The sequence below is a fragment of the Pseudomonas citronellolis genome, assembly GCF_900112375.1.
Taxonomy (GTDB): Bacteria; Pseudomonadota; Gammaproteobacteria; order Pseudomonadales; family Pseudomonadaceae; genus Pseudomonas; species Pseudomonas citronellolis.
The window spans coordinates 55,144-110,150 of sequence record NZ_FOLS01000018.1; the positions used below are offsets into that span (position 1 = coordinate 55,144).

Consider the following 55,007-nt stretch of genomic DNA (forward strand, 5'->3'; position numbering starts at 1 on the left):
CTGTTCGGCACCGTCTGGGGCATCATGAACTCCTTCCGCGGCCTGGCCGCCGTGCAGCAGGCCACCCTGGCCACCGTCGCCCCCGGCATCGCCGAGGCCCTGGTCGCCACCGCCATCGGCCTGTTCGCAGCGATCCCCGCAGTCATCGCCTATAACCGCTTCGCCGCGCGTTCGGAAATGCTGATCGGCCGCTACTACACCTTCGCCGACGAGTTCCAGGCCATCCTGCACCGCAAAGTCCACGCCAGCGACGATTGACCAGAGAGGTAAGCCGACATGGCAAGGGTCCGTCATAAACGCAAGCCGGTCGCGGAAATGAACGTGGTGCCATACATCGACGTGATGCTGGTACTGCTGGTCATTTTCATGGTGACCGCACCGATGCTGAACCAGGGGGTCAAGGTCGATTTGCCCAAGGTTTCCAGCGAAGTGCTCCCGCAGGACAACGATTCGCGGGTGCTGACCATATCGATCAAGGCCGACAAGACCTACTACTGGAACATGGGTTCGGAAGTCGATCCCGACCAGGGCAAGGGCAGTCAGACCGCGATCAATCTCGACCAGCTGGTGAGCGCAGCCACCGGCATCATGGCCGAGAACAGCCGTCAGGGTAAGAAAGTGCAGGTCTTCGTGCGTGGCGACAAGGCTGTCGACTACGGCTCCGTCATGGCTGTCATGGGCGGATTGCAGAAGGCCGGTGTGGGTAACGTCGGGCTGATCACCGAGGCGCCCGGAACCTGATATGCACCAACTCGAACGCTCTCCATCGGAAAGCTACTTCTGGCCGGTCGTACTGGCGGTAGCGCTGCACGTCCTGATTTTCGCGATGCTTTTCGTCAGCTGGGCCATGACGCCCGAGCTGCCGCCTGCGCGTCCGATCGTCCAGGCCACGCTCTACCAGCTCAAATCCAAGAGCCAGGCCACGCAGCAGACCAACCAGAAGATCGCCGGGGAGGCGAAGAAGACCTCTGCCAAGCAGTACGAACAGGAACAGCTGGAGCAAAAGAAGGTCGAGCAGCAAGCCATAGCCGAAGCGAAAGCTGCGGAACAAAAGAAAGCCGATGAGGCTCGAAAGGCTTCGGAGGCCGAGAAAGCTGCGGAAGCAGCCAAGGCCGCCGAGGCGAAGAAGGCCGCAGACGCCGCCAAGAAGGCGGCCGAGGCCAAGGCTGCGGCGCAGAAGCAGCAGGCCGACATCGCCAAGAAGAAGGCCGAGGAAGAGGCCAAGAAGCAAGCCGAGGAAGAAGCCAAGAAACAAGCCGCGGAGGAGGCCAAGAAGAAGGCTGCCGAAGAGGCCAGGAAGAAAGCCGAGGAGCAGGCCAAGAAACTCGCCGCCGCGGAGGACGCCAAGAAGAAGGCGGCCGCCGACGCCGCGAAGAAGAAGGCTGCTGCCCAGGCTGCGGCGAAGAAGGCTCAGGAAGACAAGAAGGCCCAGGCCCTGGCCGAACTGCTGTCCGACGACACGCAGCGGCAGCAGGCCCTGGCCGACGAACAGGGCAACGAGGTGGCAGGCAACTTCGACGACCTGATCCGCTCGCGGGTATCCGAGGGCTGGTCGCGTCCGCCATCGGCCCGTAACGGCATGAGTGTTACCGTGCAGATCAACATGCTGCCCGATGGCACCATCACCAATGCGACCGTCGTCCGCTCCAGCGGCGACAAGGCGTTCGACAGTTCCGCGGTGAATGCCGTGAGGAACGTCGGTCGCATTACTGAAATGCAGGGCCTGAGTCCCAAGGACTTCAATCCCTACCGTTCCTTCAAGATGACCTTCACGCCTGAGGACCTCACGCTGTGATCAAGATTTTCAGAGGATTGCTCGTCGCCCTGCTCTGCGTGGCAAGCGTGGCGATGGCAGATGAGAAGAACATTCTGGTGACCAGCGGCGCCGATCGCGCCGTGCCGATCGCCGTGGTGCCCTTCGGCTGGCAGGGCGGCAACGTCCTGCCCGACGACATGGCCAACATCATCGGCAACGACCTGCGCAACTCCGGCTACTTCGAGCCGATCCCGCGGCAGAACATGATCAGCCTGCCGGCCCAGGCCAGCGAGGTGATCTACCGCGACTGGCAGGCCCTGGGCGCGCAATACGTGCTGATCGGCAACATCACCCCGGCCGGCGGCCGCCTGCAGGTGCAGTACGGCCTGTTCAACGTCGCCACCCAGCAGCAGATCGTCACCGGCAGCGTCGGCGGCAGCGTCGAGCAGCTGCGCGACATGTCGCACTTCATCGCCGACCAGTCGTTCGAGAAGCTCACCGGCATCAAGGGCGCCTTCTCCACCAAGCTGCTCTACGTGACCGCCGAGCGCTTCTCCGCCGACAACACCCGCTTCACCCTGCAGCGCGCCGACTACGACGGCGCCCGCCCGGTGACCCTGCTGCAGTCGCGCGAGCCGATCCTCTCGCCGCGCTTCTCGCCCGACGGCCGGCGCATCGCCTACGTGTCCTTCGAGCAGAAGCGCCCGCGCATCTTCATGCAGTACGTGGATACCGGCCGCCGCGAGCAGCTGACCAACTTCGAAGGCCTCAACGGCGCCCCGGCGTTCTCCCCGGACGGCAACCGCCTGGCCCTGGTGCTGTCGCGCGACGGCAACCCGGAGATCTACCTGATGGACCTGGGCTCGCGCCAGCTGCGCCGCCTGACCAACAACGCGGCCATCGACACCGAGCCCTTCTGGGGCAAGGACGGCTCGACCCTGTACTTCACCTCGGACCGTGGCGGCAAGCCGCAGATCTACAAGATGAACGTGAACAGCGGCGCCACCGACCGCGTGACCTTCACCGGCAACTACAACGCCAACCCGAAACTCTCGGCCGACGAGAAGACCCTGGTGATGGTCCACCGCCAGGAAGGTTTCACCAACTTCCAGATCGCCGCCCAGGACCTGCAACGCGGCAATCTGCGGGTGCTTTCGAACACCACGCTCAACGATTCGCCCACTGTTGCGCCAAATGGCACGATGCTAATATACGCCACCCGCCAGCAGGACCGGGGCGTGTTGATGCTCGCCAGCATCAACGGACGTGTTCGGTTACCGCTACCCACCGCTCAGGGCGACGTGCGCGAGCCATCCTGGTCCCCTTACCTGAACTGACGGTTGCCAACTGTTCCAAACTTATACACTGGGGTTCATTAGGAGTTACATGATGGAAATGCTGAAATTCGGCAAATTTGCCGTTATCGCCCTCGCCATGGCCGTAGCCGTAGGTTGCTCGTCCAAGAAAGGCGATGCTACTGGTGAAGGCGCCAATGGCGGCGTTGACCCGAACGCTGGCTACGGCGCCAACAGCGGTGCCGTTGACGGCAGCCTGAGCGACGAAGCCGCTCTGCGTGCGATCACCACCTTCTACTTCGAGTACGACAGCTCCGACCTGAAGCCGGAAGCCATGCGCGCTCTGGACGTACACGCCAAGGACCTGAAAGGCAGCGGCCAGCACGTCGTCCTGGAAGGCCACACCGACGAACGCGGCACCCGCGAGTACAACATGGCTCTGGGTGAGCGTCGCGCCAAGGCCGTTCAGCGCTACCTGGTACTGCAGGGCGTGTCCCCGGCTCAGCTGGAACTGGTTTCCTACGGTAAAGAGCGTCCGGTTGCCACCGGCCACGACGAACAGTCCTGGGCTCAGAACCGTCGCGTTGAGCTGAAGAAGTAAGACCCTATGCGCCTGCGACTCCTGACCTTGATGGTCTGCGGCCTGCCGCTGATGGCGGCGGCCGCGGTTCCGGTGGTGGATGGTAACGATGGCGGCTACGCCAGCGCGCCGCCCGCGGGGTACGGCACCGCAGGTGCTGATGGTGCTTATGCCGGTGGCGGGGCGGCTTCGGCCGCTCCCGTCTCCGGGCAAGCCCAGCTGTTCCTGCAACTGCAGCAGATGCAGGACGAGATCGCCCGCCTGCGCGGCACCCTCGAAGAACAGCAGAACCAGATCCAGCAGCTGAAGCAGGAAAGCCTCGAGCGTTATCAGGACCTCGACCGCCGCCTTTCCTCCGCTCCGGCAGCCCAGAACCCCTCCACCGACGGCAGCGCCGCCGGTGCGGGTGCAGCGGCCGGCGCCGCTGCCGCCCAGCAGCAACAGGCCCAGCCCGCGAGCAGCGAGCCGGGCGATCCGGCGAAAGAGAAGCTCTACTACGACGCGGCTTTCGACCTGATCAAGGCCAAGGACTTCGACAAGGCCAGCCAGGCCTTCGGCGCCTTCCTGCGCAAATACCCCAGCAGCCAGTACGCCGGCAACGCGCAGTACTGGCTGGGCGAGGTGAACCTGGCCAAGGGTGACCTGCAGGGCGCCGGCCAGGCCTTCGCCAAGGTCAGCCAGGCCTATCCGAGCAGCCCCAAGGTGCCGGACTCGCTGTACAAGCTGGCCGACGTGGAGCGCCGTCTGGGCAACAGCGACAAGGCCCGTGGCATTCTCCAGCAGGTGGTCGCCCAGTACCCGGGCAGCTCCGCCGCCCAGTTGGCCCAGCGGGACCTGAAGAGCCTCAAGTAAGCCTCGTGTTCATCTGAAAACGCCGTTTCTTCCAGCAGGGGGAAACGGCGTTTTTCATTCCTGCCGGGCATGCTCCTCCTGTAGGAGCGAGCTTGCTCGCGAACCTTTATCCCGCGCTCTGATCCTCACCCGTAGGTTTCTGCGTAGGGCGCATAGCGCCTACGGCGTTATCCGCCGGATCGCGGACGGAGTCCGCTCCTACGGTTCCAGGGAAGCACGGGCGTAGGGGCGGACTTTGTCCGCGATTGGATTCACCGGCCACGCCGGACGCCCCGGTGGCACGAACAGCCTAGCCCCTACGAAAAGCGTGCCCGCCCGTTACACCCGAACGAACGACTCTGCGCGCCGAACACCTGGTTTTCCGTTAGAATCGCCGCCACCCGGAGCCGCGGAGTGGTTTCAGCTCGGCTGATGTCTGCCCGCCCGGGAATTCCCGAACGCCTGGCGTTCGTTCGATTACACCGCAACGGAGGCGGATGGCCTGTGTAGCCGTCACGCCCGTGGCTGATATGCAACAGACCCTGCGAATCACCGAGATCTTCTACTCGTTGCAGGGGGAAGCGCGCACCGTCGGATTGCCGACCGTGTTCGTGCGCCTGACCGGCTGCCCCCTGCGTTGCCAGTACTGCGACTCCGCCTACGCCTTCAGTGGCGGCGAGATCCGCAGCCTGGACAGCATCCTCGAAACCGTCGCCGGCTACCGGCCGCGCTACGTCTGCGTCACCGGCGGCGAGCCGCTGGCGCAGCCCAACTGCCTGCCGCTGCTGCAACGCCTGTGCGACGCCGGTTACTCGGTATCCCTGGAGACCAGCGGCGCGCTGGACATCGCCGCCACCGACCGTCGCGTCAGCCGGGTGCTCGACCTGAAGACCCCCGGCTCCGGCGAGGTGCGCCGCAACCGCTACGAGAACATCGCCGAGCTCACCGGCAACGACCAGGTCAAGTTCGTCCTCTGCTCCCGCGAGGACTACGACTGGGCGGTGTCCAAGCTGATCGAATACCGCCTCGACGAGCGCGCCGGCGAAGTGCTGTTCTCGCCGAGTCATCACCAGCTGGCGCCGCGCGAGCTGGCCGACTGGATAGTCGCCGACAACCTGCCGGTGCGCTTCCAGATGCAACTGCACAAGATCCTCTGGAACGACGAACCGGGCCGCTGAGACGCGGACGGGAAGGGTAACCACATGACTCAGAAGAAAGCCGTCATCCTGCTCTCCGGCGGGCTCGACTCCGCCACCGTGGTAGCCATGGCCAAGGCCGAGGGCTACGCCTGCTACAGCATGAGCTTCGACTATGGCCAGCGCCACCGCGCCGAACTCCAGGCCGCCGAACGCGTGGCCCGCCAGTTGGGCGTGGTAGAGCACAAGGTCATCGGCCTGAACCTCAACGGCATCGGCGGCTCGGCGCTGACCGACAGCAGCATCGCCGTGCCCGAGGCGCCCAGCGAGGGCATCCCGGTGACCTACGTGCCGGCGCGCAACACCGTGTTCCTTTCCCTGGCCCTGGGCTGGGCCGAGGTGCTCGGTGCGCGGGACATCTTCATCGGCGTCAACGCCGTGGACTATTCCGGCTACCCGGACTGCCGCCCCGAGTTCGTCGAGGCCTTCGAGCGCATGGCCAACCTGGCCACCAAGGCCGGGGTGGAAGGCGATGGTTTCCGCATCCAGGCGCCGCTGCAGTTCCTCTCCAAGGCGCAGATCATCCAGGCCGGCGTGGCCCGCGGCGTGGACTACGCGCTCACCGTGAGCTGCTACCAGGCGGACGATGCAGGCCGCGCCTGCGGCAAGTGCGACAGCTGCCGTCTGCGCGCCGAAGGCTTCGCCGCGGCGGGAATTTCAGACCCTACGCGATATTTCTGAAAAATTTTTCGTAAAGGTGTTGTTTTTGCGTTAGAAATCAGTATTATACGCCTCGCGTTGGGTCGTTAGCTCAGTCGGTAGAGCAGTTGGCTTTTAACCAATTGGTCGTAGGTTCGAATCCTACACGACCCACCACTTCGCAAAGCCCCTGGCCATCGGCCAGGGGCTTTTTCTTTGCCCGCGGGAAACTCAGAACGGCCGGCTGCCGCCCAGGCTGATGCGCTTCAGGCGGCGCCGCTCGCTGGCCGGGAAGGCGTTGCGGCCGTGCAGGGTGGCCTGGTTGTCCCACCAGACGATGTCGCCGACCTGCCATTTGTGGCTGTAGATCAGCTCCGGCTTCTGCAGGTGGGCGCGCAGGCGCTCGACCAGGGCCTTGCCCTGCTGCGGCTCATGGCCGGGGATTTCCACTTCGGTGTGGACGCTGAGGTAGAGCACGCGCTTGCCGCTTTCCGGATGGGTGCGCACCAGCGGGTGCTCGGTGCCCTGGATCGGCTCGATGTCCGGGGTGCGGTAGGTGATGAAGCCGCCCGAATAGCCGTTCTTCAGGCGCACGAAGGGGTTGTAGCTGACCAGCCGCAGGTCGTCGATTTCCTTGCGCGTGGCTGCGTCCAGGCTCTGGTAGGCGAGCGCCAGGTTGGTGAACAGGGTTTCGCCGCCCTGGCTCGGCACTTCCAGCGCGTAGAGGAAGGAGCCGGAGGAGGGCAGCGGCGTCCACTGGTGGTCGATGTGCGCGGGCAGGGCGAAGTTGCCCAGTTCGCCATCGCCGGTATTGGCCACCTTGACGATGTCCGGGGCCTTGCCGTCGACGCCGGAAGACAGCACCGGCACGTCCGCCGGCGGCTGGAACACCGCGCCGAACAGGGTGGCGAAATTCAGGTACTGCCGATCGTCCAGTTGCTGGTTCCTGAAGATGAGAATGTGGTGGTCGCGGTGGGCCTGCTTGATCGCCAGAATCTGCTCGGGCGTCAGCGGCTGGCGTGCGTCCAGGCCGCGGACCTCGGCGCCCAGCGGGGCGTCGAGGGGGATGATGGTGAAGGGTTCGGGGGTGATCTTCAGGGCGGAGGATTGGCTCATGCTTGGGTGCTCCGTATCGGGTTTGGGTTGCCCTCTCCCCAGCCCTCGGCTGCGCGCCCCGCCCTGAAGGGAGAGGGGGCTTGTCCGTGCCAAGAGAAGGAACGCTTTCAGTCGGAAACCAACGGTGCTGCCGGCTGACTCTGAAATATCCGAGTACTCTGAACGGTCCCCTCTCCCTTCAGGGAGAGGGTTAGGGAGAGGGGGCTCTTGAGAATCAGGACTCAAACTTTCCTGACAGTCCGGCTCCGCTGCCCATCCACCCCCACCGGCACCTCACCGGCCAAGGTCACACGCCGCACGATGCGCGGCTGGGTGCCGTAGTCGTCCACCGCGTAGTGCTGGGTGGCGCGGTTGTCCCAGATGGCCACGTCGCCGGCCTGCCAGCGCCAGCGCACGGTGTTCTCCAGGCGGGTGACGTGGCTCTGCAGCACCGCGAAGAGGTGCTGGGAGTCGTGCTGCGACAGGCCCTTCAGGCGCTTCACGAAGTGCCCCAGCAGCAGGTTGCGTTCGCCGCTGACGGGGTGCACGCGCACCACCGGGTGCTCGGTCTCGTAGACGGTGGAGGTGAACACCTTGCGGTACTGCTCCAGGCGCGCCGGGTCGGCGTTGGGTTTGATGGCGGCGTAGTCGTATTCATTGCTGTGCACCGCCCAGAGCTTGTCGGCCAGGGCCTTGAGTTCGTCGCTGAGGTCGTCGTAGGCGCTCGCGGTGTTGGCCCAGACGGTGTCGCCACCGGCTTCCGGGGCCGCCACGTTGCGCAGGATCGAGGCCTTCGGGTAGGCCTCGACGAAGGTCACGTCGGTGTGCCAGGAGTTGGCCCGGCGGCCTTCGGCGCCGTCCAGTTCGAGCAGGTATTCGGTGCCGTCGCGCACCGGCACCGTCGGGTGCGCCACCGGCTCGCCGAGCAGCTTGGCGAAGGCTTCCTGGCCCTGGTCGTCGAGCTGGCTCTGGCCGCGGAAGAAAATCACCTTGTGCTTCACCAGGGCGGCCTGGATGGCCTCGACCGTGGCTGTATCCAGCTGGCCGGAAAGCGTCACCCCGCGGATCTCGGCGCCGATGCGCCCGGCCACCGGGTGGATGTCGAGTTGTACGGCGGGTTGAATGGCTTGTGCTGCGTTGCTCATCTCGTGTTCCTCATTGCTGTAGGTGGTACTGCAAGGAGCCGCGCGGGGCGGCGAGTGGGATCAGAAGTCGTAGCGGACCGAGGCGCCCAGGGTGCGCGGCTGGCCCACCGAGGCGGTGTAGGAGCCGTTGATGCTGGCGAAGGCGGCCAGGTAGTAGTCCTTGTCGAAGGCGTTCTTCAGCCACACCGAGGCGTCCAGCTGGCCGTCGCCGAGGTCGTGGCGCACGCCCACGGAGAAGTTCGCCAGGCCGTAGCCGGGGATCTTCGAGAGTTCGGAATCGTCCAGGGTGCCCTCGGCCTCGGAGCGGTACGAATAGCTGGCGTTGACGTAGGGCTCGAAGCGGTTGGCCAACTGCCACTTGTATTCGCCGTTGAGGTTGGCGATCCATTTCGAGGCGCCGACCACGCGCTTGCCGGTGAGGTCGCAGCTGGCCGGGGCGCCGGGCTGGGTGCTGATCTCCGCCGGGCACGGGGCGTCCTTGAACGACAGGTAGCTGACGTCGTTGTAGGAGCCGTTGAAGTTCAGCGTCAGGCCGCGCAGCGGCAGGGCGGTGGCCTCCAGCTCCAGGCCGCGGGAGCGCACGCTGCCGGCGTTGGACAGCACCTGCACCAGTTGGGTGGAGCCGGCCGGCTGGTACAGGGTGGTGGCCTGGTAGCCGTGGATGCCGGTCCAGAAGATGTTGGCGTTGAGCTGCAGGCGGCGGTCGAGCAGCGTCGACTTGATCCCCAGTTCTGCATCGTTGGCGCGTTCCGGGCCGACCAGCAGTGAGTCGGCGCCAGCGGTCGGCGCGCTGGCCACCGCCAGGTTCACCCCGCCGGACTTCTCGCCGTGGGACAGCGAGGCATAGCCCAGCAGCTCGTCGCTGAACTGGTAGCTCAGGCTGAGCAGTGCCGAGGGGGCGAAGCTGTAGACGCTGAGGTCGCCGGAATCGTAGGCGCCCAGTTGGCCGTTGCGCACCACCGCGCCGGCGCCGCTCACGGGCGCACCGCCCACCGGCGCGTAGCGCTTCACCTTGGCGTCCTTCTCCTCGTAGGTGCCACGCAGGCCGGCGGTGAAGTCGAGTTTGTCGGTGAGGTGCCAGGTGCCCTGGGAGAAGAGCGCGAAGCTGTCCGTCTCGATCTTGCCGTTGGCCTTGCTGGAGGTGTCGTTCAGGGCGTTGAGGTTGGTGCCCAGCAGGTAGCTGTCGGCGAAGGGGCCGTAGTCGGTGAAGGTCTTGTTGCCCAGGTTCTGGTTGAACGCGTAGGCGCCGACCACATAGTCGAAGGCGCCGCCGGTGGGCGAGGCCAGGCGGATTTCCTGGGAGAACTGGCGGTCGCGCACCGCCACCCCGGTGTTGCGGATCGCCGAGACGTTCAACTGCTCGTCGTTGGCCGGGGTGAAGTTCCAGAAGCGGTAGGCGCTGATGGAGGTCAGGGTGAAGTCGTTGGCCAGCTTCCAGTTGGCCTCCACCGAACTGCCGCCCTGGTGCACGCTGACGTGCTGGCGGCTGTCGATGTTGACCTTGTGCCGGTCCGGATCGGCGATCGGCGAGGCGCCGACCAGCGCGGCGCGCTGCCAGAAGCGCGGGGCGGCGCCATAGACCACCATGCTGCCGTTGCTGGAGTCCTCCTCGTTGTACTCGCTGATCCAGCGCAGGCTGAAGTCCTCGCTGGGCTTGTACAGCAGCTGGCCGCGGATGCCCTGGCGCTCGCCGCCGTTGAGCTTGTTGTCGTCGTGGATGTTGGTGATGTAGCCGTCGCTGCGCGTGCGGTAGGCGGAAACGCGCCCGGCCAGCGCGTCGGTGAGCGGCCCGGAGACGGTACCGCGGCCCTGGAAGTAGCCTTCCTGGCCGCCGGAGACCTCCACCGTGCGCTCGGGGGTGAAGGTCGGCGCGCGGGTGCTGATGTTCAGCACGCCGGCGGTGGTGTTCTTGCCGAACAGGGTGCCCTGCGGGCCGCGCAGCAGTTCCAGCTGCTCGATGTCCAGCAGGTCGAACACAGCCATGCCCGGGCGGCCCAGGTAGACGTTGTCCAGGTAGACCCCGGCGGAGCCCTCCAGGCCGTCGCTGGCCGGGTTGTTGCCGATGCCGCGCACGGCGATGCTCGACTGGCGGGCGTGGATGTAGGCGACGTTGACGCTGGGCAGCACCTGCTGCAGGTCCTGCACCTTGGTGATGCGCTGGTTCTCCAGGGTGGCGCCGTCGAGCACGGTGATCGGCGTGGGCACCTTCTGCGAGTCTTCCTCGCGGCGCCGGGCGGTGACCGTGACCTTGCCCAGGGCGGTGGCCTGGGTGGTGGTGCCCTTGTCGGCGGCGCTGGCGGCCTCGGGCGTGGCGCTGGCCTCGTCCTGCTCGGCGGCCTGCAGCGGCAGCGCGCCGCCCAGGGCGAGCAGTAGGGCCAGGGCGTAGTCGGGGGCACCGGGCCGGGATCGGCCGGGGCGCAGCGTGAACGGGGTTTGCAGCGAAGCACTCTGGCTCATCGTCTTTTCCTTGCATCAGGCACTGCCCGGCGGATCGCGGGCAACAGGGGGCCGCGCCATGCGGGGCATGGCGGAAACGGCTCTCTTCTAATCGGTGGGCGTCGTCCGGCGACGCCGGGGCTCAGCGGCTACAGCCGCGAGAGGGAAGCATTCGTGCCGGCAGCAGGCGTGGGGCGAAAGGGTGCAAGGCCATTGGGGGCTCCTGGTCGAGGGGCATATTCTTATTTCTTAAAAGAATAAATTTAAGTTTTATTCTTCGTTGACGGAATAAGAGCTTGCATTTAAAACCAGCGCATCCCCGACGGCAAATGCCTTTGTCCAATATTTTCAATGCCGGTAAAGCATCATGGATCTGCGCCAACTGCGTTACTTCATCGCCCTCACCGAACACCGCAGTTTCGTCCGCGCGGCCGATGCCATGGGCATCACCCAGCCGGCCTTCAGCCGCAGCATCCAGGGCCTGGAGCAGGAGCTGGGCTGCCAGCTGGTGGACCGCGGCAGCAAGGAACTGCGCCCCACGCCGGAAGGCCAGGTGGTGCTGCAGCATGCGCTGCGCCTGGTGCAGGGCGCGGCCAACCTGACCCAGGAAATCACCCAGCTGAACAAGCTGGACGCCGGCGAGCTGCACTTCGGCTGCGGGCCGGCGCCGGCGCAGAAACTGGTGCCCGATGCGGTGGCGCGGCTGATCCGGCGCCACCCGCGGCTGCAGATCGATTTCCAGGTGGACAACTGGGAGCGCCTGTCGCGCAGCCTGCTGCGCGACGAGATCGAATTCTTCATCGCCGACATCCGCCACTTCGAGGCCGACCCCGGCTTCCAGACACGGCCGCTGAGCCCGCGCCGGGGCTTCTTCTTCTGCCGCAGCGGGCATCCGCTGCTGGCCAAGGAGAGCCTGTCCACCAACGATCTGTTCGCCTACCCGCTGGCCTCGGCGCGGATGCCGCCGGGCATCCGCAAGCTGCTGGCCAACCTCAGCGGCAAGAGCGACCTGCAGGCGAACATCCAGTGCGAGCACCTGGGCTCGCTGGTGCGCATCGTCAGCCAGACCGATGCCATCGGCGTGGGCAGCGAGGATGGTTTGCGCCATGCGCTGGCCAATGGCGAGGTGGCGCGCCTGCATCTGCGCAATCTGCCGCATAACATCGACAGCCTGCAGGCGCGCTGTGGGATCGTCAGCCGTACCGGCTACCGCCTTTCGGCGGCGGCGCGGGCGTTGATCGAGATGTTGGTGGAGTTGGACGAGGAGGAGCGGAGTGCGGTGGCGTGAAGTGTTTGCGGGGAGGGGGCTGGGTGTAGGAGCGAGCTTGCTCGCGAACAGTGGTTACCGGTGACGTGGGGGTTGGGTTCAAGAGCGCCCTCTCCCCAGCCCTCTCCCGCAAGCGGGAGAGGGGGCTGTTCGGAGTGGGTGGGGAGTTCGGAGTCATCCTGATACTCCTATCTATCCCCGTCATTCCCGCGAACGCGGGACGCGGCTCCATCGCGAACAGCGCTTGCGCTGGCCCGAAGGGGAATAACCCAGTGACGGGCGGTTCGCGAGCAAGCTCGCTCCTACGAAGAGCAAAAGCAAAAGCGCGTTCGCTCTTGGACTTCCAGAGAAACATCCGCGCGCACCGAAACGCCCCTTCAGAAGGCCGAGCGAAACCCGCGCTCAGGAGGTCATGCGACATGGATGTCGCGAGAGCCCCGCGGGCTACAGGGACGTACCCTCGGGGCGGGCCTCCGTGGCGGGGGAGTTCGTGAGGGTAGCCCGGCTCCATCGGGCCCGTATGTCGGGGCAAGCGTTTTGGTTACTTTGGGGCGATTGCCAAAGTGACTCGCCCGAGGGGGCGAAACGAGAAATCTCCGCAGACTCGGAGCGGCGCGCTACACCCAAACAAGGCGTCTCTGGGTTATTCCCCTTCGGGCCAGCGCAAGCGCTGTTCGCGATGGAGCCGCGTCCCGCGTTCGCGGGAATGACGAGGGTGGGAGGATGGCGCCTGACTGACACGCCGCTCAGGACAGCCCCCTCTCCCTTCAGGGCGGGGCGCGCAGCCGAGGGTTGGGGAGAGGGCGCTCTAAAGCCCTGCCCCCGGCAAACTCCATCCGCGATTGAGCTCTCAGGCCGCTGAGGGCTCAATCACTGCACCTGCGCCACCGGCTGCGCCGCAGCCAGCCTCGCGGCGCCGGCCAGGTAGTCCGGCCTGGCCCAGTCGGCGGCCTTGAAGTCGCGGCGGATCAGGCCGTACTGCCTGGCCGCCTGGATCGAGGCGTCGAGCTGGCCGAGGAAGCCGGCGTCCAGCTGTGGCGACAGGGCCTCGGCCAGTGGGCGGTCCTTGTATTCGGTCTGCAGGATGATCGGCGGGTAGCCGGCCTGGTTCGACACCAGGTCGATGAAGGCCGCGTGGTTGGCTTCGGCGCCGGCCCAGGCCAGGGCCTGCAGTTCCACCTTGAGCAGACGCTGGGTGATCTCCGGGTGGGCGTCGACGAAGGCGCCGTTGCCTATCAGCACAGCCTGGAGGGTGCCGGCGCCGCCGAGGTCGCGGGTGCTCAGGGGGATTTCCGCCAGGCCTTTCTCGCGCAGGGCGAAGAGGCCGGCCAGGCCCCAGGTGGCGTCGATCTGCTTGGCCGCGAGGGCCGCCAGGGCGGCGTTGAAGTCCAGGCTGATGACCTTCAGGTCTTTCTCGCTCAGACCCGCGCTGGCCAGCGCGTTGTCGAACGACAGCTGGCTGGCGGTGCCGCGGAAGATGCCCACGCGCTTGCCCTTGAGGTCGGCCAGGGTCTTGATCCCCGAGCCCGGCTGCACGCCCAGGTAGTGGTTGACGCCGCGCCCGGTGGCGGCCAGCAGACGGGTGTCCAGGCCGCTGGCCTTGCCGATGATGGCCGCCAGGTCGCCGAGGTAGGCGAAGTCCACCTGGCCGTTGGCGAAGGCCTCGTTGATCACCGGGCCGGCGCCCTTGAAGTGGGTCCACTTGATCTCGATGCCGTCTTTGGCGAACTCCTTCTCCAGCAGCTTGCGGGTATAGAGCACATCGACGAGGCCGCCGCCGGAATGGTTCTGCCCGGCGCCCACGTCGGGCACGGCGATGCGGATTTCCTTCGGCGCCTCGGCGGCGCTGGTGAACGGGGCATAAGCACCGAGCAGCCCGGCGAGCACCGGGGCGGCGAAGAGCGACAGCAACTGGTGGGTGAGGGCCTTCATGGCGCCTGCCTCCTGCGGGGGAATGGGAAAGGCACTAAGGCAGGTCGCGGGTGATTAATAAAATAATAAAAATTTATTTTTTAATAATTTATGGAGATAAGTCAGTCAGCATCCGCGCTGCCGGGCGAATGCACGAAAGGCATAAAAAATATTCGTCGAATGCATTGGCTGCGCTGGGGAGGCTTCCCTTAAATGAGGGCTCTTAGCTCATAAATGCATTGATAGATTTTTTCATATTCCAATGAAGAATATTTCTAAGGCACTCGCCTTGCCTGTGTACCCCTCCTCAAGCACCGCCGCCTCGCAGCGGCTGGCGCTGATCGCCCCGCGCTTGCTGCCCTGGTTGTTGCCGGTGGCCCTGTTCGTTCTCTGGTGGCTGGCCGCCGACCAGCACTGGATGTCCGCGCAGATACTGCCGGCGCCGGCGCTGGTCTGGCAGAGCGCCCGCGAGCTGTTCGCCGGCGAGCTCTGGCTGCAACTGTGGATCAGCCTGCAGCGGCTGTTCTGGGGCCTGCTCGCCGGCATCGCCAGCGGCGCGGCGCTGGGCGCCTGGCTGGGTTTCAGCCGCAGCGCCGAGCGCTTCGTGCTGCCGACCTTCCTGGCCCTGGCGCAGGTCCCCACGCTGGCCTGGATTCCGCTGTTCATGCTGTTCTTCGGCATCGGCGAACTGCTCAAGCTGGTGGTGCTGGTCAAGGCGGTGATAGTCCCGGTGGCGCTACACACCCTGGTCGGTGTGCGCGACGCCCAGCCCAGGCTGCGCGAGGCCGCCGCCGTGCTGCGTCTGCCGCCGCCGCTGCTGGTGCGCCGGCTGCTGTTGCCGGCGGCGCTGCCGGCTTTCCTCACCGGCGTGCGCCTGGCCCTGGCCCAGGGCTGGACCTCGCTGCTGGCGGTGGAGCTGCTGGCCTCCAGCGAGGGCATCGGCTACCTGATGGTGCAGAGCCGCCAACTGTTCATGCTCGACGTGGTGTTCGTCTGCATCCTCGTCATCGGCCTGGTGGGCGCGGCCATGGACCAGGGCATCCAGGCCCTGGAGCGGCGCCTGGTGCGCTGGCCGCAGCAGGCCGCCGGCGAGTTCCGCCGTGGCGTCCGTGGCCAGGGCTGGCAGCGCCTGCAGCCCTGGCTGCTGCCGCTGGCGCTGGTCGGCCTGTGGCAGGCGGCGAGCGTCGGCCAGTGGGTCGACCCGGCCATCCTCGCCAGCCCCGCCGCGGTGGTCGAGGCCACCTGGCGCGGCCTGCTCGACGGCAGCCTGCCGACGGCCTTGCTGGCCAGCCTGCAGCGTTCCCTGCTGGGCCTGCTGCTGGGCGGTGGCGCCGGTTTCCTGCTGGGCCTGGCGCTGGGGCTGTGGCGCCCGGCGGAGCGCCTGCTCGGCCCGTCGTTCTCGGCCCTGCGCCAGGTGGCGATCTTCGCCTGGGTGCCGTTGCTCACCGCCTGGTTCGGCCTGGGCGAGGCAGCCAAGGTGGTGTTCGTCGCCCTGGCCAGTTTCTTCCCGCTGCTGCTGGCCACCCAGCGCGGCATCGCCAGCCTGCCGGCGCAACTGGGCGAGGCCGCCCGCGTGCTGCGCCTGTCGCCCTGGCAGCGTCTGCACCGCCTGGTGTTGCCGGGCGCGGCGCCGTCGATCTTCGCCGGCCTGCGCCTGGGCCTGATCTACGCCTGGCTGGGCACCATCGGCGCCGAGTACTTCATGCCCTCGGACGGCGGCATCGGCAGCCTGATGATCGGCGCCCAGCAGCTGTTCCGCATGGACCTGGTCAGCGCCGGGATGCTCCTGGTCGGCCTCACCGGCGCCCTGCTCGGCACCCTCGGACAACGCATCGAAGCGCGCGCCACGCGCTGGAGACACGCATGAACGCTTTCACTTCCGCGCCGCTGGTGAGCTTCCGCCAGGTCGGCAAGAGCTTCCCGGTGGACGGCCGGCAACTGGAGGCCATCCAGCGCTTCGACCTGGACATCGCCGAGGGCGAGTTCATCGCCATCGTCGGCGCCAGCGGCTGCGGCAAGTCCACCCTGCTGCGCCTGCTGGTGGGCCTGGACCGCGAATACCGCGGCGAGATCCGCATCGGCGACAAGGCCATCGACGGCATCGGCGGCGAGCGCGGCATCGTGTTCCAGGAGCACCGCCTGTTCCCCTGGCTGACGGTGGAGCAGAACGTCTCCCTGGGCCTGGTCAACGAGCCGCTGAGCGAGGAGGGCAGGGCGCGCAAGGTCGCCGAGTACCTCGAGCTGGTCGGCCTGTCCGCGTTCAGTCGCGCCTACCCGCACCAGCTTTCCGGCGGCATGGCCCAGCGCGTGGCCATCGCCCGCGGCCTGGTGGCCAGCCCGCGCATCCTGCTGCTGGACGAACCCTTCGGCGCCCTCGACGCGCTGACCCGCCAGCAGTTGCAGGAAGAGCTGCTGCGCATCCGCGAGCGCGAGCGCATCACCACCCTGCTGGTGACCCACGACGTGGAGGAGGCGCTGTTCCTGGCCGACCGCGTGGTGGTCATGGCGCCGCGCCCGGGGCGCATCAAGCGCATCGTCGAGGTGCCCCTGGCGCACCCGCGCGAGCGCGGCGGCTTCGACTTCCTGCGCCTGCGCGAGGAACTGCTGCACGAGCTGACCGGCGATGGCGACTACCTCGCGCCGCAGCCCAGGCGGGTGGAGAACCTGCCGTTCGAGTTCATCGCCTGCTGAGGCGCCTCTTCTTTTTTTGTAGGAGCGAGCTTGCTCGCGAACAAACGCAGTGCCATGCGGTTCGCGAGCAAGCTCGCTCCTACAAGGCCTACCCCAAACACCGACCGAGTTTCGACATGAGCAAACGCCCCAACTTCCTGGTGATAGTCGCCGACGACCTCGGCTTCTCCGACATCGGCGCCTTCGGCGGCGAGATCGCCACGCCCAACCTCGACGCCCTGGCCCACGCCGGCCTGCGCCTGACTGACTTCCACACCGCGCCGACCTGCTCGCCGACGCGCTCGATGCTGCTCACCGGCACCGACCATCACATCGCCGGCATCGGCACCATGGCCGAGGCGCTGACCCCGGAGCTGGAAGGCAAGCCCGGCTACGAGGGCTACCTCAACGAGCGCGTGGTGGCGCTGCCCGAACTGCTGCGCGAGGCCGGCTACCAGACGCTGATGGCCGGCAAGTGGCACCTGGGCCTGAAGGCCGAGCAGGCGCCCCACGCGCGCGGCTTCGAGCGTTCCTTCTCGCTGCTGCCCGGCGCCGCCAACCACTACGGCTACGAGCCGCCCTACGACGAAAGCACGCCGCGCATCCTCAAGGGCACGCCGGCGCTCTACATCGAGGACGACCGGTTCGTCGAGCAACTGCCCGAGGGCTTCTATTCCTCCGACGCCTTCGGCGACAAGCTGCTGCAGTACCTCAAGGAGCGCGACCAGGCGCGACCGTTCTTCGCTTACCTGCCGTTCTCCGCGCCGCACTGGCCGCTGCAGGCGCCCAAGGAGGTGGTGGACAAGTACCGCGGCCGCTACGACGCCGGCCCCGAGGCGCTGCGCCAGGAACGCCTGGCGCGGCTCAAGGATTTGGGCCTGGTGGCGCAGGACGTCGAGGCGCACGCGGTGGTCGCCATCAGCCGCGAGTGGGAGGCGCTGAGCGACGAGGAGCGGGCCAAGTCGGCGCGGGCCATGGAGGTCTACGCGGCGATGGTCGAGCGCATGGACTGGAACATCGGCCGGGTGGTCGACTACCTGCGCCGGCAGGGCGAACTGGACAACACCTTTGTCCTGTTCATGTCCGACAACGGCGCCGAGGGCGCGCTGCTGGAGGCCTTCCCGAAGTTCGGCCCGGACCTGCTGGGCTTCCTCGACCAGCACTACGACAACAGCCTGGAGAACATCGGCCGCGCCGACTCCTACGTCTGGTACGGCCCGCGCTGGGCCCAGGCGGCCACCGCGCCGTCGCGGCTGTTCAAGGCCTTCACCACCGAGGGCGGCATCCGCGTGCCGGCTTTCGTACGCTACCCGCAGCTGGCGCGTCAGGGCGTGATCAGCGAGCAGTTCGCCACTGTCATGGACATCACTCCGACCCTCCTCGACCTGGCCGGCGTGCGCCACCCGGGCAAGCGCTGGCGCGGCCGCGAGGTCGCCGAGCCGCGCGGCAAGTCCTGGCTGGGCTGGCTCTCCGGCGAGACCGAACGCGCCCACGACGAGAAGACCGTGACCGGCTGGGAGCTGTTCGGCATGCGCGCCATTCGCCAGGGCGATTGGAAGGCGGTGTACATCCCCGCGCCAGTGGGGCCGGCCAGTTGGCAGCTGTACGACCTGGGCAAGGATCCGGGCGAGATCCACGACCTGGCCGAGGCCCAGCCGGGCAAGCTGGCGGAGCTGATCGAGCACTGGAAGCAGTACGTCAACGAGACCGGCGTGGTGGAGGGGGCTTCGCCGTTTCTGGTGAAGTGATGCGTTGAGCGACGAAAAAGCCCCGGGCAGCGATGCTCGGGGTTTTTGTTTTGTAGTCCGCGGTACCAGGGAGGCACAGTTGTAGGAGCGGGCCCTGCCCGCGAATCGCGCGCAGGGCGCGCTCCTACATGGGAATGGCGACATCCGCGATGATTCGTCGTTGGGAACGGCGGGACAGGAAACACCATCCCGCGTCAGCGCTGGGGGGCTCTTCGTAGGAGCGAGCTTGCTCGCGAACAGACTCCGCTGCAGGGCTCATTCGCGAGCAAGCTCTCTCCTACGAGAAGCCGTGCCTGCCCGTACGGTAGGAGCGGATCTTATCCGCGAATCGCGCCGGGATGCCCGGCTATCGCGGACAAGGTCCGCTCCTACGGGGAAACGCGGCATACCCAAGGCCCTTTCTCGAAGATAAAAAAAGGCCGCTTTCCCCTGCCTGAGTTGAAGAAAGCGACCTGGAAGAACGGATGTTTCGATGGGGTATTACACGAAGAACCGCGCGGAACTTCTCAGCGCGCCGTGATCACCGACAGCTTGGTGATCCCGGCCTTTTCGATCGAGGCCATGGCCTTGGCCACCTGGCCGTAGTTCACGCCCTCGTCGGCCTGCAGCTGCACGCGCAGTTCAGGTTCCTTGGCCTTGGCCGCCTCCAGGCTGCCCTGCAGCAGTTCGGGCTGGATTTCGTCCTTGTTGATGAACCACTTGCCGGCGCCGTCGATGCTGACCACCAGCGGGTCCTTGCGCTCCGGCGGGGCCACCGATTCGGTCTTGGGCAGGTTGATCGGGATGGCGTTGGTCAGCAGCGGCGCGGTGACGATGAACACCACCAGCAGCACCAGCATCACGTCCACCAGCGGGGTGACGTTGATCTCGGAAAGAACCTCGTCGCTGTCCTGAGTCGAGAAGGCCATGTCAGCTCGCCTCCTTCACGTTCTTGCCGCCGGCCACCGGCTTGCGGGCCGTGGCGGGGTGCACGATGACGCGGAAGGCGCTCTTCTGGGCGAGGCTGTAGAAGTCGTGGGCGAAGTCGTCAAGGTCGGCCGCGGTGAGCTTCAGGCGGCGCAGGAAGTAGTTGTAGACCAGCACCGCGGGCACGGCGACGGCGATGCCCACGCCGGTGGCGATCAGCGCCGAGCCGATCGGGCCGGCCACGGTTTCCAGGCTCGCCGAGCCCGCGGCGCTGATGCCCTTGAGCGCTTCCATGATGCCCCACACGGTGCCGAACAGGCCGATGAAGGGCGAGGTGGAGCCGATCGAGGCGAGCACCGCCAGGCCCGATTCCAGGGAGCGCCGTTCGCGCTGGATCTGCTGGCGCAGGGCGCGTTCCAGGCGGTCCTGGTGGTTGATCGACTGGGCCAGGTCATGCTGGTTGCCGTCCGGCACCTGGATGGCGGCGAAGCCGGCCTGGGCCACGCGGGCGCCGGCGCCGGGCTGGCCGGCGGACTGCTCGCCGGCCGATTCGAGGCTGGTGGCGCCCCAGAACTGCTTCTGGAAGCGGCGGTCCTGGGACTTCTGCCGGCCGAACTGGATGCCCTTGACCAGGGCCAGGCTCCAGGTGAGGACGGAGAAGCCGGCCAGCAGCCAGATCACCGCGCCTTCGACGGATTCCACGGGGTTGAGGGGCAGACTCATGGGGTTCTCTCCTGTGCGAACTCGTCGCAGATCAATTCAGTTTGAAGTCGATGGGCACGCTGACCCAGCCGTCCTGGGCCACGTCGCCGCGTTTGGCGGGTACGAACTTCCAGCGCTGCACGGCCTTGATCGCCGCCTGGTCGAGGGCCTCGCGGCCGCTGGAGGTCTGCACCTGGATTTCGCTCGGGCCGCCGCTGGCCAGCACGTGGACGCGCAGCAGCACCGTGCCTTCCCAGCCGCGGCGCTGCGCCAGGGCCGGGTATTCCGGCGCCGGGTTGTGCAGGTAGCCGGCGTGGGCCGAGGGCGGCGTGACCGGGGCCGGCGCCGGCGGAGCAGGGCGCGCGGGCGGTGCCGGCGGGGTCTCCGCCTTGGGCGGCGCGGGCGGCTGTTCCACCGGCTTGGGTTTGGCCACGGGTTTCGGCTTGGGCTTGGGGATCGGCTTGGGCGGCGGCGGTTTCACCGCGTTCTCGTCCACCACGGGCGGCGGCGGTTCTTCCACTACCGGCGGCGTCGGCTCGGGCGGTGGCGGCTCCACCACCGGCGGGGTGGGGGCGCTGAATTCGATGGTCATGGGCGGTACCTGCGGCGGCACCTCCGGCAGCTTGGGCGTGGGCTGCTGGCTCAGCCAGTAGGCCACGGAGCCATGCAGGGTCAGGACCAGCAGGCCGAGCAGCAGCGCTTCGCGGCGGCCCAGCACGTTGTGTTTCGCCGGCACGTGGCGCACCAGCTGCAGGGGCGGGCGCAGCGGCCGGCCCAGCTCGACCATATCGCCACCGGGCGCGTGGCGCAGGAGCGGGTCCTGCGCGACGGCGGGCTGGGGGTTGGCCATGGACGATCTCCTCGGGTTTCTGGCGAAAGCGCGGCACCGTGGAGGCGCCGGGTATGGGCTGGATGATTGAGGGAGCGCCTTAGCTATTAAAGTAATTATTTGCCTTATTTAAATTTCCTTAAGGAATAAGTGATTCGCGCGGATCGCTGCAGGCGGCGTGGCACTAGGGCTTGGCCGATCCGGCGGAGGACTTCATGCCTTTACGGCATGAAAAATATGCCCGCAGGGCTGGGCGCCGAAGCCCGTTCCAGAGCCTTCGCGACAGGGCCCGTCGCATCGCGTCAAGCCGACGCCGGCCCGCTCCCTAGACTCGGGGCCAACGGATGCGCGCCCGCCGGGTGCGCCCGTGTCGAGGAGCCGCCGCCATGCACACCGAAGCCATCGCCTTTCCCGAGGCCCATGCCCAGGCCCGCGCCGAGCTGGCCTGCGCCTTCCGCTGGGCCGCGCGCCTGGGCCTGCACGAGGCCATCGCCAACCACTTCAGCCTGGCCGTGTCCGAGGACGGCCGGCGCTTCCTGATCAACCCCTACGGCCGTCATTTCTCACGCGTCCGCGCCAGTGACCTGTTGCTGCTGGACGCCGACGACCCATCGGCGCTGGAGCGCCCCGACGCCCCCGACATCACCGCCTGGGCCCTGCACGGCGCGCTGCACCGGCGCCATCCGCACGCGCGCTGCATCCTCCACGTGCATTCGAAGTACGCCACCGCGCTGGCCTGCCTGGCCGATTCACGGCTGCCGCCGATCGAGCAGAACTCCATGCGCTTTTTCGAGCGCGTGGCCATCGACGAAGGCTTCGACGGCATGGGCCTGGGCGACGAGGCCGAGCGCGTCAGCCACCAACTGGGCGACAAGCCGATTCTGCTGATGGGCAACCACGGCGTGCTGGTGGCGGCGCCCAGCGTGGCCCAGGCCTTCGACGACCTGTACTACTTCGAGCGGGCCTGCGAGGTCTACCTCACCGCGCTGGCCACGGGGCGCCCGCTGCGCATCGCCAGCGACGCGGTGGCGCGCAAGACCGCGCGGCAGTGGCTGGACTACCCGGACTTCGCCCGCCGCCACTTCGCCGCGCTGCAGGGCATCCTCGACGAGGAGGAGCCGGACTACCGCAGCTGAGCCGGCAGATGGTCATGCGCCAGGGGCTGGCGCATGACCGGTGCCTCCAGGCTTTGCGAGCGGTCGCTGCTCGGCGTGCAGCCGAAGCGCGCGCGATAGGCGCGGGAGAAGTGCTCCAGCGAGCCGAAGCCGGCGCTGGCGGCGACCTGGGCCACGCTCATGCGTGTCTGCTGCAGCAGGTTGTGGGCCCGCGCCAGGCGCAGGGCCAGGTAGTACTTCAGCGGCGTCAGCCCGGTGTGCTGCATGAACTGCCGTTCCAGCTGGCGGCGCGACAGGCCGACGCGCGCGGCCAGCGCCTCGCAGCTCAGCGGCTCCTCCAGGTGCTGTTCCATCAGCGCGATGGCCCGCCCCAGGCGCCCGGCCTGGGCGTGCAGGCGGTGCTGGAAGCCGGTCACCTGGCCGACCTGGGGTTCGCGCACGCGCTCCACCAGCATGTGCATCGCCACCTCGCGGGCCAGGCCGGCGCCGGCCACGCCTTCCAGCCAGCCCAGCATCATGTCCAGCACCGCGGTGGCGCCGGCGCAGGTCAGGCGCTTGCGGCCGACCGAGTAGAGCTGCGCGCGGGTCTGCACGCGCGGGTAGCTTTCCTGGAAGCCCTGCAGGTTGTCCCAGTGCACCGCGGCGGGGTGGCCGTCGAGCACGCCGGCGGCGGCCAGCAGCTCGCTGCCGGTCTCGATGCCCATCAGCACCGCGCCGAACGCCGCCTGGCGCTTGAGCCAGGCCTTGAGCGCGGCGTCGCGGGCGTGGCGGTGCACGTCGAAGCTGGCGATTACCGCGCAGACGTCGAACTCGCCCGGCTCGCCGATGCCCTGCTGGGCGGCGGCGAGCAGGCCGTTGCTGGCCGGCACCGGCTTGCCGTCGAGCGACAGCAGGGTCCAGTCGAACAGCTTGCGCTGGGCCAGCCAGTTGGCGATCGACAGCGGCTCGATCAGCGCCGCCAGGCCGAAGTTGGAGAAGCACGGCAACAGCAGGATGCCGATGCGCTGGGGTTCGCGGGCGAGGGGCGGCCAGTCGGCGCGTTCGGTGAGGGTCATGGCTGCATCCGGCACTGTGCTGGGCGGCGGCTGCTTCGGCCGGCGCCTCGTGGAGGGGAAAGGCCCACGGCCTCTATGCAAAGGCAGTCGGCCGGGTTTGGCAAGGGCCGCGTCAGCGCTGGCATTCGCGCCAGCGCGGGTGCAGCCACACCGGCGCGTCGCTGGGCGGCAGCGGCGCGCGGCCGAGGATCAGGTCGCTGGCCTTCTCGGCGATCATCACTGTCGGCGCGTTGGTGTTGCCGCTGACGATCTCCGGCATGATCGACGCATCCACCACGCGCAAGCCGCGCAGGCCATGTACGCGCAGTTGCGCGTCGACCACCGCTTCGGCGTCATCGGCCGGGCCCATCTTGCAGGTGCCGCTGGCGTGGTAGCCGGTTTCCGTGACGCGGCGGGCCCAGGCGTCGAGCTGGGCATCGCTGAGCTGGTCGGCGCCGGGCACCAGTTCCTCGCCGGCGAAGGCGCGCATCGCCGGTTGCGCCAGCACTTCGCGCACCAGGCGGGCGCCGGCGCGCATGTCCTCGCGGTCGCGCGCGGTCTTCAGGTAGTTGAAGAGGATGCGCGGCGCCTGGCGCGGGTCGGCGCTGGCGAGCGTGACGCTGCCCAGGCTGGTGGGGCGCATCAGGTCGATGTGCACCTGGAAGGCGTGGTCGGGCACCAGGTCGACGCTGCCCGGCTGCACCGCCAGGGGCATGAAGGTCAGTTGCAGGTCGGGATGCTCGATGCCGGCCCGCGAGCGGATGAATGCGCCCACCTCGAAGTGGTTGCTCGCCGCCAGGCCGTCGTGGCGGGCGAACCAGCGCGCGCCCACCAGCCATTTGCCCGGCGCGCGGGTCCAGGGGTAGATGCTCACCGGGCGCTTGCAGCGGTATTGCACCACGGTGTCCGGGTGGTCGTTGAGGCGCTGGCCGACGCCGGGCAGGTCGTGCAGCGGGCGGATGCCCAGGCGCTGCAGGTCCTCGGCCGGGCCGATGCCGGAGAGCATCAGCAACTGCGGCGAGTTGATCGCCCCGGCGCTCAGCAGCACCTCGCGGCGTGCCCGCACCTGGTGCAGCTGGCCGTCCATCTCGAACTCCACGCCGCAGGCCGCATCGCCGTCGAAGAGGATGCGCCGGCTCAGCGCCGAGGTTGCCACCGTGACGTTGCCGCCGGCCAGGGCCTCGGCCAGGTAGCCGCGGGCGGTGCTCCAGCGCTTGCCGTCGCGGGTGGTGCGGTCCACCGGGCCGAAGGCTTCCTGGCGCTGGCCGTTGAGGTCGGCGCTGTAGCCGTAGCCGGCCTCCTGGCCGGCGTCGAGGAAGGCCCGGCACAGCGGCGGCGAGGTATCGCCGGGGGTGACGTGCAGCGGCCCGTCGCCGCCGCGGTAGGCGTCGGCGCCGTCGCGATGGCTCTGCGCGCGGCGGAAGTAGGGCAGCACCTCGCGGTAGCTCCAGCCGTCGCAGCCGCGCGCGGCCCAGCCGTCGTAGTCGCGGGCGTGGCCACGGACGTAGACCATGCCGTTGATCGACGAGGAGCCGCCCAGGGTGCGCCCGCGCGGCGTGCCGATGCGCCGGCCGTCGAGCCAGGGCTCCGGCTCGCTGGCGTAGCTCCAGTTGTAGCGGGTGCCGCCGACGACTATGCCCACCGCCGAGGGCATGTCGATGGTCCAGCTGCGGTCCACCGGGCCGGCCTCCAGCACCAGGATGCGCAGCGCCGGGTCCGCGCCCAGGCGCCGCGCCAGCACGCAGCCGGCCGAGCCGGCGCCGACGATGACGTAGTCGTATTCCGTGGCGAGCATGGCCTGTCTCCTCAGCGGATGCCGTCGAACACCAGCTTGTGGAAGTGGTGCACCAGGTGCTCGCTCTCGTTGCTGCGCTCGGCGTCGATCATGTAGCGGCCCTGGTCGTAGCCCAGGGAGTGCAGGCCCTTCTGCACGCTGACGTTGAGCTCGATGTCCTCCGGGCCGAGTTCCTCGTTCATCCACTTCATGCAGGCGTGGGACACCTCCGGCACCGTCTCGTGGGGGCTGTAGTAGCCGAAGCGCAGCAGCGAGCGCTCGGCGTCCAGCGGGATCATGACGAAGGTGCCGAGGAACTCGGAGAACGGGAAGGTGTAGAAAGTGTTGTTCGGCCACAGGCCGATGTTGAAGAAGCGTTCGTCGGGGTTGCGCGGGCCGTTCAGCGGTACCCTGTAGGCTTCCTCGGCGGCGAGGTTGGCCGGGGCGATGTAGGTCCACCAGTTGTCGCGTTTGCTCAAGCGGTAGCCCTTGAAATCGATGAGCCTGGCCAGATCTATGTGGCAGGGCCCGGAGAGCTTGAAGTGGTAGCCCTCGATGGAGTTGTCCATGATGACTTTCCAGTTGGCCGGGACTATCACGTCCTGCTCCTCGATCAGGCGCATCCGCCCGAGGTCGGGGAAGACCTCGCGCATTTCCTGGTCGGCGCCGGGGAACAGTTCGGCCATCGACGGCGCCTCGGCGTCGAAGTTGAAGTAGACGAAGCCGCCGAGTTCCTCGACGCGCAGTTTCGGGATGTTGAACTGCTGTTTGTCGAAGGCGATCAGTCGTTCGCTGCGCGGCGCGCCGCGCAGGCTGCCGTCCATCTCGTAGCACCAGGAGTGGTAGGCGCAGCGCAGCACCCGGGTGTCGGCGCCGCGGCGCACGTCGAGCAGGCGGTTGCCGCGGTGCTGGCAGACGTTGTGGAAGGCGTTGACCTTGCCGTCGTTGCCGCAGGCCACCACCACGCTCTGGTCGAAGATGTCGCAGACCACGAACTGCCCGGGCTCGGCGAACTCGTTGCGGTGCCCGGCCAGGTGCCAGGCGCTCATGAATATGCGGTCGCGCTCGGCGGCGAAGATGTTTTTATCGAAGAAATAGCGCGAGGGGAGGGTGAAGGCTTCCTCCGGGCGCTGCTCGGCCCAGCCTTCGATGCGGGTGCCCTGCTTGATCTGCTCGACGGATTGCATGTCTGGTTTCCTCCAGGCAGCGCCCCTCGGGATGGGGGCTCGCTGTAGAGCAATCTAGGGGAGCGGAACCGCCCGCTCTTGATGGAATGCGACAAGTTGGCGCGGCCGGCCGGCGCTTGCCTCCCGGCGGCTTTCCCCGCAAGATCGCGCGCTCGCTTTCGTGGCGATGTAAAATCGCCCCCACAGCTGGTCGTACCCCCGCAGGTGCAGTGAAGACATGACGCAGATATCCGAACGCCTCCTGGTCCAGGCCCACCTCGCCGCCAAGCAGCCCCGTGTGCTGAGCGCGCAGGAAGAGGCCGAGTACCGCGCGGCCATCGCCGCCGAGCTGAAGGCGCAGAACGCCGTGCTGGTGGCGCACTACTATTGCGACCCGGTGATCCAGGCCCTGGCCGAGGAGACCGGCGGTTGCGTCTCCGACTCCCTGGAGATGGCCCGCTTCGGCAACCAGCACCCGGCGCAGACCGTGGTGGTGGCCGGGGTGCGCTTCATGGGCGAGACGGCGAAGATCCTCAACCCCGAGAAGCGCGTGCTGATGCCGACCCTCGAGGCCACCTGCTCGCTGGACCTGGGTTGCCCGGTGGAGGAGTTCTCGGCCTTCTGCGACCAGCACCCGGAACGCACCGTGGTGGTCTATGCGAACACGTCGGCGGCGGTGAAGGCGCGCGCCGACTGGGTGGTGACCTCCAGCTGCGCGGTGGAGATCGTCGAGCACCTGATGGACAACGGCGAGCCGATCCTCTGGGCCCCGGACCAGCACCTGGGCCGCTACATCCAGCGCGAGACCGGCGCCGACATGCTGCTCTGGGACGGCGCCTGCATCGTCCACGAGGAGTTCAAGGCCAAGCAGCTGGAAGACCTCAAGGCGCTGTACCCGGACGCGGCCATCCTGGTCCACCCGGAGTCGCCCGAGGCGGTGGTCGAGCTGGCCGACGCGGTGGGCTCCACCAGCCAGTTGATCAAGGCCGCGCAGACCCTGCCGAACAAGCGCTTCATCGTCGCCACCGACCGCGGCATCTTCTACAAGATGCAGCAGCTGTGCCCGGACAAGGAATTCATCGAGGCCCCCACCGCCGGCAACGGCGCGGCCTGCCGCAGCTGCGCGCACTGCCCGTGGATGGCCATGAACACCCTGGAGCGCACCCTGGCCTGCCTGAAGGAAGGCAGCGGCGAGATCTTCGTCGACCCGGCGCTGATCCCGCGGGCCATCCGCCCGCTCAAGCGCATGCTGGAGTTCACCCAGGCGGCGAGGCTGAAGGTGGCGGGCAACGCCTGAGCCTTCCAGCGGACATGAAAAAGCCCGGCGATGCCGGGCTTTTCTTTTACTGTAGGAGCGGGCCCTGCCCGCGATTCGCGCGCAGGGCGCGCTCCTACAGGGGAATGGCGCGGGTGGGGCGTAGGGCGAATAACCGTTCGCGGTTATCCGCCGTTGGCCGGAACACCGGTGCCCGAGGGCAATGGCGCGGGTGGGGTTGCGTAGGAGCGGATCTTATCCGCGAATCGCGCCGGAACGTCCGGCTATCGCGGACCCTGCCGGCGGGCACTGCTTCTCGTAGGAGCGAGCTTGCTCGCGAATAAGCCCCGCAGCGGAGCCTGTTCGCGAGCAAGCTCGCTCCTACGAAGAGCCCACAATCGCTTCTACGACCGCGATCCGGTTAACCGCGCATCATCTCCTTGAGGATCTTCTCCTGCTCGCGGAACGCCTGCTGGCGCGCGTCCAGCTTGGCCGCCAGGGTGAAGTTGCCGCCGGCGCGGCGCTTGGCGAAGTCCAGCTGCTCGATGGCCGAGGGGTAGTCGCCGGTCAGCGCCAGGTACTCGGCGCGGGCCTGGTGCACGCCGATGGCGTTGCCGTCGATGGTGCGGGCGTCGGCCAGGCGGCTCCAGACGTCCGGGTCCAGCGGGCGGTCCTGGCTCAGCTTGATCAGGATCTTCTCGGCATCGGCGGCCTTGTTCTGCTTGAGCAGGATGTCGGCCTGGGCCTGGACCAGCGGGTAGTTGCCGGGGTACTGGCCGAGCAGGCGCTGGACCCGGGCGAGGGCGTCGCCGAGCTTGTTCGAGGTGATGTCCAGGTCGACCTGGGCCAGGTTGTAGGCCACGTCGTTGGGCGCCTTGGCCAGCAGCGGCTGGAGGGTGGCGCGGGCGTCGTTGAGCTGGCCGACGCGGATCTGCGACAGCGCCAGGCCGTAGCGCGCGGCGTCGAGCTTGGGGTTGTCGTCGAGCATGGCGCGGAAGCGCTTGCCGGCGATGCCCGGGGTTTCCTCGAAGATCAGCTGCACGCGGGCGCGCATCTGCTGGTAGCGCAGCGAGTCTTCCTTGCCGCCCTGCGGGTACTGCTCGGCGCGGTTGCGGGTGTCGGCGATACGCGAATCGGTCACCGGGTGGGTGAGCAGGAACTCCGGCGGCCTGGCGTCGTAGCGGTACTGCCGCGACAGGCGCTCGAACATGGTCGGCATGGAGCGCGGGTCGTAGCCGGCGCGGACCATGTTGGTCACCCCGACGCGGTCGGCCTCCTGCTCGTTCTGCCGGGAGAAGCGCAGCTGGTTCTGGATCGCCGCCGCCTGGGTCGAGGCGATGGCGGCGATGCCGGCATCCCCGGCGCCCGCCGCCGCGGCCACGATACCGGCGAGCATCGCCGCCATCACCGGCAGCTGCATCTGCTTCTGCGCTTCCAGGCCACGGGCGAAGTGGCGCTGGATCAGGTGGCCGAGTTCGTGGGCCAGCACCGCGGCGTACTCGCCTTCGGTCTGGGCGTAGAGGAACAGGCCGCCGTTGACGCCGATGACGCCGCCGGGGGCGGCGAAGGCGTTGATCTGCGGGTCCTTGATCAGGATGAAGGCCAGGCGGTGGTCCTGCAGGTCGCTGGTTTCCGCCAGGCGGTAGACGCTGCTTTCGACGAAGTCCTTGAGCTGGGTGTCGTTGATCGAGTCGACCTGGTTGCGCAGCATGCTCAGCCAGGCGCGGCCGAGCTGGAATTCCTGCTCCGGCGAGACGATGGACGAGCTGGCGTCGCCCAGGGCGGGCAGGTCGTCGGCCAGGGTGGGCATGGCCAACAGGCAGGCAAGCGACAGCAGGGCGGGGCGCAGTACTTTCATGTACAGGGAGCTCGTTCCGGGAAAGGCTCTACTTTAGCCGCAGGTCGTCGCCCATGCCTAGGTCGGGGCGGCGCCCGGCGGCCGTCTGTGCGGATGCCGTCCAACCCTTGTAGGCCGCGCGTCTGAAGGATCGCTTAAGGCCGCGTGCATGCCGGCCCCTGGCGGCTTTTCCAACGGATTCGGTATTCTTGGGCGCCCATCTCGGAGTGCGTCGCCATGCCACCTGTCTCGTCCGCTGAAATTCCTTGTGACGCGGAACTGGACGCCAGCGGTCTCAATTGTCCCTTGCCCCTGCTCAAGGCCAAGCTGGAGCTCAACCGCCTGGCCAGTGGCCAGGTGCTCAAGGTGACGGCCACCGATGCCGGCTCGCAGCGCGATTTCCGCGCCTTCGCCCAGTTGGCCGGGCACCAGTTGCTGCGCGAAGAGGTCGAAGACGGCCTGTACCGCTACTGGTTGCGCAAGAAATAGCCCGCCTCCGGACGCCCGGGACGGCGTCCTCATCGATCGCAGGAACCCCGATGCTCAAAGTTCTGCAAGGCTGGATGCAGCGCTACTTTTCCGACGAGGAAGCAGTGGTGCTGGCGGTCATCCTGGCCCTTGGCTTCACCGTCATCCTGGCCTTCGGCAGCATGCTCGCGCCGGTGCTCGCGGCCATGGTCATCGCCTTCCTGATCAAGGGCCTGCAGGGCCACCTGGAGCGCCTGCGGGTGCCGCGGCTGTTCGCCCTGTGGCTGGTCTACGCGCTGTTCCTGGGCATGCTCGCGCTGTTCCTGCTGGTGCTGGTGCCGCTGATCTGGAAGCAGCTGTTCACCCTGCTCAACGAGCTGCCGCGGATGTTCGGCGAATGGCAGTCGGTGCTGCTGATGCTGCCCGAGCGCTACCCGGCGATGGTCACCGAGGAGCAGGTGCTGCGCCTGATCGAGACCGCGCGCAACGAACTCGGCCAGCTCGGCCAGTGGGCGCTGACCTTCTCCCTGTCGGGCCTGCCGGTGCTGGTCAACGTGATGATCTACCTGGTGCTGGTGCCGATCCTGGTGTTCTTCTTCCTCAAGGACCGCCGGCGCTTCTACAACTGGTTCCGCAGCTACCTGCCGCGCGAGCGCGGGCTGATGAAGCAGGTGTGGGCGGAGATGGACAAGCAGATCGCCAACTACATCCGCGGCAAGGTGATCGAGATCATCATCACCGGCGGCGTCACCTACGTGGCCTTCGTCGCCCTGGGACTGAACTACGCGGCGCTGTTGGCCCTGCTGGTCGGCCTGTCGGTGGTGGTGCCCTACATAGGCGCGGTGGTGGTGACCGTGCCGGTGGCGCTGATCGCGCTGTTCCAGTGGGGCTGGAGCGACCAGTTCATCTACCTGATGGCTGCCCACGCGATCATCCAGGCGCTGGATGGCAACGTGCTGGTGCCGCTGCTGTTCTCCGAGGCGGTGAACCTGCATCCGGTGGCGATCATCTGTGCGGTGCTGCTGTTCGGCGGGCTGTGGGGATTCTGGGGGGTGTTCTTCGCCATTCCTCTGGCCACGCTGGTCAAGGCGGTGCTCGATGCCTGGCCGCGGCAGCCGGAGGTGCAGCCCCAGGTCAGTCCGATGATGTGAGCGAGAAAGGCTGCTTGAAAGTTTGATGCTGATACTTGAGAGATGCTTTGGAGCCTAAGCCTGGCTCCGTCCCCTCACCGCAACCCTCTCCCGGAGGGAGAGGTGGCTGTCCTGAGCGGCTTGTTGGTCAGGCGCCATCCTCACACCCCGTCATTCCCGCGAACGCGGGAACCCAGTGGCTTGGGGGCTCGGTGTAGCGCGCCGCTCCGAGTCTGCGGAGATTTCTAGTTTCGCCCCCTCGGGCGAGTCACTTTGGCAATCGCCCCAAAGTAACCAAAACGCTTGCCCCGACATACGGGCCCGATGGAGCCGGGCTACCCTCACGAACTCCCCCGCCACGGAGGCCCGCCCCGAGGGTACGTCCCTGTAGCCCACGGGGCTCTCGCGACATTCATGTCGCATGACCTCCTGAGCGCGGGTTTCGCTCGGCCTTCTGAAGGGGCGTTTCAGTGCGCTCGGATGTTTCTCTGGAAATCCGCTGAATCGCGGACAGAGTCCGCTCCTACCGCATGAGCGAGCATGGCTTTTCGTAGGATGGTGTTGAGCGAAGCGATACCCATCAGCGCAACCGCATGGGTTTCGCAAGCTCAACCCATCCTACGATGAGCGCCTCGGAGCGGCCTTCCTACAGTTCCAGGGAAGCTCGGGCGTAGGAGCGGACTTTGTCCGCGATTGGATTCACCGGCCACGCCGGACACCCCCATGGCACGAACAGCCCCCTCTCCCTCCGGGAGAGGGTTGGGGTGAGGGGGCGGAGCCTGGATCAGGCGCCTTCGCTGAACCCAGGCAGCAGGCGACGGCTCAGGCCTTGGCCAGTTCCTGCGCAGCGGCAAGAACCTCGTCGACATGGCCTGGCACCTTGACCCCGCGCCACTCACGACGCAGCACGCCCTTGGCGTCGATCAGGAAGGTGCTGCGGTCCACGCCCATATATTCCTTGCCGTAGAGCTTCTTCAGCTTGATCACGTCGAACAGTTGGCACAGCGCCTCGTCCTTGTCGCTGATCAGCTCGAAGGGGAAGCACTGCTTGGCCTTGAAGTTCTCGTGGGACTTCAGGCCGTCGCGGGAGACGCCGAAGATCACCGTGTTGGCCTTGGCGAAGGCCTCGATCTTGTCGCGGAAGCCCTGGCCTTCGGTGGTGCAGCCCGGGGTGCTGTCCTTGGGATAGAAGTACAGCACCACCTGCTGGCCTTTCAGGGCCGAGAGCTGCACCTGCTGGCCGCTGGTGGCCGGGGCCTGGAAATCGGCGACGGGTTTGTCGAGTTCGACAGCCATGGAGCTCTCCTTGGAAATACCGGCCTTGGAAATACTGGGGCCTTACGGGTGCTGCGGGCGCCAGGGTTCGATCAGCGCGTCCAGGTTCAGGGCGTCGGCGAAATCGAGGAACTGGTCGCGCAGCCAACTGATCTGGGTGCCGGCCGGCAGCGTCACGGTGATGGTGGCGTTGAGCATGCTGGTGTTGGTGTGCGGCGCCTGGTAGGTGTCGCAGGTCAGGTTCTCCAGCTCGATGTTGTGGTCGATGAAGAACTGGCACAGCTCGTTGAGGATGTCCGGGCGGTACACCGCGCTGACGTACGCCACGTAGGGCAGGGCCTGGGCGCGGGTGACGTGGGCGTTGCTGCGGGTGACGCTGAGGGTGAAGGTATGGCGCTTGGCCAGTGCTGGCAGGCCGCCTTCGAGGCGGGCCAGGGCGTCCCAACTGCCGGACACCTGGAGCACCAGCGCGCTGAACTCGCCGTGGCGGGTCAGGCGGCTGCTGACGACCGAGCAGCGGTTGTCCACGCAGGTGCGGCAGAGCACGCTGGTCAGCTCCATGGGGTTGGGCCCCAGGGCACTGATCAGCAGGAATTGTTCACGGGGGTGTGAGGCGGACATGCAGCTTTCCTGGGATGGGCGGCCAAGAGGGCCGCGTCGACAAAGGAGAAAGGGTAGCGAAAAGCGGCCGCCAGGGGAATGTCCGGCGTGCGCCGGCCGCCGCGCTCAGCTTGTGCAAGGCAGGTGGCACCAGTACCATTACGGCTTTCTTTTTCCGGCAGGAGCGGTTGCATGATTGCGGGCAGTATGGTGGCGCTGGTCACCCCCTTCGATGCTCAGGGTCGACTGGACTGGGACAGCCTCGCCAAGCTGGTGGACTTCCACCTGCAGGAAGGCACCAACGCCATAGTCGCCGTCGGCACCACCGGTGAGTCGGCGACCCTCGACGTGGCCGAACACCTCGAGGTCATCCGCCGCGTGGTCGACCAGGTCAAGGGCCGCATCCCGGTGATCGCCGGCACCGGCGCCAATTCCACCCGCGAGGCGGTCGAGCTGACCGAGGCGGCCAAGAGCGGCGGCGCCGACGCCTGCCTGCTGGTCACCCCGTACTACAACAAGCCGACCCAGGAAGGCCTGTACCAGCACTTCCGCCACATCGCCGAAGCCGTGGCCATCCCGCAGATCCTCTACAACGTCCCCGGCCGCACCGCCTGCGACATGTTGCCGGAGACCATCGAGCGCCTGTCCAAGGTGCCGAACATCATCGGCATCAAGGAAGCCACCGGCGACCTGCAGCGCGGCAAGGAAGTGCTCGAGCGTGTCGGCAAGGACTTCCTGGTCTACTCCGGCGACGACGCCACCGCCGTCGAGCTGATGCTGATGGGCGGCAAGGGCAACATCTCGGTGACCGCCAACGTCGCCCCGCGCGCCATGAGTGACCTGTGCGCCGCCGCCATGCGCGGTGACGCCGCCGCCGCGCGCGCCATCAATGACCGCCTGATGCCGCTGCACAAGGCGCTGTTCATCGAATCCAACCCCATTCCGGTGAAATGGGCCCTGCACGAGATGGGCCTGATCCCCGAGGGCATCCGCCTGCCCCTGACCTGGCTCAGCCCGCGTTGCCACGAGCCGCTGCGTCAGGCCATGCGCCAGACCGGCGTGCTGGCCTGAGGAGCATCGCGCATGAAGCGACTGGCAGGACTGACCGCGCTCGCCCTGGTCATCGGCAACACCTCCGGCTGCGGCTGGCTGTGGGGCAAGGACGGCTACTTCCGTGACCGCGGCACCGACTATCTGGATTCCCGGCAGTCCGGGCCGATGAAGGTGCCCGAAGGGCTGCAGAGCAAGCAGCTCGACCCGCTGCTGCCGATTCCCATGAACATCGCCGACAGCCACGAGAAGGCCGGCGAGTTCGAAGTGCCGCGCCCGCTGCCGCTGGCCAACGCCGGCAGCTCCAGCGACTACAGCCTGCAGAAGAGCGGCGACTCGCGCTGGCTGATCGCCCAGCGCCCGCCGGCGGAAGTCTGGCCGGTGGCCCACCAGTTCTTCCAGGACAACGGCTTCTCCTTCGCCGACGAGCGCCCGCAGACCGGCGAGTTCTCCACCAACTGGCAGCCGCTGACGCAGCTCTCCGCGCCCCTGGCCCGCCGCCTGGGCAGCCGCGTCGCCGGCGTCGACCCCAGCAGCGAGGCGCGCGTGCGCGTGCGCATCGAGCCGGGCGTGCAGACCAACACCAGCGAAGTCTACGTCCTCAGCGAAACCCGCCCGGCCGGCAGCAGCGCCAGCGCCGACTGGCCGAGCAAGCCGGTGGTCCCGGCGCTGGACGCCGCGCTGCTCGACGAAATGCTCGCCAACATGTCCACCAGCGCCGAGAAGGGCGGTTCGGTGTCGTTGCTGGCCGCGCACTCCACCTACGACACCCCCGGCAGCGTGACGCTGGAGAAAGACGGCAACGGCAACCCGATGCTGACCCTCGACTCCGACTTCGACCGCGCCTGGGTCAGCGTCGGCCGCGCCTTGGAGCGCGCCGACATCCGCGTCGACGACCTCAACCGCAGCCTGGGCGTTTACTACGTGAACGTCGCCGAGGGCGCGAAGAAGCTCGAGGAAGCGAAGAAGCCCGGCTTCTTCAGCCGCCTGTTCGGCGCCAGTGAAGAGAAGGCCAAGGCCGAGGAAGACGCCAAGGCGCAGCGCTACCAGGTGCGCCTGACCACCGTGAGCAACACGGTGCAGGTCACCCTCGACAAGGACATCAACACCTCCGCGCCGACCGACGTCGCGCAGAGCGTCCTGGAAAAACTTCAAGAGAGCATGCGCAATGCGTTTCGCGGTACTGGGGAGCGGAAGCCGGGGCAATTCGGCCTTGGTGAGCAGTTCTGACACCCGGGTACTGATCGATTGCGGCTTTCCGCTGCGTGAAACCATCAAGCGTCTGGCTCGCCTGGGTATGCACCCCGGCGAGCTGGACGCCGTCCTGGTGACCCACGAGCATTCCGATCATGTCCACGGCGTCGAGCTGCTGGCCCGGCACTACGGCATTCCCGTGTACCTCAGCGACGGCACCCTGCGCGGGCTGCGCAAGCCGCTGCAGCCGGCGGGCCTGCTCAAGGCCGGCGAGCGCCTGGAGCTGAAGGACCTGGAAGTGACCGCGGTGGGCGTCGCCCATGATGCCCGCGAGCCCCTGCAATACGTGATTTCCGATGGCCGGCGGCGTTTCGGCCAGCTCACCGACCTGGGCAGCGTCACCGCCGAGGTGCTGGAATGCTATCGTGGCCTGGATGCCCTGGTAGTGGAGGCCAACCACGACAGCGACATGCTGGCGCGCGGCCCCTATCCCTACCCGCTGAAGGTCCGCGTGGGCGGCCAGTGGGGACACCTGAACAACCGCCAGTCCGCGGAGTTCGTCGCGGAACTGGGCTGGGAAGGGCTGCAGCACCTGGTGCTGGCCCACCTCAGCGAAAAGAACAACACGCCGCAGCTGGCCCGGCAATGTTTCGTCGACACCCTCGGGTGCGACCCGGACTGGCTGCAGGTAGCCGATCAGCATTCGGGGCTGGACTGGCGCGAAATCGCCTGACCCCCTACCAACCTAGCAAGCGGAGCCCATCATGGAAAAACGCGAAGAACTCTATCGCGGCAAGGCCAAATCGGTTTACACCACCGACGACCCCGACCGCCTCGTCCTGCTGTTCCGCAACGACACCTCGGCGTTCGACGGCAAGCGCATCGAACAGCTGGACCGCAAGGGCATGGTGAACAACAAGTTCAACGCCTTCATCATGCAGAAGCTGGAAGCGGCGGGCATCCCGACCCAGTTCGACAAGCTGCTGGCCGACAACGAAGTGCTGGTGAAGAAGCTGGCGATGATCCCGGTCGAGTGCGTGGTGCGTAACTACGCCGCCGGCAGTCTGGTGCGCCGCCTGGGCGTGGAAGAGGGCCTGCAGCTCAACCCGCCGACCTTTGAACTGTTCCTGAAGAACGACGCCCTGGGCGACCCCTTCATCAACGAATCCCACGTCCAGGCTTTCGGCTGGGCGACCCTGGAACAGCTGGCGCAGATGAAGGCCTACTCCTTCAAGGTCAACGAAGTGCTGAGCAAGCTGTTCGACGACGCCGGCCTGCTGCTGGTGGACTTCAAGCTGGAATTCGGCGTGTTCCACGGCCAGATCGTCCTCGGCGACGAATTCAGCCCCGACGGCTGCCGCCTGTGGGACAAGGAAACCCGCAAGAAGATGGACAAGGACCGCTTCCGCCAGGGCCTGGGCGGCGTGATCGAGGCCTACGAGGAAGTGGCGCAGCGCCTGGGCGTACCGCTCTGACCTGTTCCAGGCGCGCAAGCATCTGATAGCACGCGAAAATTTCTCAAAAGAAGGCTTCGCGTTCGCCGATCAAGCTGATATGATGCGCGCCGCACGGAGAGATGCCGGAGTGGTCGAACGGGACGGATTCGAAATCCGTTGAGTCAGCAATGGCTCCTAGGGTTCAAATCCCTATCTCTCCGCCATTATTGAAATGGCTGAAGCCCCTGAAATTCCTAGCGTTTCAGGGGTTTTGTCTTTTCTGCGCCAGGGCAGTCGAAACCTCCGACGCAAGCCTGCTTCCGTTCCGTCAATGACTGCAGCAGAATGCCGGGAACATGGATGCCCGGGAAGCAGCGGATGCGTACCAACTACGTACTGATCGACTACGAAAGCATTCCGGTCCGGTCGCTCGACCTGCTGCAGGACGCGCATTTTCGCCTGCGGGTCTTCCTCGGCCCGAACAACTCCAGGCTGCCCACCGAACTGGTCGTCGCCATCCAGCGCCTGGGTGAGCGGGCGGACTACATCCAGCTCGAAGCCGCCGGCCCCAACGCCCTCGACTTCCATATCGCTTACTACCTGGGTCGCTTCGCCCTGGAGGATCCCACGGCTTTCTTCCACGTGATTTCGGCCGACAAGGGCTTCGATCCCCTGCTCAGGCACCTGAAGGGCAAAGGTATCTTCGCAATGCGTTCCGAAAGCATCGAGGCCATGCCCTGCTTCAAGGATTTGCCTGCACTGCAGGCGACGCTGGCAGCCAGCGCGGCAAGCGCGAACGATGCCAAGCCGGCCAGCCAGGCATCTTCCAAGCCTGCTTCTGAGAGCGATGCCCATCTGAAGACCGTCATGGCCGACCTTGTTCGTCGGAAGGCTTCGAAGCCGGCTTCGGTCAAGACGCTGACCAGCACGATTCGAGCGACGCTTGGCAAGGACACTCCACTGGCCGAGGCTGAGCGCGTTTACCAGCTCCTGTGCAAGCGTGGCCTTGTGAAGGTGAAAGGGCAGAAGGTCACCTATTCGCTGCCGGAGCGTGTCTAGGGATGGTTTCCATACGCTGCGAATCTGGAGCTTACGCATCCATGGGGATCAAGCCGAACGGGAGGGCGCTCTAGACGCTGGAGTTCTATGCGGAATGTAGGCGCTGCGATCAGGCAAAGCCCTGCAGATAGTCAAAGCTCCTGGAGCGCCCAGTGCTCCAGGAGCTTTGTCCTTTCTGCGTCTACCTCAATCCTGCCCCTTCCACGCCCCCGAAGTCGCCGCGGCGCGGAACTTGGCGCGATTGGCCGGGGTGTCGGCCGGTTCCGATTCGCCGAAGATCGCTTTCATCCAGTGGCCGTCGGTGGGGTTGGGGAAGAGGATGAAGCGGTCGCCGAACTGGGCGCGGTCCTCGTCGAGCAGGGCGGCGCGTTGCTTGGCGTCGTCGACGTAGTAGCGGCGTTTGAAGTCGTTGAGGTTGTCGCCCAGCATCAGCAGCACGTCGTAGCGTTCGGCGATGGCTTTCTGCGCGGGTTCCTTGTTGGAGCTTTCGCGCAGGATGGTGACGTGTTCCTTGTCGGCGAAGGGTACCTTGAGGTTGCGCAGGTTGTTCAGGGCGTATTCGTCGGTCCTGTCGCCTTGGTCGCGGCTGGAGACGTAGAAGATTTCCACGCTCCGGGACTTGGCGTAGTCGAGGAAGTCCAGCGCGCCGGGCGTCAGGGTGGGGCCGTTGGCGGCTACCCAGCGGTCCCAGAGGGCGTCGTCGAAGAAGTCCTTGCCCTGGCTGAGCAGGGCGCCCCAATAGCTGTTGCTGCTGAGGATGGTGTCGTCGAGGTCGCTGATGATCGCCGGTGGCCTGGCGCCGGGCTTGCGTTCGGCCAGGGCCTGGTCCAGGCGCAGCTTGGCCAGGTTGAAGCCTTGGTAGTAGAGGGCGCGGTATTCGGCGGCCGTCTGCCGCCAGGCGACGGCGGCGGTCAGCAGGTTGGGCGAGGAGGTGTCGGTTTTCGCAGTGTCGGCCAGTGCCAGCTGGAGGGGCGCGGCGAGGACGAGCAGGGCGGCAGCGATTGTCGTTCTTGGATTGGGCATGGGTGACGATCCTTGTGGCTTGTGTGCCATGGCGGCGGGGGTGGAGTTCTCATACCCCAGGCGGGGGCGGGCCTCAATCGGGGCGACGCATATCCGTAAGGAGTTGGCGTGCTTGCAGAAGGATTGGACCCGGCCGCGGGGGATGGCCTGCATCCTCGTTCCGCCATGGGATTGGCGCTGTGGCCGGGCGATGGCGTGGGTGGGGAATAATGTCAAATTGCCGCCAATCCGCGTAGGCGCTTTCCTGCCGATCTGCTAGCTTGCTCTATCGGATGCCTGGATCAGGATGATGTATGGGGGCTGTGGTCGGTAAGGGGTTGTCTTTCGCCAGGCGCATCTACGTGCCGCGCATGGTCGGGTTGGGCATCGGCTTCTTCTGCGTGGCGGCGGCGCTGGAGCCGTTGCAGCGGCCGGGTTGGGCCTGGGCTCTGCTGGTGGCCAACGGCTTTCTCTGGCCGCACCTGGCCTACCAGTTGGCGCGCCTGTCGCGGGCGCCGTACCAGGCGGAGCGGCGCAACCTGTTGCTGGATTCGCTGTTCGGCGGCTTCTGGGCCGGCGCCATGCAGCTCAACCCGCTGCCGAGCGTGACCATCCTGTCGATGATGGCGATGGACAACATCGCCGCCGGCGGCCTGCGTTTCTTCCTGATGGGCAGCGTGGCGCAACTGCTGGGCGTGCTGCTGGCCTGGCTGTGCTTCGGCATCGCCTTCACCGCCGTGGCCACGCCGCTGCAGGTGTATGCCTGCCTGCCGATGCTGGTGGTCTACCCGCTGGCGGTGGGCGGCGTGAGCTACAGCCTGGCCAGGCGCCTGTCCGAGCACAAGCAGGCGCTGCGCGCGGTCAGCCGCACCGACAGCCTCACCGGGCTGCTCAACCACGGTTCCTGGATGGACCAACTGGAGAACGAATTCCAGAAGTGCCGCCAGCAGCACACCCGGGCCAGCGTGGCGCTGATCGACATCGACCACTTCAAGGGCATCAACGACCGCTTCGGCCATGTGCTGGGCGACATGGTCATCACCGAGCTCAGCCACCTGCTCACCCACTCGCTGCGTGAAACCGACACCCCGGGGCGCTATGGCGGCGACGAATTCTGCGTGATCCTGCCCGGCACCACCCAGACGCTGGCGATGGAGATTATGGAGCGCCTGCGCCAGAGCTTCGCGGAAAAGCACTACCAGCTGGCGACGGACCTGTCCGTCGGCCTGAGCATCGGCATAGCCTCCTACAGTCCCTACCAGGTGGATGCCAGCGCCTGGCTGAGCGATGCGGACAGGGCGCTGTACCAGGCCAAGCGCCTGGGCCGCAACCAGGTGGTGGGGGCCGAGCCTCAGCCGCAGTAGCCGTCCATCTTCAGCCGGTTCTTCTCGCTGGGGTCGGCCTGGTACTGCTGGCGCCAGAACTGGCAGGGCGCGCTGTTGAAGCGCTGTTCCCGCTCGCTCTGTTCGAGTTGCCGGCTCTGTTCGGCCTGGGCCTTGCGCTGGTTCTCCAGGTACTGCTGGAACATCGCCGCGTTGGCATCCGGGGTGGGCGCCGGAGCGCTGGCCGGCGCCGGCGACAGGCCGGCGGGCAACGGCAGGGGCGCGCCGGGCCACAAGCGCAGGAGCAGGACGCAGCTCAGGGCCACGGCGACGAAGCCCAGCCAGATGCCGGCGGCGATGCCGAGGGCGAGTTTGCAGAGACTGATGCTGGGCGAGGACATGGCGGCTCATCGTCGGGCGAAAACGCAATGGATAACCCAATTCCGCCGCCGGAGAAAGCCTGGGCGCGGCACCCGGCGCCGCGCCTGAACCTCAGCCCTGCGGCTGTTCGAAGGCCTCCAGCGCGCGCAGCGAGTAGACGTAGGCGGCGCCGGCGTTCATGGCGATCGCCGTGGCCAGCGCCTGGGCTACTTCGGCCTCACTGGCGCCGGCCTTGCGCGCGGCCTCGGCGTGCACGCCGATGCAGCCGTCGCAGCGGGTGGTGATGGCCACCGCCAGGGAGATCAGCTCGCGGGTCTTGGCGTCCAGCGCGTCGCCATCCGCGGCGGCGGCATCCAGCGCCTGGTAGGCGGCGATCATCTTCGGATGTTTCTTACCCAATGAGCCGAAGGCCTTCTTCACCGCGGGAACGTATTCGGACCAGTTGAACAGCATGGCGGCATCTCCTTTTCGGGTTGACGGCCATGCAGCTTAGTCCGGGATTCGCCGGTCTGCGGGCGGGGCGCTCAGAGCGCCGCGACGATCTCGTAGGCCTGGCGCGCCGAGCCCAGGCCGACCTCGATCTCGTCGCCGGGGTGGCGGCCGAGCAGGGCGCCGCCCAGCGGCGAGCGCGGGGTGATGACCAGGACCTCGTGGCCGTCCAGTTCGATCTTCAGGCCGGCGGCGTCTGGACCCAGGAACAGCCTGCGGCGGCGGTCCTCATGGTCTGCCAGTTCGACCAGGGCGCTGGTCTGGATGCCCAGCTCGGCGTCGAAGTCGCGCAGCGCCAGGCCCTGGAACGAGGCGAGCGCCTGGCGGATCTCCTCCACCCGGCGCGATTGCCCGGCGGCCAGGTAGGCCGCTTCCAGGCCGAGGGTGTCGTACTTGTTCTCGGCGATGTTTTCCTCGTGGGTGGCGGCCTCGTGGGCGGTGCGCGCGGCGCGGACGGCGACATCGAGGTCGGCGTCGAGGCGCTGGAGGATCAACTGGTGGGCGCGTTGCTTGTCCATGGTGACGGCTGCCTGGGCATGAAGGGGCCTATCCTAGGGCCTTTACCTGGCATCGGCGAATGGTCTTTCAAGTTTTTCCTACGGCAGTCGATAGAACGGCAGAACACCCGGAAAAAGGAACCTCGGGCATGAACCTTTCCCTGACGCCTTCCAGCCAGGCCTTCGCCGGTCAATTGCGGATAGCTGCCAATGGCGATGGCGGCACGGCGGCCGATGCCACCCAGGACGACGGCGCCGTGACCAGTCGTGGCGCGAAGTCTGAAAGCCAGGGCGCGGCTGGCGCCGGCGCCGAAAGCGGCGGCAGCTCCAGCGTCGCCGTCGAGCAGTTGCAGAAGCGCCTGCAGCAGCTGCAGAAGCAGTTGCAACAGGAGCAGCAGGAACTGGCGGCCGCGCAGGAGCGGCAATATTCCTCGGAAAACGAGCGCACCGCGATCATCATGGCCCTGCAGAGCCGCATCGCCAGCACCAGCGCCGCCATGCAGGCCACGGCGGCGGCGCTGGCCGAAGCGATCCGCAATGGCGGCGGTGGCGCCGGTGCCTTGCTCAGCACCAGCGCCTGAGGCGCCTCAATAGCCGGCCAGGATGTTGACGATCACCCCGGTGGCGATGGCCACCAGCACGTAGTCGCCGTTGACGTACAGCCAGCGATGGTCGCGCGGCGGCGCATAGAGGTGACGGGCGCGCCAGTCGGTGACCCAGTAGCGGTCGCTGCGGTAGACCGGCTGCACCACCACGCCGCGGCGCCATTCGCGATGCGGCACCGGCATGCCGGCCTGCGGGCGGAAGTGCGGGTCGCGGTAGTAGCGCGGATCGGCGTGGCCCGTGCGGCCCTGGTAGTGGCCGCCCTGGGAGCCTTTCTGCTGTTGGTATTGCTGGTGTTGCTGCGGGCGGTTGTCCGGGCGGTTCGGGCCGTGGTCCGGGCCGGGGCCCTGCTGGGCGAAACTCGCCAGCGGGCTGCCGAGCATCAGGGCGGCACAGAGCAGGGCGACGGTCTTCTTCATGGTGTTCTCCTGGCGCGGCCGGCGGTTGCGGCACGCGCTGCTATCGGTCGATCCCGCCACCGGGCGCAGCCGGTTCGGGTACTTCATGAGACCGTGCGTCCAGGTCAAGAAACGCCAATGTGGAGTAAAGGTCCGGTAAAGAATTCGTCGCTTTCGTCAGGGCGCTGATACATGGCCGCCCGAACCGCGTCCGGCGCTCTGCCGGAAAAGGGGAAGTGCTTTGTGCGGTTTTCACATTTGATGGTATGTTTGCATCAAATGCACGAAAGAGGTACGGCATGAGCGCACTGATCCGGGAAACTCCGTCGGCCGATCTGGTCCTGGCCAAGGCGGTACTGGCGGCCCGTGAGCAACTGGGCATGACGCAGCAGGAGCTGGCCGCCATCGTCGGCGTCGACCGCAGCGCGGTGAGCCGCTGGAAGAGCGGCGGCCTGCGGGTGGGCAGCAAGACCGGCGAGCTGGCGCTGCTGCTGGTGCGGGTATACCGCGCGCTCTTCGCCCTGTTCGGCGGCAACCTGGAGGACATGCGCCACTTCCTGCGCACCCCCAACCGCCACCTGAGCGGTGTGCCGCTGCAGCGGATGGAGCAGGTGCAGGGCCTGGTGCAGGTGGTCGAGTACCTCGACGCCATCCGGGGCAAGATCTGAATGGCCCTCGACGTCGGCGCCGAACTGTGGCGCGAATGCCGGGGCGAGCAGGCCATCGCCCCGCTGCGGGGCAAGCTGGTGCGCCTGGTGGAGAGCCAGGAGCAGGTCGCGACCCTGCAACTGGTGGATACCCTGGAGGAACAGGCCTTGCTGGAAGAGCTGATCGAGACCAGCAAGCCGCACCTGCCGCCGTCCACCGAAACCCTGCACTACCTGCTGAAGACGCCGTTCCGCTACCCGCCGCTGCGCTGGGGCTCGCGCTTCGGCCGCCGCCACGAACCCAGCCTGTTCTACGCCGCGTTGCGCCTGGAGACGGCCATGGCCGAGGCGGCCTATTACCGCTTCGTGCTCTGGGAGGGCATGGCCAGTCCGCCACCCAGTGGGCGCATCCTTTCCGAGCACGCTTCCTTCGAGGCGCGTTTCCAGGTGCAACGGGGCATACGCCTGCAGGCGCCGCCCTTCGACAGCTATGCCGAGCGCCTGCAGGACCCGCGGGACTACCGCCTGACCCAGGCGCTGGGCAGCGCCATGCGCGCTGCCGCGGTGGAGGCCTTCGAATACCGCTCGGCGCGCTGCCCGGAAGGTGGGCTGAATGCCGCGCTCTTCGTGCATTCGGCCTTCGTCGACAAGCGCCCGCGCAATCTCATGCCCTGGCTGTGCGAGACCACCGCCGACTACGTGGCCTTCAAGCATGCCCAGGTGCCGGGGGCGCCGCGGCTGTTCCCGCGCACGGGATTCCTGGTCGAGGGCGACCTGCCGCGCCCGGCGTGACCGTCCGTCGTCCTGCCCGCGCGGGGTGGGGCGAACGCGCTAGCTTATTGCGCTGGCCAAGCAACGGAGTGCGCCATGGACATTCGCCTGGAAGCCCATCCCCATGACCGCCGCCAGTGGCGCGTCTACCTCAACCAGTACTTCTTCCAGTACCCCGACAAGCCCACCGCGCAACGCATGTACGAGCGCGTGCTGGAGTCGTTGGGCCAGGCCGCGCCTGTTGCCGGGGCGGGCAGTATTCCTAGCCAGGAACGTCGGCGCAGAGCCCGCGAATGCGTCTGATTCTCTGCTGAAGCTTGCCTGAAAATCCCTTCGGATTGCCCTGAAATGAGGCGGTCCGCCCCTGTCCGGCGCGGACTTGTGCACAATGTTGGTGGCTGTTGTCAAGCACCGGAAACATTCCTCCGTAAGCGCTTGATTTTTCGTTGAGCGTTTGTAAATTATTGATTTTTAATGGCTTTATTTATTGGTGAAAAAAGCACCAATCTAAGCGGCAGCCCCAGCGGGCAAGGCGTATAAGACGTTTTCATCACCTTATCCACGTGGTTATCCACAGCTTCTGTGGATTGTCCCAAGCGCTTGCTTTCCTTCCGCGTTGTCAAGAGCCCTGACGGCAAAAGCCGCACTGAATTCCTATTCGCGGCTGCTACCATGACGCGAATTTTCCTGCGACCACCCGCCCTGGAGCGCCCATGCCCGTCGACTTGCCCAACCTGCTGATCGGACTGCTGGCCGCCACGCTGCCGCTGGGTTGGTTGGCCTGGCACCTGCGCGAGCGCGCGGCGCGGCAGGAGAGCGAACTGGCGCTGTTGCGCGAACGCCTGACCACCGCGCAACTGGCCCAGGATGGCCTGGGCGCGCAACTGGAGGCCGAGCGCGAAGCCTTCCAGCGCCTGAGCGGCCGCCACGGCGAGCTGGCCGGCGAGGCCGCGGCTCTGCGCCGCGAGGTGGACCTGGGCCGCGCCGAGCGCGAGCGCCAGCAGCAGGCCGAGCGCAGTTGGCAGGCCGAGCGCGAGGGCCGCGAGGAGGAACTGCGCCGGCTGTCCGCCGAACGCGCCGCGCTGGCCGCCGAACTGCGCGAGCAGCAGGAAGGCCACCAGCAGCGCCTGGGCGACCTGCAGGCGGCGCGGGACGAGCTGCGCGCGCAGTTCGCCGAGCTGGCCGGGAAGATCTTCGAGGAGCGCGAGCAGCGTTTCGCCGAGGCCAGCCAGCAGCGCCTGGGGCAATTGCTCGATCCGCTGAAGGAGCGCATCCAGGCCTTCGAGAAACGCGTGGAAGAGAGTTATCAACAGGAAGCCCGCGAGCGCTTCTCCCTGGGCAAGGAACTGGAGCGCCTGCAGCAGCTCAACCTGCGCCTGGGCGAGGAGGCGACCAACCTGACCCGCGCGCTCAAGGGCCAGAAGACCCAGGGCAACTGGGGCGAGCTGGTGCTGGAGCGCGTGCTGGAACACGCCGGCCTGGAGAAGGGCCGCGAGTACGAGACCCAGGTGAGCCTGCGCGCCGCCGATGGCGAACGCTTCCAGCCCGACGTGCTGATCCGCCTGCCCGGCGACAAGCAGGTGGTGGTGGACGCCAAGGTCAGCCTGACGGCCTACCAGCAGTTCGTCGCCAGTGACGACGAGGTGATCCGCCAGCAGGCGCTGAAACAGCACGTGCTGTCCCTGCGCAGCCACGTGAAGGGCCTCTCCGGCAAGGACTACCGGCGCCTGGAGGGCCTGCACAGCCTGGACTTCGTGCTGCTGTTCATGCCGGTGGAGGCGGCCTTCTCGGTGGCCCTGCAGGCCGAGCCGAACCTGTTCCAGGAGGCCTTCGAGCGCAACATCGTGATCGTCAGCCCGACCACCCTGCTGGCCACCCTGCGGGTGATCGACAGCCTCTGGCGCCAGGAGCGGCAGACGCAGAACGCCCGCGAGATCGCCGAGCGCGCCGGCGCGCTGTACGACAAGTTCGTGCTCTTCGTCCAGGATCTGGACGAGATGGGCTCGCGCCTGCAGCAGTTGGACAAGGCCTACGCGTCGGCGCGCAACAAGCTCTGCGAGGGCCGCGGCAACCTGATCAGCCGTGCGGAACAGGTCAAGCTGCTCGGCGCGCGGGCCAGCAAGAGCCTGCCGGGCGATTGGCTGGAGCGGGCGCTGGGCGACGAGCCGCAGGTTCTGGAAGAGGACAAATAGTCCTACCGCGCCGTAGGGCGGATAACCGTTCGCGGTTATCCATCCGCCGTACGATGCTGCGCTTTTCGTAGGAGCGAGCTTGCTCGCGAACCCTAGGCTGTGGCGCGAGGATTGAGTCCGCTCCCTCTCCCCAGCCCTCGGCTGCGCGCCCCGCCCTGAAGGGAGAGGGGGCTTGTCCGTGCCGAGAGAAGGTATGGCTCCAGCCGGTAACCCTCGATGTTGCCGGCTAACTCCAGAACACCCAATTCTGCCCAACGGTCCCCTCTCCCTTCAGGGAGAGGGTTAGGGAGAGGGTGCTCTTTCTCTTACCCGGAACTCCCCTCAACCCCGCGCCGCCCGACTCGCCGCCGGCGAGCGCGCCAGGTAGTCCAGGGCCTCCTGGGTGTTGGCCTCGTGGTCCGGGTGGTACCAGGGCTTGAAGTAGCGCAGGAAGCTGCCGGCCAGCGAGGCTCGCCGCGGCAGCAGGCCGCGCTTTTCGCTGTCGCGCCAGATGCGCCAGAAGGGCCGCGGCCTGCCCAGGCTCGGGTCCTGGCGGGCGAGGGTGCGGGTGCCGAAGGCGAACAGCCAGATGATCAGCGGCCAGACCACGAACATCCACAACTGGCGGCTGACGAAGCTGCCGCCCAGGTGCACGTGCAGGTCGTGGGCGACGTTGCGGTGCTCCACTTCCTCGGCGCCGTGCCAGCGGAACAGGTCCAGCAGCACCGGGTCGGAGCCGGCGCGGTCCAGCGCCTCGGCTTCCAGCACCCATTTGCCGAGCACACAGGTGAAGTGCTCGACCGCGGCGACAATGGCGCAGCGCTGGCCGATCCACCAGCGGCGCAGCCAGGGCGTTCTGTTGAACAACTGCAGCCCCAGCGGGGTGTCGCTGAGCAACTGTTCGAACAGGTAGTCCATGGCCTTCAGGTAGCGGCTGGAGTCGATGTTGTGCACCGTCAGGTAGCGCTCCACGGCGCCGGAGTGGGCGCGGGCGTGCATCGCTTCCTGGCGGATGAAGCCCTGTACGTCGTCGCGCATGCGCGCGTCCTTCACGAAGGGCAGCGCCTTGTTGTACAGGCGGCAGAACCACAGCTCGCCGGCCGGCAGCATCATGTGAATGACGTTGATGACGTGGGAGGCCTCGGCCTCGCCGGGGATCCAGTGCAGTGGCGAGGCGCTGTAGTCGAACTGCACCTTGCGTTGCACCAGGCGGTGATGATGGTCGGTCATGGCGGGCCTCAGGAAGTCAGGTCGAAACGGGCCAACAGGCGCGACAGGCTGGGCAGCAGGCGCCACTGCCAGCGCGCCAGGTGCACCTCGGCGCCGGCGGCGACCACCGGCTGGTTGCGCTGCACGGCCTGGACGATCTTCTCGCCCACCCTGTCCGGGCTCAGCCGGCGACGGCGGTAGAAGCGCTGCACCCTGGCGCGGCGGCGGGCCTGCTGCTCCTCGCTGAGGCCGGCGAAGCGGGTGGCCTGGACGATGCCGGTGTCGACGAAGCCGGGGCAGGCCGCGCTGACGCCGATGCCGTGCCCGGCCAGCTCGGCGCGCAGGCATTCGCTGAGCATCAGCACCGCCGCCTTGCTGGTGGCGTAGGCCGGGTAGTTGCGCGAGGGTGCGAAGGCCACGCCGGAGGCGACGTTGACCAGGTGCCCGGGCTTGCCGGCCTCGACCATCTGCCGGCCGAACAGGCGGCAGCCGTCGATGACGCTCCACAGGTTGACGCGCAGCAGGCGCTCCCAGTCCTGCGCGCTGGTGTCGAGCATGGCGCCGGCCAGGCCGATGCCGGCGTTGCTGACCACCACGTCGGGCACGCCCAGGCTGCTTTTCACCCAGGTGGCGAAGCGTTCCATGGCGGCGCTGTCGCCGACGTCCACGCAATAGCTGAAGGCCGTGGCGCCAAGGCTGCGGGCCTGGGCGGCGCTGGCTTCGGCGGCGGCCGGGTCGATGTCCGCGGCGAGCACGCTGGCGCCCTGTTCGGCGAAGCGCAGCAGCGTGGAACGGCCGATGCCGCCGCCGGCGCCGGTGACCACCACCAGCTTGCCGGCGAAGGGCCCGGCGCCGGGTTTCTGCTGAGCGCGCTGCAGCGGTTGGCTGGCCTCGCCGCCGTCGATGTGGCGGGCGAATTCGTCGATCCAGCCGGCCAGCTGCTCCGGCTTGGCGAGCAGTTGCCAGTGCCCGGCGGCCACCTCGCGGCGCCACAGTCGCGGCGCCCATAGCGAAAGCTGCTGGAACAGCTGCTGGCCGACGTAGCGGTCGCGGGTCGGCACCACCAGTTGCACCGGCACCTCGGTATGGCGCTTGCGCGGCTTGAAGACCGAACCGATGAAGTTGGCCCGGTACAGCTTCACGCCGTGCTCGCCGTCGCTGGCCTGGTGCGGGTTGCGCCCGGGGTTGCGGATACCCTCGACCTTGCGCAGGTATTGCGGCCACAGGCGCGCGGCGCCCAGGCGCCAGGACAGCGCCGGCAGTAGCGGCAGGTGGAAGTAGTAGATGTACCAGGAGTGCAGCAGCTGGCTGAGCACCTGCAGCAGCGCGGCCGGACGCCTGCGCCGCAGGCGGTCGCGCATCCAGTGGCCGACGTGGTCCAGGCAGGGCCCGGAGATGCTGGTGTAGGAGGCGATGCGCTGGCGCAGCGCCGGGTCGGTGACGCTCTCCCAGGTCTGGATCGAGCCCCAGTCGTGGGCCACCAGGTGCACCGCGCGTTCGGGGCTGACGGCGTCGAGCACGGCTTTCAGGTCCTGGCTGAGCAGTTCCAGGCGGTAGTCGCGGGTGCGCCGTGGTTTGTCCGAGGCGCCGGCGCCGCGCACGTCGTAGGCCACCACCTGGTAGCGGCCGAGCAGGCGGGCGATCAGCGGCAGCCAGACCTCGTGGTTGTCCGGGTAGCCGTGGACGAACAGCAGCATCGGCTTGTTCGCATCGCCCCAGCGGTACACCGCCAGGCGCACCGCGCCGGATTGCACGTCGAGGCGTTCGGCCGGCGGCAGGCCGGGGTTCTCGAGCATGGCGTTCATGCGGCCTCCCGTGGCAGCGGCGGGAGCGGATGGGCGGACGGGGTGCCTCGGGGCATGACGTTCTCCAGGCCATTGTTGTTGTACGGAGCGACCATGACATTGGTCGATGTCACGATGGATGCTGACCCATTCGCCCCGCCCGCGCCATGCCCAGCGGCGCTGTTACCAATGCGGGCAGCGGCGCGCAGCCCAGTCGCCATGCGGGTTTGGCAGAAAGGGCAGGGTACGCGGGGCGATGAAGTCCCGCCTTTGGTTGGGCGTTGTGACGGGCTTCGCAAGCGCTTGCGTATCGATGCCTTGCGGTTGTGGCCGGCGCCGGGCGCTGGCTATGATCGCCGCCATGAGCACGCCCCTGAGCCTTCTGCAGCGCCTGCTCCAGCGCCCCGAGCAAAGCCCGGCGGAGATGGAGGACGAGCGCGAATTCAGCGTCGACGAGCTGGCCCGCGAGGCCGGCAGCACGGTGCGCAACATCCGCGCCTACCAGGACCGCGGCCTGCTGCCGCCGCCCGAGCGGCGCGGCCGCAGCGGCGTGTACTTCGCCAGCCACCTGCGCCGCCTGCGCCTGATCGGCGGCCTGCTGGAGCGCGGCTACGGCCTGTCGAACATCAAGGAGCTGCTGGAAAGCTGGGAGCGCGGCCACGACCTCGACCACGTGCTGGGCCTGGACCAGGCCATCCTCGGCGCCTGGAACCTGGAGACGCCGGGGCAGATCGGCTTCGACGAACTGCAGGCGATCTTCGGCGACGAACTCGACGACGAGGTCATCGACCGCGCCCTGCAGCAGGGTCTGCTGCAATTCGACGGCGAGCGCATCAGCATCCCCAGCCCGCGGCTGTTCAACGCCGGCGTCGAGCTGTACCGCTCGGGCATTCCCCTGGCCGCGCTGCTGGAGCACCTGGCGGTGCTGCGCGGCGACACCGAGCACCTGGCCGCCGGCATCGTGCGCCTGGTGGTCACCCACCTGGTGGACAAGCGCGGCGCCGAGCTGCTGCCCGGCGCGGCCGACCTGGAGCAACTGGCCGAGGTGTTCATGCGCCTGCGTCCGCTGGCCGAGCAGGTGGTGCTGGTGGAGCTGGCGCGGGGCCTGAAGCGGTCGGCCAACGAGATGCTCGGCGAGCGCGTGGAGGAGATCCTCCGCCAGTTCGAGCAGCCGCGCTGACGCCACTTCTGCAAGGTGCTTTTCGTAGGATGGGTTGAGCTTGCGAAACCCATGCTGCCAGGGTGATGGGTATCGCTTCGCTCCACCCATCCTACGGGCGTTGTGTTTGCCGGCGGCATCGGCTCGCCTGAGTTATACGATGAGCAGCGTCAGCGCCCCCGCGGCGAGGCCGGCGACCATCACCGGTACGCAGCGCAGGGCCAGCCGGGCGCCGCCGACCAGGGCGATCAGAGCGGCCTTGACCAGGCTGTTGCTGACCACGGCGAGGACGATGCCTTGCCCGGCCACTTCGGCGTCCAGCCCGCCCAGGGCGTTGCTGGCCAGGGACAAGGTGATGGCGTCGACGTCGGCCAGGCCCGAGAGCAGCGCCACCAGGTACACGCCGACGTCGCCCAGGTAGCGGTGCCCGGCCTCGACCAGGAACAGGATCAGCGCCAGCAGGGCAGCGAAGCGCAGGGCCGGGCCCAGTTCGAAGGGGTTCTTCAGCGGCGGTTCGCTGGTGGCGGGCGTCTCGTCCCGGCTGGCGCGCTGCCAATACAGCAGCGCGCCGCCGGCATAGACCAGGGTGGCGACGATCAGCGGCGGCAGCAGGTCCGGCAGCAGCTCGACGTTGACCAGGCCGACCTCCAGGGCCACCCGCGGGAACATCAGCGCCGAGGTGGCCAGCAGGCCGGCGGCCAGCAGCGGTTGCAGGCGGCGTTGCCCGTGCATGCCGGCGAGGGTGAGGGTCATCGCCGTGGACGACACCAGGCCGCCGAGCAGCGCGGTGATCAGCAGGCCGTGGCGGGTGCCGGTGAGGCGCACGGCGACGTAGGCGGCGAAGCCCAGGCCGGCGATCAGCACCACCATCCACCAGCTGGCGTAGGGGTTGAACACCTGCCAGGGACCGTAGCCCTGGTTGGGCAGCACCGGCAGCATCACCACCGAGATGAACAGCAGCTTGAAGGCCGCCGAGAGTTCGCGGGCGTCCAGGTGCTTCAGCGCGGCATGCAGGGATTCCTTCAGGCTCAGCAGCAGCGCCACCACCACGCCGCCGCCGGCGGCCAGCAGGCGGCTGTCGGCCACGGCCAGGCTACCCAGCAGGAAGGTGGCGAGCAGGGCGACCTCGCTGGTCATGCCCTGGTCGCCGCTGCGGCCCACGTCGGCCAGGTAGCCGGCCACGGCCAGCAGGCCCACCAGCAGCGCCATCACCGCCCAGGCCCAGACGCCGAAGTGCCCGGCCAGCAGCGCGCTCAAGCCGCCCAGCAGGCCGGCCAGGGTGAAGGTGCGGATGCCGGCGACCTGGCGGATGTCCTCGAAGTCGCGCTCGCGCCAGCCGCGCTCGGTGCCGACCAGCAGGCCGATGGCCAGGGCGGTGGTGAGGTCGAGGACGAGTTCCATGTGGTCCAGCATCGCGGGGCGGCTCCGTGCGGGGATGCTGGGAGTCTAGAAGCTGACGGCGTGGAGGGGGTGTTCCAGGTCAAGGCGGGGGATTTCATTCGTGATTCGCGGCGGGACGTCCGGCTATCGCGGACAAGGTTCCGGTGGGCATGGCTTCTCGTAGGAGCGAGCTCGCTCGCGAACAGACTCCGCTGCGGGGCTCATTCGCGAGCAAGAACTAGGCGTCCCCCTCGATCCTACGAAGAGCGCCCCGGCGCGGCCGGCAAGACAGATGCTCCTACGAGGGAATGCCATGCCTCTCCATGGGCTGTAGGAGCGGGCCCTGCCCGTGATTCGCGCGCAGGGCGCGCTCCTACAAGGGAATGGCGTGGCTGGGGTGGCGTAGGAGCGGATCTCATCCGCGAATCGCGCCGGTGGTTCCGGCTATCGCGAACAAGGTCCTACCCCCTCCGGCAGGCACAAGACCCGTAGGATGGTGTTGAGCGAAGCGATACCCATCAGCGCAACCGCATGGGTTTCGCAAGCTCAACCCATCCTACGAAAAGCACTCTGGTGCGGCTTGCAAGACAGTTGCTCCTACGGGGGAGGAATACCGTGCCTCCCGGAACCGTAGGGCGGATAACCGTTCGCGGTTATCCGCCGATACACCGGGGTCACAGCCAACGCCAAGGTCAACCCCGGAGCCGCCGGCAAGCAAGGCCAGGCGGCGGATAACGCCGTAGGCGTTATGCGCCCTACGACGTCCGCTCAGCGCAAGCTCAGGTGCCGGCTCAGCAGTGCCCGTAGCGCCGCCGGTTTCACCGGCTTGGCGAGGAATTCCAGGCCGGCGGCGTGGATCTGCGCCACCAGCTCGGGGCGGGCGTCGGCGCTGATCACCACGCCGGGCACCGGTTCGCCCAGGCGCGTGCGCAGCCAGGCCATCAGTTCGGCGCCGGTCTCGCCGTTGTCCAGGTGGTAGTCGATCAGCGCCAGTTCCGGGCGCGCGTCGCTGTCCAGCAGCTGCTCGCACTCGGCCTTGCTGCGCGCGGTGAGCACGCGGCAGCCCCAGCGGCTGAGCAGGCTGTTCATGCCGACCAGGATGCTGTCCTCGTTGTCCACGCACAGCACCTGGGCGCCGTTCAGCTCGGTGGGCACCTCGGCCTTGTGGCCGTTGAGCTCGGCCGGCGCCGGCTGCCGCGCCAGCGGCACGCTGACGCTGAACACGCTGCCCTTGCCCGGCCAGGAGCGCACCTGCAGGCGGTGGCCGAGCACCTTGCACAGCCGGTCGGCGATCGCCAGGCCCAGGCCCAGGCCCTTCTCGGCGCGGGTCTGGTGGCTGTCCAGGCGCTTGAATTCCTCGAAGATCACGCTGAGCTTGTCCTCGGGGATGCCCGGGCCGCGGTCCCACACCTCCAGGCGCAGGTGCCCGTCCTCGCGGCGCACGCCCAGCAGCACGCGGCCCTTGGCGTAGCGGAAGGCGTTGGTCAGGAAGTTCTGCAGCACCCGGCGCAGCAGCTTGATGTCGCTGTCCACCCGCAGCTTGCTGCCGCGCAGGTGGAAGTCGATGCCCTGTTCCTGGGCCAGGGCGCGGAACTCGGCGCCCAGCGGGTCGAGCAGGGCGCTGAGCGGGAAGGCCGCGCGCTCGGCGCTGACGCGGCCGCTTTCCAGGCGCGAGATGTCCAGCAGGTCGGTGATCAGGTCCTCGGCCGAACGCAGCGAGGAGTCCAGGTGGCGCACCAGGTCGCTGGCCTCGCCGGGCAGCTCGCTCTGGGCCAGCGCCGCGGAGAACAGCCGCGCGGCGTTCAGCGGCTGCATCAGGTCGTGGCTGACCGCGGCGAGGAAACGCGTCTTCGACTGGTTGGCGGCCTCGGCGGTGCCCTTGGCCTCGGTCAGCGCCTGGTTCAGCTGCGAAAGCTCCAGGGTGCGTGCCTCGACGCGCTGTTCCAGGCTCTCGTTGGCTTCCTTGAGGCCGTGCTCGGCGTCGCGGAACGCGGTGATGTCGGTGAAGCTCATGACGAAGCCGCCGCCGGGCATGGGGTTGCCGATCAGTTCGATGACGCGGCCGTTGGGGAACAGCCGCTCGGAGGTGTGCGGGGTGCCCTGGCGCATCCAGTACAGGCGCTTGGCCACGTGCAGGTCGGGGTCGCCGGGGCCGCACAGGCCGCGTTCGGCGTTGTAGCGGATGATGTCGGCGATCGGCCGGCCGACGTGGATCAGCCCGTCGGGGTAGTCGAACAGCTCGATGTAGCGGTGGTTCCAGGCCACCAGGCGCAGCGACTGGTCGACCACGCTGATGCCCTGGGTGATGTTCTCGATGGCACCCTGCAGCAGGGCGCGGTTGAATTGCAGCACCTCGGAGGCTTCGTCGGCGATCTTCACCACGTCCTCCACCTGCATCTCGCGGCCTTCGATGGCGGCCTTCACCACCGCGCGCGCCGAGGAGGCGCCGAGCACGCCGGCGAGCAGGCGCTCGGTGTGGGCGATCCACTCGTCGTTGGCGTTCTGGCTGGGCACGAAGCCCTTGCCCTGGCGGTAGGCGAAGCGGATGAAGCTCTGCCGCGCGCGCTCCTCGCCGACGAAGCGCGCGGCGAGCATCAGCAGGTCTTCCAGTTGCACCGCCAGCATCGAGCGCGAGCTGAGGCGCTGGGAGATTTCCTGGCCGATGAAGCGGCTGGCCTGCCAGTGCTCGGAGACGCGGGTGCGGGAGAACACCGAGACCAGGCCGAACAGGGCGAAGTTGCCGATCAGCGAGAGCAGTACGCCGAGGGTCAGCGGCTCGATGTTGATGCCGAAGGGGTGGGCGGCCAGCCAGGTCAGCCCGGGGAAGTGTTCCAGCGGCCAGCCCAGGCTGCGGGCGATCACCGGCAGCACCAGGGTGTAGGCCCAGAGCGCGGCGCCGGCGGCCAGGCCGGCGAACACGCCGCGGCGGTTGGCCTGCTTCCAGTACAGCGCGCCGATCATCGCCGGGCCCAGCTGGGCGATGGCGGCGAAGGCGATCTGGCCGATGGTCGCCAGGCTCGCGGTGGAGCCCAGCAGGCGGTAGCTGACGTAGGCCAGCAGGAGGATCAGCGCGATGCTCACCCGGCGCACGGTCAGCAGCCAGTGGCGGAACACCTCGAACGGCTGCTCGGCGTCGGTGCCCTTGCGGCGCAGCAGCCAGGGCAGCAGCATGTCGTTGGAGACCATGGTGGACAGCGCCACGCTGGCCACGATGACCATGCCGGTGGCCGCCGAGGCGCCGCCGATGAAGGCCAGCAGCGCCAGCGCCGGGTGAGACTCGGCCAGCGGCAGGCTGATCACGAAGGAGTCGGGGATGACCCCGGCCGGCAACTGCAGCTGCCCGGCCAGGGCGATGGGCACCACGAACAGCGCGGCCAGCACCAGGTAGGCGGGGAACACCCAGCGCGCCAGGTTGAGGTCGCGCGGCTCGATGTTCTCCACCACCAGCACGTGGAACTGCCGCGGCAGGCACATGATGGCGGTCATGGCCACGCCGGTCTGCAGCAGCATGGCCGGCCAGTGCACGGTCTCCTGCCAGTACTCGGCCAGTTGCGGGGCGTCGCGGGCCCTGTCGAACAGGTCGCCGAAGCCGTCGTAGAGGCCGAAGGTGACGAAGATGCCCACGGCGAGGAAGGCGGTGAGCTTGACCAGCGACTCGAAGGCGATGGCCAGCACCATGCCGCGGTGGTGCTCGGTGACGTCCAGGCTGCGGGTGCCGAAGACGATGGTGAACAGCGCCAGCACCAGCGAGACGATCAGCGCCGTGTCCTGGGCGCGGCTGCCGCCGGAGTCGGC

General features: G+C 67.6%; 50 protein-coding genes and 2 tRNA genes (2 of these 52 only partly in view). 30 read left to right on the forward strand and 22 right to left on the reverse strand.

What is annotated here, in order from left to right:
• From tolQ to BM060_RS17765, 9 genes are all read left to right on the forward strand, one after another.
• On the forward strand, positions 1-258 hold the 3' end of the coding sequence (tolQ, locus tag BM060_RS17725) for a protein TolQ (RefSeq protein WP_009616939.1). The gene continues 438 nt to the left of window position 1, outside the view; 258 of the gene's 696 nt are visible here — the last part of the coding sequence; the start codon falls outside the window, past its left edge; the stop codon is at positions 256-258.
• An 18-nt stretch (positions 259-276) separates the two neighbouring features.
• Positions 277-741 carry a protein TolR gene (tolR, locus tag BM060_RS17730; protein ID WP_074981477.1) on the forward strand — a complete coding sequence of 155 codons (465 nt, stop codon included), beginning with the start codon at positions 277-279 and terminating at the stop codon, positions 739-741.
• Position 742: 1 nt separating this feature from the next.
• Positions 743-1,795 carry a cell envelope integrity protein TolA gene (gene tolA / locus BM060_RS17735; RefSeq protein ID WP_074981479.1) on the forward strand — a complete coding sequence of 351 codons (1,053 nt, stop codon included), beginning with the start codon at positions 743-745 and terminating at the stop codon, positions 1,793-1,795.
• Positions 1,796-1,848: 53 nt separating this feature from the next.
• Positions 1,849-3,093, forward strand: coding sequence for a Tol-Pal system beta propeller repeat protein TolB (gene tolB, locus BM060_RS17740; protein WP_218585322.1), 1,245 nt, complete (start codon positions 1,849-1,851; stop codon positions 3,091-3,093).
• 52 nt (positions 3,094-3,145) lie between these two features.
• Complete coding sequence (gene pal / locus BM060_RS17745; RefSeq protein ID WP_009616943.1) at positions 3,146-3,652, forward strand: peptidoglycan-associated lipoprotein Pal; 507 nt, start codon at positions 3,146-3,148, stop codon at positions 3,650-3,652.
• 6 nt (positions 3,653-3,658) lie between these two features.
• The gene (ybgF, locus tag BM060_RS17750; RefSeq protein WP_074981483.1) at positions 3,659-4,483 is read left to right on the forward strand and encodes a tol-pal system protein YbgF; all 825 of its coding nucleotides are present in this window, start codon (positions 3,659-3,661) and stop codon (positions 4,481-4,483) included.
• Positions 4,484-4,992: 509 nt separating this feature from the next.
• Entirely contained in the window at positions 4,993-5,640 is a 648-nt protein-coding gene (queE, locus tag BM060_RS17755; protein ID WP_174672447.1) for a 7-carboxy-7-deazaguanine synthase QueE, read from the forward strand.
• 24 nt (positions 5,641-5,664) lie between these two features.
• Positions 5,665-6,339, forward strand: a complete 675-nt coding sequence (gene queC, locus BM060_RS17760; protein ID WP_074981488.1) for a 7-cyano-7-deazaguanine synthase QueC — start codon at positions 5,665-5,667, stop codon at positions 6,337-6,339.
• A gap of 59 nt (positions 6,340-6,398) precedes the next feature.
• Positions 6,399-6,474, forward strand: a tRNA-Lys gene (locus BM060_RS17765).
• 54 nt (positions 6,475-6,528) lie between these two features.
• On the opposite strand, the gene BM060_RS17770 is transcribed toward BM060_RS17765, so the two are convergent.
• The 3 genes from BM060_RS17770 to BM060_RS17780 form a co-directional block, all read right to left on the reverse strand.
• Positions 6,529-7,413 (reverse strand): TauD/TfdA dioxygenase family protein, encoded by an 885-nt coding sequence (locus BM060_RS17770; protein ID WP_074981490.1) that lies wholly within the window; start codon positions 7,411-7,413, stop codon positions 6,529-6,531.
• A gap of 221 nt (positions 7,414-7,634) precedes the next feature.
• Positions 7,635-8,537 (reverse strand): TauD/TfdA dioxygenase family protein, encoded by a 903-nt coding sequence (locus BM060_RS17775; RefSeq protein WP_074981492.1) that lies wholly within the window; start codon positions 8,535-8,537, stop codon positions 7,635-7,637.
• A gap of 60 nt (positions 8,538-8,597) precedes the next feature.
• Positions 8,598-10,994: a TonB-dependent receptor gene (locus BM060_RS17780; RefSeq protein WP_135499986.1), complete on the reverse strand. Its 2,397-nt coding sequence runs from the start codon at positions 10,992-10,994 to the stop codon at positions 8,598-8,600.
• A 346-nt stretch (positions 10,995-11,340) separates the two neighbouring features.
• Here BM060_RS17780 and BM060_RS17785 point away from each other — a divergent pair, with 346 nt between their 5' ends.
• The gene (locus BM060_RS17785) at positions 11,341-12,261 is read left to right on the forward strand and encodes a LysR family transcriptional regulator (RefSeq protein ID WP_043267523.1); all 921 of its coding nucleotides are present in this window, start codon (positions 11,341-11,343) and stop codon (positions 12,259-12,261) included.
• Positions 12,262-13,110: 849 nt separating this feature from the next.
• Here the strand turns inward: BM060_RS17785 and BM060_RS17790 are convergent.
• Complete coding sequence (locus tag BM060_RS17790; RefSeq protein ID WP_074981494.1) at positions 13,111-14,172, reverse strand: ABC transporter substrate-binding protein; 1,062 nt, start codon at positions 14,170-14,172, stop codon at positions 13,111-13,113.
• A gap of 241 nt (positions 14,173-14,413) precedes the next feature.
• Here BM060_RS17790 and BM060_RS17795 point away from each other — a divergent pair, with 241 nt between their 5' ends.
• From BM060_RS17795 to BM060_RS17805, 3 genes are all read left to right on the forward strand, one after another.
• The gene (locus BM060_RS17795; RefSeq protein WP_074981496.1) at positions 14,414-16,018 is read left to right on the forward strand and encodes an ABC transporter permease; all 1,605 of its coding nucleotides are present in this window, start codon (positions 14,414-14,416) and stop codon (positions 16,016-16,018) included.
• Complete coding sequence (locus tag BM060_RS17800; RefSeq protein WP_074981498.1) at positions 16,015-16,842, forward strand: ABC transporter ATP-binding protein; 828 nt, start codon at positions 16,015-16,017, stop codon at positions 16,840-16,842. Before BM060_RS17795 ends, BM060_RS17800 begins: the two co-directional genes overlap by 4 nt.
• Before the next feature lie 116 nt (positions 16,843-16,958).
• Positions 16,959-18,569: an arylsulfatase gene (locus tag BM060_RS17805; protein WP_074981502.1), complete on the forward strand. Its 1,611-nt coding sequence runs from the start codon at positions 16,959-16,961 to the stop codon at positions 18,567-18,569.
• 506 nt (positions 18,570-19,075) lie between these two features.
• Here BM060_RS17805 and BM060_RS17810 read toward each other — a convergent pair.
• Genes BM060_RS17810 through BM060_RS17820 form a run of 3 tightly spaced genes read right to left on the reverse strand, consistent with a single transcriptional unit; the run spans position 19,076 to position 21,027 of the window.
• A complete protein-coding gene (locus BM060_RS17810) occupies positions 19,076-19,477 on the reverse strand; it encodes an ExbD/TolR family protein (protein ID WP_074981504.1) in 402 nt (133 codons plus the stop codon).
• 1 nt (position 19,478) lies between these two features.
• Positions 19,479-20,198 (reverse strand): MotA/TolQ/ExbB proton channel family protein, encoded by a 720-nt coding sequence (locus BM060_RS17815; RefSeq protein WP_074981506.1) that lies wholly within the window; start codon positions 20,196-20,198, stop codon positions 19,479-19,481.
• Positions 20,199-20,229: 31 nt separating this feature from the next.
• On the reverse strand, positions 20,230-21,027 hold the full coding sequence (locus BM060_RS17820; protein ID WP_074981508.1) for an energy transducer TonB: 798 nt from the start codon (positions 21,025-21,027) through the stop codon (positions 20,230-20,232).
• A 365-nt stretch (positions 21,028-21,392) separates the two neighbouring features.
• Here BM060_RS17820 and BM060_RS17825 point away from each other — a divergent pair, with 365 nt between their 5' ends.
• The gene (locus BM060_RS17825) at positions 21,393-22,142 is read left to right on the forward strand and encodes a class II aldolase and adducin N-terminal domain-containing protein (RefSeq protein WP_074981510.1); all 750 of its coding nucleotides are present in this window, start codon (positions 21,393-21,395) and stop codon (positions 22,140-22,142) included.
• Here the strand turns inward: BM060_RS17825 and BM060_RS17830 are convergent.
• The 3 genes from BM060_RS17830 to BM060_RS17840 form a co-directional block, all read right to left on the reverse strand.
• The gene (locus BM060_RS17830) at positions 22,130-23,176 is read right to left on the reverse strand and encodes a GlxA family transcriptional regulator (protein WP_074981512.1); all 1,047 of its coding nucleotides are present in this window, start codon (positions 23,174-23,176) and stop codon (positions 22,130-22,132) included. The genes BM060_RS17825 and BM060_RS17830 overlap by 13 nt on opposite strands.
• A 112-nt stretch (positions 23,177-23,288) precedes the next feature.
• A complete protein-coding gene (locus tag BM060_RS17835; protein WP_074981514.1) occupies positions 23,289-24,950 on the reverse strand; it encodes a choline dehydrogenase in 1,662 nt (553 codons plus the stop codon).
• Positions 24,951-24,961: 11 nt separating this feature from the next.
• The gene (locus tag BM060_RS17840) at positions 24,962-26,116 is read right to left on the reverse strand and encodes an aromatic ring-hydroxylating oxygenase subunit alpha (protein ID WP_074981516.1); all 1,155 of its coding nucleotides are present in this window, start codon (positions 26,114-26,116) and stop codon (positions 24,962-24,964) included.
• Between the two features lie 217 nt (positions 26,117-26,333).
• Here BM060_RS17840 and nadA point away from each other — a divergent pair, with 217 nt between their 5' ends.
• Positions 26,334-27,392 carry a quinolinate synthase NadA gene (nadA, locus tag BM060_RS17845; RefSeq protein WP_009616958.1) on the forward strand — a complete coding sequence of 353 codons (1,059 nt, stop codon included), beginning with the start codon at positions 26,334-26,336 and terminating at the stop codon, positions 27,390-27,392.
• A 379-nt stretch (positions 27,393-27,771) separates the two neighbouring features.
• On the opposite strand, the gene BM060_RS17850 is transcribed toward nadA, so the two are convergent.
• On the reverse strand, positions 27,772-29,208 hold the full coding sequence (locus BM060_RS17850; protein ID WP_074981517.1) for a M48 family metalloprotease: 1,437 nt from the start codon (positions 29,206-29,208) through the stop codon (positions 27,772-27,774).
• Between the two features lie 216 nt (positions 29,209-29,424).
• Here BM060_RS17850 and BM060_RS17855 point away from each other — a divergent pair, with 216 nt between their 5' ends.
• Complete coding sequence (locus BM060_RS17855; protein ID WP_074981519.1) at positions 29,425-29,676, forward strand: sulfurtransferase TusA family protein; 252 nt, start codon at positions 29,425-29,427, stop codon at positions 29,674-29,676.
• Positions 29,677-29,726: 50 nt separating this feature from the next.
• A complete protein-coding gene (locus tag BM060_RS17860) occupies positions 29,727-30,806 on the forward strand; it encodes an AI-2E family transporter (RefSeq protein ID WP_074981521.1) in 1,080 nt (359 codons plus the stop codon).
• Positions 30,807-31,607: 801 nt separating this feature from the next.
• Here the strand turns inward: BM060_RS17860 and BM060_RS17865 are convergent.
• Both BM060_RS17865 and BM060_RS17870 read right to left on the reverse strand, forming a co-directional pair.
• Positions 31,608-32,081 (reverse strand): peroxiredoxin, encoded by a 474-nt coding sequence (locus BM060_RS17865; RefSeq protein WP_009620610.1) that lies wholly within the window; start codon positions 32,079-32,081, stop codon positions 31,608-31,610.
• Positions 32,082-32,123: 42 nt separating this feature from the next.
• Positions 32,124-32,681 carry a glycine cleavage system transcriptional repressor gene (locus BM060_RS17870; protein WP_074981523.1) on the reverse strand — a complete coding sequence of 186 codons (558 nt, stop codon included), beginning with the start codon at positions 32,679-32,681 and terminating at the stop codon, positions 32,124-32,126.
• 171 nt (positions 32,682-32,852) lie between these two features.
• On the opposite strand from BM060_RS17870, the gene dapA reads away from it, so the two are divergent.
• From dapA to BM060_RS17900, 6 genes are all read left to right on the forward strand, one after another.
• The gene (gene dapA / locus BM060_RS17875; RefSeq protein WP_074981526.1) at positions 32,853-33,731 is read left to right on the forward strand and encodes a 4-hydroxy-tetrahydrodipicolinate synthase; all 879 of its coding nucleotides are present in this window, start codon (positions 32,853-32,855) and stop codon (positions 33,729-33,731) included.
• A gap of 12 nt (positions 33,732-33,743) precedes the next feature.
• Positions 33,744-34,940, forward strand: a complete 1,197-nt coding sequence (gene bamC / locus BM060_RS17880) for an NlpB/DapX family lipoprotein (protein WP_074981528.1) — start codon at positions 33,744-33,746, stop codon at positions 34,938-34,940.
• Positions 34,879-35,637, forward strand: coding sequence for an MBL fold metallo-hydrolase (locus BM060_RS17885; RefSeq protein ID WP_074981529.1), 759 nt, complete (start codon positions 34,879-34,881; stop codon positions 35,635-35,637). The genes bamC and BM060_RS17885 overlap by 62 nt, the downstream gene beginning before the upstream one ends.
• 31 nt (positions 35,638-35,668) lie before the next feature.
• A complete protein-coding gene (purC, locus tag BM060_RS17890; RefSeq protein ID WP_009620599.1) occupies positions 35,669-36,379 on the forward strand; it encodes a phosphoribosylaminoimidazolesuccinocarboxamide synthase in 711 nt (236 codons plus the stop codon).
• A gap of 95 nt (positions 36,380-36,474) precedes the next feature.
• Positions 36,475-36,564 (forward strand) — tRNA-Ser (locus BM060_RS17895).
• A gap of 154 nt (positions 36,565-36,718) precedes the next feature.
• The gene (locus BM060_RS17900; RefSeq protein WP_064583934.1) at positions 36,719-37,399 is read left to right on the forward strand and encodes a PIN domain-containing protein; all 681 of its coding nucleotides are present in this window, start codon (positions 36,719-36,721) and stop codon (positions 37,397-37,399) included.
• Positions 37,400-37,585: 186 nt separating this feature from the next.
• Here BM060_RS17900 and BM060_RS17905 read toward each other — a convergent pair whose 3' ends face one another.
• The gene (locus tag BM060_RS17905; protein WP_074981531.1) at positions 37,586-38,422 is read right to left on the reverse strand and encodes a 5'-nucleotidase, lipoprotein e(P4) family; all 837 of its coding nucleotides are present in this window, start codon (positions 38,420-38,422) and stop codon (positions 37,586-37,588) included.
• A gap of 293 nt (positions 38,423-38,715) precedes the next feature.
• On the opposite strand from BM060_RS17905, the gene BM060_RS17910 reads away from it, so the two are divergent.
• Complete coding sequence (locus tag BM060_RS17910) at positions 38,716-39,765, forward strand: diguanylate cyclase (protein ID WP_074981533.1); 1,050 nt, start codon at positions 38,716-38,718, stop codon at positions 39,763-39,765.
• Here BM060_RS17910 and BM060_RS17915 read toward each other — a convergent pair.
• The 3 genes from BM060_RS17915 to BM060_RS17925 form a co-directional block, all read right to left on the reverse strand.
• The gene (locus tag BM060_RS17915; protein WP_074981535.1) at positions 39,753-40,124 is read right to left on the reverse strand and encodes a hypothetical protein; all 372 of its coding nucleotides are present in this window, start codon (positions 40,122-40,124) and stop codon (positions 39,753-39,755) included. The genes BM060_RS17910 and BM060_RS17915 overlap by 13 nt on opposite strands.
• Before the next feature lie 91 nt (positions 40,125-40,215).
• A complete protein-coding gene (locus tag BM060_RS17920; RefSeq protein WP_009620588.1) occupies positions 40,216-40,557 on the reverse strand; it encodes a carboxymuconolactone decarboxylase family protein in 342 nt (113 codons plus the stop codon).
• Positions 40,558-40,628: 71 nt separating this feature from the next.
• On the reverse strand, positions 40,629-41,111 hold the full coding sequence (locus BM060_RS17925) for a GreA/GreB family elongation factor (RefSeq protein WP_074981537.1): 483 nt from the start codon (positions 41,109-41,111) through the stop codon (positions 40,629-40,631).
• Between the two features lie 128 nt (positions 41,112-41,239).
• Between BM060_RS17925 and BM060_RS17930 the strand changes: the two genes are divergently transcribed.
• Positions 41,240-41,671, forward strand: a complete 432-nt coding sequence (locus BM060_RS17930) for a hypothetical protein (protein ID WP_074981538.1) — start codon at positions 41,240-41,242, stop codon at positions 41,669-41,671.
• Positions 41,672-41,677: 6 nt separating this feature from the next.
• Here the strand turns inward: BM060_RS17930 and BM060_RS17935 are convergent, their stop codons facing one another.
• Positions 41,678-42,112 (reverse strand): RcnB family protein, encoded by a 435-nt coding sequence (locus BM060_RS17935; protein WP_074981540.1) that lies wholly within the window; start codon positions 42,110-42,112, stop codon positions 41,678-41,680.
• 278 nt (positions 42,113-42,390) lie between these two features.
• On the opposite strand from BM060_RS17935, the gene BM060_RS17940 reads away from it, so the two are divergent.
• From BM060_RS17940 to BM060_RS17955, 4 genes are all read left to right on the forward strand, one after another.
• Positions 42,391-42,759, forward strand: coding sequence for an antitoxin Xre/MbcA/ParS toxin-binding domain-containing protein (locus tag BM060_RS17940; protein ID WP_043271094.1), 369 nt, complete (start codon positions 42,391-42,393; stop codon positions 42,757-42,759).
• Entirely contained in the window at positions 42,760-43,530 is a 771-nt protein-coding gene (locus tag BM060_RS17945; RefSeq protein ID WP_074981542.1) for an RES family NAD+ phosphorylase, read from the forward strand. It abuts the gene before it with no gap.
• 75 nt (positions 43,531-43,605) lie between these two features.
• Complete coding sequence (locus BM060_RS17950; RefSeq protein ID WP_058490861.1) at positions 43,606-43,812, forward strand: hypothetical protein; 207 nt, start codon at positions 43,606-43,608, stop codon at positions 43,810-43,812.
• A gap of 524 nt (positions 43,813-44,336) precedes the next feature.
• On the forward strand, positions 44,337-45,701 hold the full coding sequence (locus BM060_RS17955) for a DNA recombination protein RmuC (protein ID WP_135499988.1): 1,365 nt from the start codon (positions 44,337-44,339) through the stop codon (positions 45,699-45,701).
• A 321-nt stretch (positions 45,702-46,022) separates the two neighbouring features.
• Here BM060_RS17955 and BM060_RS17960 read toward each other — a convergent pair whose 3' ends face one another.
• Complete coding sequence (locus BM060_RS17960; RefSeq protein WP_074981546.1) at positions 46,023-46,910, reverse strand: metal-dependent hydrolase; 888 nt, start codon at positions 46,908-46,910, stop codon at positions 46,023-46,025.
• Between the two features lie 8 nt (positions 46,911-46,918).
• Positions 46,919-48,694 (reverse strand): SDR family oxidoreductase, encoded by a 1,776-nt coding sequence (locus BM060_RS17965; protein WP_074981549.1) that lies wholly within the window; start codon positions 48,692-48,694, stop codon positions 46,919-46,921.
• A gap of 403 nt (positions 48,695-49,097) precedes the next feature.
• On the opposite strand from BM060_RS17965, the gene BM060_RS17970 reads away from it, so the two are divergent.
• On the forward strand, positions 49,098-49,853 hold the full coding sequence (locus BM060_RS17970; protein WP_135499989.1) for a MerR family transcriptional regulator: 756 nt from the start codon (positions 49,098-49,100) through the stop codon (positions 49,851-49,853).
• Between the two features lie 132 nt (positions 49,854-49,985).
• On the opposite strand, the gene BM060_RS17975 is transcribed toward BM060_RS17970, so the two are convergent.
• Complete coding sequence (locus BM060_RS17975) at positions 49,986-51,245, reverse strand: MgtC/SapB family protein (protein ID WP_074981551.1); 1,260 nt, start codon at positions 51,243-51,245, stop codon at positions 49,986-49,988.
• A gap of 735 nt (positions 51,246-51,980) precedes the next feature.
• Positions 51,981-55,007, reverse strand: the 3' portion of a protein-coding gene (locus BM060_RS17980) for a PAS domain-containing hybrid sensor histidine kinase/response regulator (protein WP_074981553.1). It continues 450 nt past the right edge of the window; only the last 3,027 of its 3,477 coding nucleotides appear in the window; the start codon falls outside the window, past its right edge — the gene reads right to left on this strand; the stop codon is at positions 51,981-51,983.

Excerpts from the sequence above, each read along its gene's own strand:
- BM060_RS17930 (WP_074981538.1), top strand. The coding sequence starts at position 41,240 with ATGAACCTTTCCCTGACGCCTTCCAGCCAGGCCTTCGCCGGTCAATTG.
- BM060_RS17850 (WP_074981517.1), bottom strand. The coding sequence starts at position 29,208 with ATGAAAGTACTGCGCCCCGCCCTGCTGTCGCTTGCCTGCCTGTTGGCC.
- BM060_RS17840 (WP_074981516.1), bottom strand. The coding sequence starts at position 26,116 with ATGCAATCCGTCGAGCAGATCAAGCAGGGCACCCGCATCGAAGGCTGG.
- BM060_RS17965 (WP_074981549.1), bottom strand. The coding sequence starts at position 48,694 with ATGAACGCCATGCTCGAGAACCCCGGCCTGCCGCCGGCCGAACGCCTC.
- bamC (WP_074981528.1), top strand. The coding sequence starts at position 33,744 with ATGAAGCGACTGGCAGGACTGACCGCGCTCGCCCTGGTCATCGGCAAC.
- BM060_RS17905 (WP_074981531.1), bottom strand. The coding sequence starts at position 38,422 with ATGCCCAATCCAAGAACGACAATCGCTGCCGCCCTGCTCGTCCTCGCC.
- nadA (WP_009616958.1), top strand. The coding sequence starts at position 26,334 with ATGACGCAGATATCCGAACGCCTCCTGGTCCAGGCCCACCTCGCCGCC.
- BM060_RS17815 (WP_074981506.1), bottom strand. The coding sequence starts at position 20,198 with ATGAGTCTGCCCCTCAACCCCGTGGAATCCGTCGAAGGCGCGGTGATC.
- BM060_RS17975 (WP_074981551.1), bottom strand. The coding sequence starts at position 51,245 with ATGCTGGACCACATGGAACTCGTCCTCGACCTCACCACCGCCCTGGCC.
- tolB (WP_218585322.1), top strand. The coding sequence starts at position 1,849 with ATGGCAGATGAGAAGAACATTCTGGTGACCAGCGGCGCCGATCGCGCC.
- BM060_RS17925 (WP_074981537.1), bottom strand. The coding sequence starts at position 41,111 with ATGGACAAGCAACGCGCCCACCAGTTGATCCTCCAGCGCCTCGACGCC.
- BM060_RS17900 (WP_064583934.1), top strand. The coding sequence starts at position 36,719 with ATGCGTACCAACTACGTACTGATCGACTACGAAAGCATTCCGGTCCGG.
- BM060_RS17910 (WP_074981533.1), top strand. The coding sequence starts at position 38,716 with ATGGGGGCTGTGGTCGGTAAGGGGTTGTCTTTCGCCAGGCGCATCTAC.
- pal (WP_009616943.1), top strand. The coding sequence starts at position 3,146 with ATGGAAATGCTGAAATTCGGCAAATTTGCCGTTATCGCCCTCGCCATG.
- BM060_RS17950 (WP_058490861.1), top strand. The coding sequence starts at position 43,606 with ATGGACATTCGCCTGGAAGCCCATCCCCATGACCGCCGCCAGTGGCGC.
- BM060_RS17820 (WP_074981508.1), bottom strand. The coding sequence starts at position 21,027 with ATGGCCAACCCCCAGCCCGCCGTCGCGCAGGACCCGCTCCTGCGCCAC.
- BM060_RS17865 (WP_009620610.1), bottom strand. The coding sequence starts at position 32,081 with ATGGCTGTCGAACTCGACAAACCCGTCGCCGATTTCCAGGCCCCGGCC.
- purC (WP_009620599.1), top strand. The coding sequence starts at position 35,669 with ATGGAAAAACGCGAAGAACTCTATCGCGGCAAGGCCAAATCGGTTTAC.
- dapA (WP_074981526.1), top strand. The coding sequence starts at position 32,853 with ATGATTGCGGGCAGTATGGTGGCGCTGGTCACCCCCTTCGATGCTCAG.
- BM060_RS17915 (WP_074981535.1), bottom strand. The coding sequence starts at position 40,124 with ATGTCCTCGCCCAGCATCAGTCTCTGCAAACTCGCCCTCGGCATCGCC.
- BM060_RS17775 (WP_074981492.1), bottom strand. The coding sequence starts at position 8,537 with ATGAGCAACGCAGCACAAGCCATTCAACCCGCCGTACAACTCGACATC.
- BM060_RS17805 (WP_074981502.1), top strand. The coding sequence starts at position 16,959 with ATGAGCAAACGCCCCAACTTCCTGGTGATAGTCGCCGACGACCTCGGC.
- BM060_RS17935 (WP_074981540.1), bottom strand. The coding sequence starts at position 42,112 with ATGAAGAAGACCGTCGCCCTGCTCTGTGCCGCCCTGATGCTCGGCAGC.
- BM060_RS17795 (WP_074981496.1), top strand. The coding sequence starts at position 14,414 with ATGAAGAATATTTCTAAGGCACTCGCCTTGCCTGTGTACCCCTCCTCA.
- BM060_RS17780 (WP_135499986.1), bottom strand. The coding sequence starts at position 10,994 with ATGAGCCAGAGTGCTTCGCTGCAAACCCCGTTCACGCTGCGCCCCGGC.
- BM060_RS17855 (WP_074981519.1), top strand. The coding sequence starts at position 29,425 with ATGCCACCTGTCTCGTCCGCTGAAATTCCTTGTGACGCGGAACTGGAC.
- queC (WP_074981488.1), top strand. The coding sequence starts at position 5,665 with ATGACTCAGAAGAAAGCCGTCATCCTGCTCTCCGGCGGGCTCGACTCC.
- BM060_RS17920 (WP_009620588.1), bottom strand. The coding sequence starts at position 40,557 with ATGCTGTTCAACTGGTCCGAATACGTTCCCGCGGTGAAGAAGGCCTTC.
- BM060_RS17940 (WP_043271094.1), top strand. The coding sequence starts at position 42,391 with ATGAGCGCACTGATCCGGGAAACTCCGTCGGCCGATCTGGTCCTGGCC.
- BM060_RS17960 (WP_074981546.1), bottom strand. The coding sequence starts at position 46,910 with ATGACCGACCATCATCACCGCCTGGTGCAACGCAAGGTGCAGTTCGAC.
- BM060_RS17830 (WP_074981512.1), bottom strand. The coding sequence starts at position 23,176 with ATGACCCTCACCGAACGCGCCGACTGGCCGCCCCTCGCCCGCGAACCC.
- BM060_RS17790 (WP_074981494.1), bottom strand. The coding sequence starts at position 14,172 with ATGAAGGCCCTCACCCACCAGTTGCTGTCGCTCTTCGCCGCCCCGGTG.
- queE (WP_174672447.1), top strand. The coding sequence starts at position 4,993 with ATGCAACAGACCCTGCGAATCACCGAGATCTTCTACTCGTTGCAGGGG.
- BM060_RS17870 (WP_074981523.1), bottom strand. The coding sequence starts at position 32,681 with ATGTCCGCCTCACACCCCCGTGAACAATTCCTGCTGATCAGTGCCCTG.
- BM060_RS17835 (WP_074981514.1), bottom strand. The coding sequence starts at position 24,950 with ATGCTCGCCACGGAATACGACTACGTCATCGTCGGCGCCGGCTCGGCC.
- BM060_RS17785 (WP_043267523.1), top strand. The coding sequence starts at position 11,341 with ATGGATCTGCGCCAACTGCGTTACTTCATCGCCCTCACCGAACACCGC.
- tolA (WP_074981479.1), top strand. The coding sequence starts at position 743 with ATGCACCAACTCGAACGCTCTCCATCGGAAAGCTACTTCTGGCCGGTC.
- BM060_RS17885 (WP_074981529.1), top strand. The coding sequence starts at position 34,879 with ATGCGTTTCGCGGTACTGGGGAGCGGAAGCCGGGGCAATTCGGCCTTG.
- BM060_RS17810 (WP_074981504.1), bottom strand. The coding sequence starts at position 19,477 with ATGGCCTTCTCGACTCAGGACAGCGACGAGGTTCTTTCCGAGATCAAC.
- tolR (WP_074981477.1), top strand. The coding sequence starts at position 277 with ATGGCAAGGGTCCGTCATAAACGCAAGCCGGTCGCGGAAATGAACGTG.
- BM060_RS17945 (WP_074981542.1), top strand. The coding sequence starts at position 42,760 with ATGGCCCTCGACGTCGGCGCCGAACTGTGGCGCGAATGCCGGGGCGAG.
- BM060_RS17860 (WP_074981521.1), top strand. The coding sequence starts at position 29,727 with ATGCTCAAAGTTCTGCAAGGCTGGATGCAGCGCTACTTTTCCGACGAG.
- BM060_RS17770 (WP_074981490.1), bottom strand. The coding sequence starts at position 7,413 with ATGAGCCAATCCTCCGCCCTGAAGATCACCCCCGAACCCTTCACCATC.
- ybgF (WP_074981483.1), top strand. The coding sequence starts at position 3,659 with ATGCGCCTGCGACTCCTGACCTTGATGGTCTGCGGCCTGCCGCTGATG.
- BM060_RS17970 (WP_135499989.1), top strand. The coding sequence starts at position 49,098 with ATGGAGGACGAGCGCGAATTCAGCGTCGACGAGCTGGCCCGCGAGGCC.
- BM060_RS17800 (WP_074981498.1), top strand. The coding sequence starts at position 16,015 with ATGAACGCTTTCACTTCCGCGCCGCTGGTGAGCTTCCGCCAGGTCGGC.
- BM060_RS17825 (WP_074981510.1), top strand. The coding sequence starts at position 21,393 with ATGCACACCGAAGCCATCGCCTTTCCCGAGGCCCATGCCCAGGCCCGC.